53 protein-coding genes and 1 pseudogene (1 of these 54 only partly in view) are annotated in these 56,013 nt (G+C 71.5%); 18 read left to right on the top strand and 36 right to left on the bottom strand.

What is annotated here, in order from left to right; translation table 11 throughout:
* Positions 1–672, top strand: partial view of an NAD-binding protein gene (locus ACHBTE_RS26025; RefSeq protein ID WP_394726516.1) — the 3' portion only. 1,287 nt of this gene lie to the left of the window's left edge; the window shows 672 of its 1,959 coding nt (coding positions 1,288–1,959); its start codon lies off the left edge, out of view; the stop codon is at positions 670–672.
* A 47-nt stretch (positions 673–719) separates the two neighbouring features.
* Here ACHBTE_RS26025 and ACHBTE_RS26020 read toward each other — a convergent pair whose 3' ends face one another.
* Positions 720–2,600, bottom strand: coding sequence for a prolyl oligopeptidase family serine peptidase (locus tag ACHBTE_RS26020; RefSeq protein ID WP_394726515.1), 1,881 nt, complete (start codon positions 2,598–2,600; stop codon positions 720–722).
* A gap of 149 nt (positions 2,601–2,749) precedes the next feature.
* Between ACHBTE_RS26020 and ACHBTE_RS26015 the strand changes: the two genes are divergently transcribed.
* Both ACHBTE_RS26015 and ACHBTE_RS26010 read left to right on the top strand, forming a co-directional pair.
* Positions 2,750–3,124: a nuclear transport factor 2 family protein gene (locus tag ACHBTE_RS26015; protein ID WP_394726514.1), complete on the top strand. Its 375-nt coding sequence runs from the start codon at positions 2,750–2,752 to the stop codon at positions 3,122–3,124.
* A 44-nt stretch (positions 3,125–3,168) separates the two neighbouring features.
* The gene (locus tag ACHBTE_RS26010) at positions 3,169–4,038 is read left to right on the top strand and encodes an SURF1 family protein (protein WP_394726513.1); all 870 of its coding nucleotides are present in this window, start codon (positions 3,169–3,171) and stop codon (positions 4,036–4,038) included.
* Between the two features lie 58 nt (positions 4,039–4,096).
* Here ACHBTE_RS26010 and ACHBTE_RS26005 read toward each other — a convergent pair whose 3' ends face one another.
* The 4 genes from ACHBTE_RS26005 to ACHBTE_RS25990 form a co-directional block, all read right to left on the bottom strand.
* A complete protein-coding gene (locus tag ACHBTE_RS26005; RefSeq protein ID WP_394726512.1) occupies positions 4,097–5,317 on the bottom strand; it encodes a hypothetical protein in 1,221 nt (406 codons plus the stop codon).
* Positions 5,314–5,988, bottom strand: a complete 675-nt coding sequence (locus ACHBTE_RS26000; RefSeq protein WP_394726511.1) for a SigE family RNA polymerase sigma factor — start codon at positions 5,986–5,988, stop codon at positions 5,314–5,316. The genes ACHBTE_RS26005 and ACHBTE_RS26000 overlap by 4 nt, the downstream gene beginning before the upstream one ends.
* A gap of 412 nt (positions 5,989–6,400) precedes the next feature.
* Entirely contained in the window at positions 6,401–7,465 is a 1,065-nt protein-coding gene (locus ACHBTE_RS25995) for an aspartate-semialdehyde dehydrogenase (protein WP_394726509.1), read from the bottom strand.
* Complete coding sequence (locus ACHBTE_RS25990) at positions 7,465–8,742, bottom strand: aspartate kinase (protein WP_394726507.1); 1,278 nt, start codon at positions 8,740–8,742, stop codon at positions 7,465–7,467. The genes ACHBTE_RS25995 and ACHBTE_RS25990 overlap by 1 nt, the downstream gene beginning before the upstream one ends.
* Before the next feature lie 279 nt (positions 8,743–9,021).
* Here ACHBTE_RS25990 and ACHBTE_RS25985 point away from each other — a divergent pair, with 279 nt between their 5' ends.
* Positions 9,022–9,795, top strand: a complete 774-nt coding sequence (locus tag ACHBTE_RS25985; protein WP_394726506.1) for a tRNA-dependent cyclodipeptide synthase — start codon at positions 9,022–9,024, stop codon at positions 9,793–9,795.
* Positions 9,785–10,972, top strand: a complete 1,188-nt coding sequence (locus ACHBTE_RS25980) for a cytochrome P450 (RefSeq protein WP_394726505.1) — start codon at positions 9,785–9,787, stop codon at positions 10,970–10,972. Before ACHBTE_RS25985 ends, ACHBTE_RS25980 begins: the two co-directional genes overlap by 11 nt.
* A gap of 159 nt (positions 10,973–11,131) precedes the next feature.
* Here ACHBTE_RS25980 and ACHBTE_RS25975 read toward each other — a convergent pair whose 3' ends face one another.
* From ACHBTE_RS25975 to ACHBTE_RS25965, 3 genes are all read right to left on the bottom strand, one after another.
* Entirely contained in the window at positions 11,132–11,791 is a 660-nt protein-coding gene (locus ACHBTE_RS25975; RefSeq protein ID WP_394726504.1) for a DUF5063 domain-containing protein, read from the bottom strand.
* Positions 11,784–12,383 carry a recombination mediator RecR gene (gene recR / locus ACHBTE_RS25970; protein ID WP_030053254.1) on the bottom strand — a complete coding sequence of 200 codons (600 nt, stop codon included), beginning with the start codon at positions 12,381–12,383 and terminating at the stop codon, positions 11,784–11,786. Before recR ends, ACHBTE_RS25975 begins: the two co-directional genes overlap by 8 nt.
* A gap of 98 nt (positions 12,384–12,481) precedes the next feature.
* Complete coding sequence (locus tag ACHBTE_RS25965) at positions 12,482–12,826, bottom strand: YbaB/EbfC family nucleoid-associated protein (protein ID WP_394726501.1); 345 nt, start codon at positions 12,824–12,826, stop codon at positions 12,482–12,484.
* A 306-nt stretch (positions 12,827–13,132) separates the two neighbouring features.
* On the opposite strand from ACHBTE_RS25965, the gene ACHBTE_RS25960 reads away from it, so the two are divergent.
* Complete coding sequence (locus ACHBTE_RS25960; RefSeq protein WP_394726500.1) at positions 13,133–13,885, top strand: SLATT domain-containing protein; 753 nt, start codon at positions 13,133–13,135, stop codon at positions 13,883–13,885.
* Positions 13,886–13,958: 73 nt separating this feature from the next.
* Here the strand turns inward: ACHBTE_RS25960 and ACHBTE_RS25955 are convergent, their stop codons facing one another.
* From ACHBTE_RS25955 to ACHBTE_RS25945, 3 genes are all read right to left on the bottom strand, one after another.
* The gene (locus tag ACHBTE_RS25955; RefSeq protein ID WP_394726498.1) at positions 13,959–15,935 is read right to left on the bottom strand and encodes a protein kinase; all 1,977 of its coding nucleotides are present in this window, start codon (positions 15,933–15,935) and stop codon (positions 13,959–13,961) included.
* Positions 15,936–16,024: 89 nt separating this feature from the next.
* Positions 16,025–16,483, bottom strand: coding sequence for a MarR family winged helix-turn-helix transcriptional regulator (locus tag ACHBTE_RS25950; RefSeq protein WP_394726497.1), 459 nt, complete (start codon positions 16,481–16,483; stop codon positions 16,025–16,027).
* Positions 16,480–17,103, bottom strand: a complete 624-nt coding sequence (locus tag ACHBTE_RS25945; protein WP_394726495.1) for a type 1 glutamine amidotransferase family protein — start codon at positions 17,101–17,103, stop codon at positions 16,480–16,482. Before ACHBTE_RS25945 ends, ACHBTE_RS25950 begins: the two co-directional genes overlap by 4 nt.
* A gap of 170 nt (positions 17,104–17,273) precedes the next feature.
* Here ACHBTE_RS25945 and ACHBTE_RS25940 point away from each other — a divergent pair, with 170 nt between their 5' ends.
* From ACHBTE_RS25940 to ACHBTE_RS25930, 3 genes are all read left to right on the top strand, one after another.
* Positions 17,274–18,629, top strand: coding sequence for an aspartate aminotransferase family protein (locus ACHBTE_RS25940; protein ID WP_394726493.1), 1,356 nt, complete (start codon positions 17,274–17,276; stop codon positions 18,627–18,629).
* 128 nt (positions 18,630–18,757) lie between these two features.
* Entirely contained in the window at positions 18,758–19,459 is a 702-nt protein-coding gene (locus ACHBTE_RS25935; RefSeq protein WP_394726578.1) for a GntR family transcriptional regulator, read from the top strand.
* A gap of 195 nt (positions 19,460–19,654) precedes the next feature.
* Positions 19,655–20,305, top strand: a complete 651-nt coding sequence (locus ACHBTE_RS25930; RefSeq protein WP_394726492.1) for a hypothetical protein — start codon at positions 19,655–19,657, stop codon at positions 20,303–20,305.
* Between the two features lie 184 nt (positions 20,306–20,489).
* Here the strand turns inward: ACHBTE_RS25930 and ACHBTE_RS25925 are convergent, their stop codons facing one another.
* Positions 20,490–20,954 carry an RICIN domain-containing protein gene (locus ACHBTE_RS25925; protein ID WP_394726490.1) on the bottom strand — a complete coding sequence of 155 codons (465 nt, stop codon included), beginning with the start codon at positions 20,952–20,954 and terminating at the stop codon, positions 20,490–20,492.
* Between the two features lie 267 nt (positions 20,955–21,221).
* Between ACHBTE_RS25925 and ACHBTE_RS25920 the strand changes: the two genes are divergently transcribed.
* Positions 21,222–21,812, top strand: coding sequence for a CDP-alcohol phosphatidyltransferase family protein (locus tag ACHBTE_RS25920; protein ID WP_394726488.1), 591 nt, complete (start codon positions 21,222–21,224; stop codon positions 21,810–21,812).
* 86 nt (positions 21,813–21,898) lie between these two features.
* On the opposite strand, the gene ACHBTE_RS25915 is transcribed toward ACHBTE_RS25920, so the two are convergent.
* Entirely contained in the window at positions 21,899–23,182 is a 1,284-nt protein-coding gene (locus ACHBTE_RS25915) for an adenylosuccinate synthase (RefSeq protein WP_394726487.1), read from the bottom strand.
* 196 nt (positions 23,183–23,378) lie between these two features.
* Here ACHBTE_RS25915 and ACHBTE_RS25910 point away from each other — a divergent pair, with 196 nt between their 5' ends.
* Positions 23,379–24,236, top strand: coding sequence for a diacylglycerol kinase family protein (locus tag ACHBTE_RS25910; RefSeq protein ID WP_394726485.1), 858 nt, complete (start codon positions 23,379–23,381; stop codon positions 24,234–24,236).
* Positions 24,237–24,325: 89 nt separating this feature from the next.
* Here ACHBTE_RS25910 and ACHBTE_RS25905 read toward each other — a convergent pair whose 3' ends face one another.
* Positions 24,326–24,823: a GbsR/MarR family transcriptional regulator gene (locus tag ACHBTE_RS25905; RefSeq protein ID WP_394726483.1), complete on the bottom strand. Its 498-nt coding sequence runs from the start codon at positions 24,821–24,823 to the stop codon at positions 24,326–24,328.
* Positions 24,824–24,936: 113 nt separating this feature from the next.
* Between ACHBTE_RS25905 and ACHBTE_RS25900 the strand changes: the two genes are divergently transcribed.
* Both ACHBTE_RS25900 and ACHBTE_RS25895 read left to right on the top strand, forming a co-directional pair.
* A complete protein-coding gene (locus ACHBTE_RS25900) occupies positions 24,937–25,875 on the top strand; it encodes an ATP-binding cassette domain-containing protein (RefSeq protein ID WP_394726482.1) in 939 nt (312 codons plus the stop codon).
* Entirely contained in the window at positions 25,872–27,476 is a 1,605-nt protein-coding gene (locus ACHBTE_RS25895) for an ABC transporter permease (RefSeq protein WP_394726481.1), read from the top strand. Before ACHBTE_RS25900 ends, ACHBTE_RS25895 begins: the two co-directional genes overlap by 4 nt.
* Before the next feature lie 94 nt (positions 27,477–27,570).
* On the opposite strand, the gene ACHBTE_RS25890 is transcribed toward ACHBTE_RS25895, so the two are convergent.
* From ACHBTE_RS25890 to ACHBTE_RS25850, 9 genes are all read right to left on the bottom strand, one after another.
* Complete coding sequence (locus ACHBTE_RS25890; protein WP_394726480.1) at positions 27,571–28,791, bottom strand: cytochrome P450; 1,221 nt, start codon at positions 28,789–28,791, stop codon at positions 27,571–27,573.
* A 41-nt stretch (positions 28,792–28,832) separates the two neighbouring features.
* Positions 28,833–29,267 (bottom strand): VOC family protein, encoded by a 435-nt coding sequence (locus tag ACHBTE_RS25885; RefSeq protein ID WP_394726479.1) that lies wholly within the window; start codon positions 29,265–29,267, stop codon positions 28,833–28,835.
* Positions 29,268–29,290: 23 nt separating this feature from the next.
* Positions 29,291–29,956, bottom strand: coding sequence for a response regulator (locus ACHBTE_RS25880; RefSeq protein WP_394726478.1), 666 nt, complete (start codon positions 29,954–29,956; stop codon positions 29,291–29,293).
* Complete coding sequence (locus ACHBTE_RS25875) at positions 29,953–31,275, bottom strand: sensor histidine kinase (RefSeq protein WP_394726577.1); 1,323 nt, start codon at positions 31,273–31,275, stop codon at positions 29,953–29,955. Before ACHBTE_RS25875 ends, ACHBTE_RS25880 begins: the two co-directional genes overlap by 4 nt.
* 200 nt (positions 31,276–31,475) lie before the next feature.
* The gene (locus ACHBTE_RS25870; RefSeq protein ID WP_394726477.1) at positions 31,476–32,150 is read right to left on the bottom strand and encodes a response regulator; all 675 of its coding nucleotides are present in this window, start codon (positions 32,148–32,150) and stop codon (positions 31,476–31,478) included.
* Complete coding sequence (locus ACHBTE_RS25865) at positions 32,147–33,628, bottom strand: sensor histidine kinase (protein WP_394726475.1); 1,482 nt, start codon at positions 33,626–33,628, stop codon at positions 32,147–32,149. The genes ACHBTE_RS25870 and ACHBTE_RS25865 overlap by 4 nt, the downstream gene beginning before the upstream one ends.
* Positions 33,621–34,850 (bottom strand): acyltransferase, encoded by a 1,230-nt coding sequence (locus tag ACHBTE_RS25860; protein WP_394726474.1) that lies wholly within the window; start codon positions 34,848–34,850, stop codon positions 33,621–33,623. Before ACHBTE_RS25860 ends, ACHBTE_RS25865 begins: the two co-directional genes overlap by 8 nt.
* Positions 34,843–35,985, bottom strand: coding sequence for an alpha/beta hydrolase (locus tag ACHBTE_RS25855; RefSeq protein ID WP_394726472.1), 1,143 nt, complete (start codon positions 35,983–35,985; stop codon positions 34,843–34,845). The genes ACHBTE_RS25860 and ACHBTE_RS25855 overlap by 8 nt, the downstream gene beginning before the upstream one ends.
* Positions 35,986–36,129: 144 nt before the next feature.
* Positions 36,130–37,056: an alpha/beta hydrolase gene (locus ACHBTE_RS25850; RefSeq protein ID WP_394726471.1), complete on the bottom strand. Its 927-nt coding sequence runs from the start codon at positions 37,054–37,056 to the stop codon at positions 36,130–36,132.
* A gap of 311 nt (positions 37,057–37,367) precedes the next feature.
* Here ACHBTE_RS25850 and ACHBTE_RS25845 point away from each other — a divergent pair, with 311 nt between their 5' ends.
* Positions 37,368–37,970, top strand: a complete 603-nt coding sequence (locus tag ACHBTE_RS25845) for a TetR/AcrR family transcriptional regulator (protein WP_394726470.1) — start codon at positions 37,368–37,370, stop codon at positions 37,968–37,970.
* A 73-nt stretch (positions 37,971–38,043) separates the two neighbouring features.
* Here the strand turns inward: ACHBTE_RS25845 and kynU are convergent, their stop codons facing one another.
* From kynU to ACHBTE_RS25795, 10 genes are all read right to left on the bottom strand, one after another.
* Entirely contained in the window at positions 38,044–39,216 is a 1,173-nt protein-coding gene (kynU, locus tag ACHBTE_RS25840) for a kynureninase (RefSeq protein ID WP_394726576.1), read from the bottom strand.
* A gap of 70 nt (positions 39,217–39,286) precedes the next feature.
* Positions 39,287–40,147, bottom strand: coding sequence for a tryptophan 2,3-dioxygenase family protein (locus ACHBTE_RS25835; protein WP_394726469.1), 861 nt, complete (start codon positions 40,145–40,147; stop codon positions 39,287–39,289).
* Between the two features lie 155 nt (positions 40,148–40,302).
* On the bottom strand, positions 40,303–40,716 hold the full coding sequence (locus ACHBTE_RS25830; RefSeq protein WP_394726468.1) for a DUF3151 domain-containing protein: 414 nt from the start codon (positions 40,714–40,716) through the stop codon (positions 40,303–40,305).
* 308 nt (positions 40,717–41,024) lie between these two features.
* Positions 41,025–42,524 carry an MFS transporter gene (locus tag ACHBTE_RS25825; protein ID WP_394726467.1) on the bottom strand — a complete coding sequence of 500 codons (1,500 nt, stop codon included), beginning with the start codon at positions 42,522–42,524 and terminating at the stop codon, positions 41,025–41,027.
* A gap of 74 nt (positions 42,525–42,598) precedes the next feature.
* Entirely contained in the window at positions 42,599–43,621 is a 1,023-nt protein-coding gene (fbaA, locus tag ACHBTE_RS25820; RefSeq protein ID WP_394726466.1) for a class II fructose-bisphosphate aldolase, read from the bottom strand.
* A 179-nt stretch (positions 43,622–43,800) separates the two neighbouring features.
* Positions 43,801–44,349 (bottom strand): orotate phosphoribosyltransferase, encoded by a 549-nt coding sequence (pyrE, locus tag ACHBTE_RS25815; RefSeq protein ID WP_394726465.1) that lies wholly within the window; start codon positions 44,347–44,349, stop codon positions 43,801–43,803.
* Between the two features lie 19 nt (positions 44,350–44,368).
* On the bottom strand, positions 44,369–45,166 hold the full coding sequence (locus ACHBTE_RS25810; RefSeq protein WP_394726464.1) for an aldose 1-epimerase: 798 nt from the start codon (positions 45,164–45,166) through the stop codon (positions 44,369–44,371).
* 154 nt (positions 45,167–45,320) lie between these two features.
* Positions 45,321–46,250, bottom strand: coding sequence for an SRPBCC domain-containing protein (locus ACHBTE_RS25805; protein WP_394726463.1), 930 nt, complete (start codon positions 46,248–46,250; stop codon positions 45,321–45,323).
* A gap of 113 nt (positions 46,251–46,363) precedes the next feature.
* Positions 46,364–48,007, bottom strand: a complete 1,644-nt coding sequence (locus ACHBTE_RS25800) for a polyamine aminopropyltransferase (RefSeq protein ID WP_394726462.1) — start codon at positions 48,005–48,007, stop codon at positions 46,364–46,366.
* An 82-nt stretch (positions 48,008–48,089) separates the two neighbouring features.
* The gene (locus ACHBTE_RS25795; protein ID WP_394726461.1) at positions 48,090–48,665 is read right to left on the bottom strand and encodes a DUF2617 family protein; all 576 of its coding nucleotides are present in this window, start codon (positions 48,663–48,665) and stop codon (positions 48,090–48,092) included.
* A gap of 924 nt (positions 48,666–49,589) precedes the next feature.
* On the opposite strand from ACHBTE_RS25795, the gene ACHBTE_RS25790 reads away from it, so the two are divergent.
* Positions 49,590–50,822 (top strand): pyridoxal phosphate-dependent aminotransferase, encoded by a 1,233-nt coding sequence (locus ACHBTE_RS25790; protein ID WP_394726460.1) that lies wholly within the window; start codon positions 49,590–49,592, stop codon positions 50,820–50,822.
* A gap of 52 nt (positions 50,823–50,874) precedes the next feature.
* Here the strand turns inward: ACHBTE_RS25790 and ACHBTE_RS25785 are convergent, their stop codons facing one another.
* Positions 50,875–51,429 (bottom strand): Uma2 family endonuclease, encoded by a 555-nt coding sequence (locus tag ACHBTE_RS25785; RefSeq protein WP_394726459.1) that lies wholly within the window; start codon positions 51,427–51,429, stop codon positions 50,875–50,877.
* 97 nt (positions 51,430–51,526) lie between these two features.
* Between ACHBTE_RS25785 and ACHBTE_RS25780 the strand changes: the two are divergent.
* Positions 51,527–51,799: pseudogene (locus tag ACHBTE_RS25780) on the top strand (aminotransferase); the annotation flags it as partial.
* Between the two features lie 154 nt (positions 51,800–51,953).
* On the opposite strand, the gene ACHBTE_RS25775 reads toward ACHBTE_RS25780, so the two are convergent.
* The gene (locus ACHBTE_RS25775) at positions 51,954–52,481 is read right to left on the bottom strand and encodes a YbjN domain-containing protein (RefSeq protein ID WP_394726458.1); all 528 of its coding nucleotides are present in this window, start codon (positions 52,479–52,481) and stop codon (positions 51,954–51,956) included.
* Positions 52,482–52,627: 146 nt separating this feature from the next.
* On the opposite strand from ACHBTE_RS25775, the gene ACHBTE_RS25770 reads away from it, so the two are divergent.
* Positions 52,628–52,762, top strand: a complete 135-nt coding sequence (locus tag ACHBTE_RS25770; RefSeq protein ID WP_394726457.1) for a hypothetical protein — start codon at positions 52,628–52,630, stop codon at positions 52,760–52,762.
* A 63-nt stretch (positions 52,763–52,825) separates the two neighbouring features.
* Here ACHBTE_RS25770 and clpB read toward each other — a convergent pair whose 3' ends face one another.
* Complete coding sequence (clpB, locus tag ACHBTE_RS25765) at positions 52,826–55,423, bottom strand: ATP-dependent chaperone ClpB (protein WP_394726456.1); 2,598 nt, start codon at positions 55,421–55,423, stop codon at positions 52,826–52,828.
* Positions 55,424–55,574: 151 nt separating this feature from the next.
* Between clpB and ACHBTE_RS25760 the strand changes: the two genes are divergently transcribed.
* Entirely contained in the window at positions 55,575–55,988 is a 414-nt protein-coding gene (locus ACHBTE_RS25760; RefSeq protein WP_394726455.1) for a pyridoxamine 5'-phosphate oxidase family protein, read from the top strand.
* Positions 55,989–56,013 lie beyond the last annotated feature (25 nt).

Raw genomic sequence — 56,013 nt, 5'->3', positions numbered from 1 at the left:
GCACGCCGGCTGCGGGTGCCGGTGGTCCTCGGGGACGTCACCCAGGAAGGCGTCCTGGAGGCCGCCAAGATCCATCGGGCGCACGCGCTCCTGGCGGTGACCAGCGCGGACACCACGAACCTCGAAGCCGCCCTGTACGCCCGTTCCGTCCGCCCCGATCTGCGCGTGGTGCTGCGCCTGTACGACGACGACTTCGCCACCGCGGTCTACCGCACCCTGCGCGCCGCGCACCCCCACGCCCTGACCCGCAGCCGCAGCGTGACGCATCTGGCCGCGCCCGCGTTCGCCGGGGCGATGATGGGCCGGCAGATCCTGGGCGCGATCCCCGTGGAACGGCGCGTGCTGCTGTTCGCGGCGGTGGAGGTGGCCGGTCATCCACAACTCGAGGACAAGACCGTCGGCCAGGCCTTCAGGCCCGGCGCCTGGCGAGTCCTGGCCCTGGACCGGACCGCCCCGGACGAACGCCGCGACGACCGCCGCGAGGAACCCGCGGTGGAGGAGGCCCATGACGAGGCCCGCGCGGGCGGTGCCTCGGGGTGGGTGTGGGACCTGCCCGAGTCCTACGTCCTTCAGAAGGAGGACCGGGTGGTACTGGCCGCGACCCGCCGGGGGCTGGCGGAACTGCTGGGGAGGCGATCCCGGCAGCAGAGAGGGACGCCCCCGCGTCAATGAGGATTGACGCCACCCCACCCGTCAACCTATGTTGACATGGCGGCGAATCAGGTGCTGCTTGTCTCCGGGATGGCCCCTCGCCCGTCGCCCCTACTTGGCCCCCTGCCCGCCAAGTGCCGTTCGGCGAAGTCCAGTTCCAGGCGGACCTGCTTGATCCGCTCGTCCACCACCAGCGAGCCGTGGCCCGCGTCGTACCGGTACACCTCGTGCACCGCTCCGCGGGCCTCGAGCCGCTGCACATAGTTGTCGACCTGCCGGATCGGGCAGCGCGGGTCGTTGACGCCCGCCGAGATGTAGACCGGTGCCGTCACCCGGTCGACATAGGTGAGCGGGGACGAGGCCTCGAAGCGCTCGGGGACCTCCTCGGGCGTGCCGCCGAGCAGGGTGCGGTCCATGGCCTTCAGCGCCTCCATCTCGTCGTGGTAGGCCGTGACGTAGTCGGCGACCGGGACCGCCGCGATGCCCAGCGTCCATGCGTCCGGCTGGGTGCCGAGGCCGAGGAGGGTGAGGTATCCGCCCCACGAACCGCCGGTCAGGATCAGCCGGTCGGGGTCGGCCAGCCCGGACGTCACCGCCCACTCGCGCACTGCCGCGATGTCCTCCAGCTCGATCAGCCCGACCCGGTGCTTGAGCGCGTCCGTCCAGGCCCGCCCGTAGCCCGTGGAGCCGCGGTAGTTGACCCGCACCACCGCGTACCCGTGGTCCACCCAGGCCGCCGGGCCGGCCGCGAACGCGTCGCTGTCGTGCCAGGTCGGGCCGCCGTGGATGTCGAACACGGTCGGGAGCGGGCCCTCGACGCCCTCCGGGCGCTGCACCAGCGCGTGGATGCGGCCGCCAGGCCCCTCCACCCACACGTCCCGCACCGGGACGGAGCCGGGGGACTTCATGCCCGGCGGGTCCAGCACGACCCGCCCCGTCGTCGAGCGGACCACCGACGGCTCCGCCGCCGACGACCACAGATACTCCACGCTGCCGTCCGGGCGGGCCGTCGCCCCGGACACCGAGCCCGCCGGGGTGGCGATCCGCTCCAGCGCCTGCCCGGCCAGGTCGTACCGGAACAGCTCGCTGCGCGCCTCGTGGCTGTGCGCGATCAGCAGACCGGTGCCGTCGGGATACCACTCCGCGCTGACATCGCCGGGCAGCTCCAGCGCGAGGTCCGTCTCCTCGCCCGTGGCCACGTCCCACACCAGCGGCTCCCAGCGGCCACGCCTCTGGTGCCCGATGAGCAGCCGCGTGTCGCCGTCGACCGGTGCGAAGCCCAGGACCTCCAGGCCCAGCTCCTCGGTGCCGCCGTCGGTGTCGTCGAGTTCCGCGACCACCGTGCCGTCGGTGCGCAGGACGCGCAGGGCCGAGTGCATCGCGTCCCCGTGCTCGGTGTGCTCGACGGCGATCAGTCTGCCGTCGTGGCTGAGGTCGCCGACGCCCGCGGACTCACGGTGGCGGTAGAGCTCCACCGGCGGCTCGCCGGTGCGGGCCAGGTGGATCGTCGTGCCGTCCTCGTCCGTGGAGCGGCCCACGATCGCCGTACGGCCGTCCCGGCCCAGGGCGAGGCCCGCCGGGTACGACGGGTCCAGGCCGGGCGCCGCGAGCTCGTCCTCGCCGCCGCTGAACCGCTGGCGGCGCCAGACGCCGAACTCGTCGCCGTCCTTGTCGTCGAACCACCAGATCCAGGCGCCGTCCGGGGTGAGCACCCCGTCGGTCGTGCCGTTGGGCCGGTCGGTCACCTGGCGCTGCTCGCCCGTCGCACGGTCCCAGGCGTACAGCTCGTACGTCCCTGTGGCGTTGGACACGAACAAGGAGCGGTCCGGAGCGTCCTCCGCCCAGTCGGGCAGCGACACCCGAGGCGCCCGGAAGCGCTTCTCCCAGTCCGGCATGTCCTGGTCCTGCTCGAGGTGATCGGGCGAATCGGCCCCACGGCTCTCAGTCATGGCCCCATAGTGCCTGGTCCGGACGACAATGCGCTGGCGCGGCCCCCAGCCTGTGGATAACTTGCCGCGGCCGGCTGGGCCTGGACCGGCTGTACGCGCTCGAGTCGAGCGGCGGCCGATTGTCAGTGCCGGGTTGCAGACTTCTCGGCATGACGGATCTGCGCAAGACAGTCGAGCGTTTCTGGGCCACCGCCGAGGCCCGGGACTGGGACGCCTTCGCCGAGACCCTGGCCGAGGACGTCGTCTACACCCTGCCGCAGACGCGCGAGCGCATCTCCGGCCGGGAGCGCTATGTGCGGTTCAACCGGGAGTATCCGGGCGAGTGGCATCTGCGGACGGAGCGGGTGGTCGCCGAGCCGGGCCAGGCGGTGACCTGGATCCACGTCACGGTGGGTCTTGAGGAGATGTACGGCATCTCCTTCTTCACGGGGGACGCCGACGGCCGTATATCCACGGTCACGGACTTCTGGCCCGAGCCGTACGAGCCCCCGGCCGGCCGCGATCACCTCACCGAACGCTACTGACCCCGCGGCCCGGCCTCGCGCGCGAGCCCCGTACCTTTGAGGGCGTGTACCGGTTTCTGCTGACGCCCCGTTGGTGGGGGATCAACGTCTTCGTGCTGCTCGCCATCCCCTTCTGCGTGTTCATGGGGTCGTGGCAGCTGGGCCGGTTCGAGGCCCGGGTGGACGACCATCGCAACGCCGGTGAGCAGGCCGCGCAGAACGAGCAGGAGCCGGCCCGCCCGCTCGCCGAGCTGCTGCCCGTCGACAAGGCGACCGTGGGCCGGCAGACCACCGCGAGCGGCCGGTACGGCGAGCAGCTGCTCGTGCCGGACCGGGAGCTCGACGGCAAGCGGGGTTTCTACGTGCTGACGCTGCTGCGCACCGACGACGGCAAGGCGCTGCCGGTCGTGCGAGGCTGGCTGCCCGGCGACGCCGGCCGGACCGAGGTGCCTGCCGCGCCCGGCGGCGAGGTCACGGTGACCGGCGCGCTCCAGGCGTCCGAGGTCCCGGGGGAGAACGGCGTACCGGCGCGCGGCGGCCTGCCGGCCGGCCAGACGGCGGCGATCAGCGCGGCGTCGCTGGTGAACCTGGTGTCGTACGACGTCTACGACGCCTGGGTCACCCTCGGCGAGGGTGACTCCGGCATGAAGCCGGTGCCGGTGACCGCCGCCAATGACACCGGCCTCGACCTGAAGGCGTTCCAGAACCTCGGCTACACCGGGGAGTGGTTCGTCTTCGCGGGCTTCGTGGTCTTCATGTGGTTCCGGCTGCTCCGCCGCGACCTGGAGTTCGCCCGCGACGCGGAGCTGGGCCTGGTACCGGACGACCTGGTACCGGGCGACGGGCCCGAGGGCTCTGGCGCGGACACCTCCGAGAGCCCGCAGGCCCCCGAGGACCCGGCCGGGGGCCGGCCCGAGCAGCGGGCGAACGCCTAGCGCGACGCCCGGCGCCTCATGCCCGTACACCGGCGCCTCATGGCTGCGCCCGGGCCCCTCAGGCCTGGGCGCCCGCCAGCAGGCCCGTCCAGTAGATCGTGCCCGCGCAGGCGTTGGACACCGCCACCGAAGCCGTCGTGCCCGCCTGAGTGGTGTTGGACACCGTGACGCTTCCCTCCGCCGTGCCCTCGGCGGCGAGCATCTGGGTCGAGGTGCCGGTGTCACCGCCCGTGGAGGTGCCTTCGGTGGCGCCGGTGGGGTTCTCGGTCGGGGTCGGGTCGGGTGAGGGCTCGGGCCCGCCGGTGCCGCCGCCGTTGTTCTCGCCCGTCGAGGGGCAGGTCTCCGTGGGGATCCAGGCGAACTTCACCTGGTAGGAGTCGCCCGGCTTGAGGACGAGCGAGGGGAGCTCCAGGGACGGGTCGGGCAGTCCGGCCGCCGGGTCGCCGGCGACATGCCGGACCGGGCCGCCGATCTTCGTGGCGTCCGCCGCGCCGGCCGTGACGAACCCGACCGTGCCGGGGCCGCCGACCGTGCAGTCCGCGGTGGAGACGTTGCTGAAGCGGAAGGTGCCGTACACCGCGCCGGACGAGTCGGGGATGTCGGCCGTCGCGGGCGTCGCGCCGAGCTGCTCGGCGGTGCAGACGGGGATGCCGGCCGTGCTGGTGGCCAGGGGGTCGTCGGAGCTGCCGGGCCCGCTGCCCGTACCGGCACCGGCGGTGTCCTCGTCCTTCTCCTTCGGGTCGCCCTTGCCCTTGTGCTCGCTGCTGCCCGAGGAGCCGCCGGCGGTGCTCTGGCCGCCCTCGGTCTCCTTGCCCGAGCCGGCTCCGCCCTGCGCCTGCTCACCATGGCCGGCGTTGGAGGAGTTGACGCTGGCGCCGGTGGAGTTGGACACATGGACCAGGGCGGGGACGGCGGTGCCCACGAAGAGCGCCGCTGCCGCGGCGCCGACGAGTGCCTGCCGCTTGCGCGCCCGCCGCGCGGGCACCGCACGGCGCAGATGGTCCAGCGTGCCGTCGCGCGGTTCGATCTCGTCGACCGCCTGCTGCAACATGCGGCGCAGTGCCAGCTCGTCCGAGTCGAGCCCGTCGGGGCCCTGGTCGTCGGGGCCGTGGTTCACAGTTCCGTTCCCAGCGTGCGATTGCTTCGGCTCTTGCTTGTCCGGCCGGCCGGTCGGCTCGCGTATCCCGCGCGGCCCGGACGGCTCGGGGGGATCCCCGGCAAGCTCATGGGGGACGTGCTCGGCACGCCGCCCCTCATGGTCGTGGCTGTCCCCGCTCATGCCGGTGCCTCCATGGCGACCCGCAGCGCCGCGATGCCGCGCGAGCCGTACGCCTTGACCGAGCCCAGCGAGATGCCGAGCGTCTCGGCGACCTGAGCCTCGGTCATGTCCGCGAAGTACCTGAGGACCAGCACCTCGCGCTGCCGGCGCTGAAGGCCCTTCATCGCCCGGATCAGCGAGTCACGCTCGAGCTGGTCGTACGCGCCTTCCTCCGCGCTCGCCATGTCGGGCATCGGCTTGGAGAGCAGCTTCAGGCCCAGTATCCGGCGGCGCAGGGCGGAGCGGGACAGGTTGACGACGGTCTGGCGCAGGTAGGCCAGCGTCTTCTGCGGGTCCCGCACCCGCTTGCGCGCGGAGTGGACCCGGATGAACGCCTCCTGGACGACGTCCTCGCAGGAGGCGGTGTCGTCGAGGAGAAGGGCGGCGAGTCCCAGCAGGGAGCGGTAGTGCGCCCGATAGGTCTCGGTGAGGTGGTCGACGGTCGTACCGGCCGCCGCGAGGTCCTCGGCGTGGTCGGCGCCGTCGCGCTGACTGGGGATGCGGGCGGGCCGCGCTGCGGGCATGGGCGCGATCACCGGCATGCCGCCGGGCGCCCCGGGCATACGGGGCCGGCGGGGCGGCCGTAGAGCCGTACCGCGGGTCGCCGCGCTGAAGTCGAGTACCTCTGCCACGCCAGTTGGACACGCGTCCCCCCGTGAGGGTTGTACGTGCCTGACGTCACTTTTGCGTCAGTGCCCGCGGCCACGGTTCTCGCAGCCGACCCTCTCGTGCCAGGCAGCACAGCTGACAGTGCGTCAAACGCCCACATGCCTACCCGCTCTTCCCTTATGTCCTGTATGAAGCGGGCGTCCCCACGCCCTGCTCATGGCGTCCCCACGCCAAAAAACGCGCCTCGCGCCCCATAAGGGCGACCGCAAAGACGCTCCCCGCCCTGCAAGCGGTTGCAAGGCGGGGAGGAAAATCTTCTGCTGCCACCGAGGTCTGGATCAAGTGGTCCGGACCATCGTTCGGCTCACATTCTTCACACAGATCCTACAAACAATTCCGACGAACCCCCGGAGATTTCCGGCAGGGCGGGCTTTCTCACGAAAACTCGGCCGCCACGAGCTCGGCGATCTGCGCGGTGTTGAGAGCGGCGCCCTTGCGCAGGTTGTCGCCGCAGACGAAGAGTTCGAGCGCCGTCGGATCGTCCAGTGCGCGCCGCACCCGCCCGACCCAGGTCGGGTCCGTGCCCACCACGTCGGCGGGCGTGGGGAACTCCCCGGCCCCCGGGTCGTCGTACAGCACGACCCCCGGGGTGGTGGCGAGGATCTCGCGCGCTTTGGCCACCGTGACCTCGCCCTCGAAGCGGGCGTGCACGGTCAGCGAGTGCCCGGTCAGCACGGGCACCCGCACACAGGTCACGGCGACCGGCAGCTTCGGCAGCCCGAGGATCTTGCGGGACTCGTCCCGCACCTTCATCTCCTCCGACGACCAGCCGTCCTCGCGCAGCGACCCGGCCCACGGCACGACGTTCAGCGCGACCGGCTCCGGGAACGGCCCGGTGTTGTCGCCGACGGCCCGCCGCACGTCACCGGGGTGGGTGCCCAGTTCGGTGCCGGCGACCAGGGACAGCTGCTGCCTGAGCGTGTCCACTCCGGCCCGCCCGGCCCCGCTCACCGCCTGGTACGAGGACACCACCAGGGAGCGCAGCCCGAACTCGGCGTGCAGCGCGCCCAGCGCCACGATCATGGAGAGGGTGGTGCAGTTGGGGTTGGCGACGATCCCGCGGGGCCGCATCCGCACGGTGTGCGGGTTCACCTCGGGGACGACGAGGGGCACATCCGGATCCATCCGGAAGGCGCCCGAATTGTCCACCACCACCGCGCCCTTGGCGGCGGCGACCGGCGCCCAGCGGGCCGACACCTCGTCCGGTACGTCGAACATGGCGATGTCGACGCCGGCGAAGGCCTCCTCACAGAGCGCCACCACCTCGACCTCCTCGCCGCGCACGGCCAGCTTGCGGCCGGCCGAACGCGGCGAGGCGATCAGGCGGATCTCACCCCAGATGTCCGCGCGCTGGGACAGGATCTGGAGCATGACCGTGCCGACGGCTCCGGTCGCTCCGACGACCGCGAGCGTCGGTCGTCGGGATCCCAGCCCGGCCATCAGCGTCCGGTGCCTCCGTACACGACAGCCTCGTCGCTGTCGGAGTCGAGCCCGAAGGCGCTGTGCACGGCGCGCACGGCCTCGTTGACGTCGTCGGCGCGGGTGACGACCGAGATACGGATCTCGGAGGTCGAGATCAGCTCGATGTTCACGCCTGCGTCGGACAGGGCCGTGAAGAAGTCGGCCGTGACGCCCGGGTTGGTCTTCATGCCGGCGCCGACGAGGGAGATCTTGCCGATCTGGTCGTCGTAGCGCAGCGAGTCGAAGCCGATGCCGTGCTTGTTCTTCTCCAGGGCGTCGATGGCCTTGCGGCCCTCGGCCTTGGGCAGCGTGAACGAGATGTCCGTCAGGCCCGTGGAGGCGGCGGACACGTTCTGCACGATCATGTCGATGTTGATCTCGGAATCGGAGATCGTACGGAAGATCGCGGCGGCCTCGCCCGGCTTGTCCGGCACGCCGACGACCGTGATCTTGGCCTCGGAGGTGTCGTGCGCGACACCGGAGATGATGGCCTGCTCCACCTTCTGGTCCCCTTGGTTGATCGGCTCGCTGCTGACCCATGTGCCCTGAAGTCCGCTGAAGGACGACCGGACGTGGATCGGGATGTTGTAACGGCGGGCGTACTCCACACAGCGGTGGAGCAGCACCTTCGAGCCGGACGCAGCCAGCTCCAGCATGTCCTCGAAGGAGATCCAGTCGATCTTCTTCGCCTTCTTCACCACACGCGGGTCGGCGGTGAACACACCGTCGACGTCGGTGTAGATCTCGCACACCTCGGCGTCCAGCGCCGCCGCGAGCGCCACCGCGGTCGTGTCGGAACCACCGCGTCCCAGCGTGGTGATGTCCTTCTTGTCCTGGCTGACGCCCTGGAAGCCGGCGACGATGGCGATGTTGCCCTGGTCGATCGACTCCCGGATCCGGCCCGGCGTGACATCGATGATCCGGGCTTTGTTGTGGACCGAGTCGGTGATCACGCCTGCCTGGCTGCCGGTGAAGGACTGGGCCTCGTGGCCCAGGTTCTTGATCGCCATGGCCAGCAGTGCCATGGAGATCCGCTCCCCGGCGGTCAGCAGCATGTCGAATTCCCGCCCGGCAGGCATCGGCGATACCTGCTCGGCAAGATCGATCAGCTCGTCCGTCGTGTCGCCCATCGCGGAAACGACGACGACCACCTGATGGCCGTTCTTCTTCGCTTCCACGATCCTCTTGGCGACGCGCTTGATGCCCTCGGCATCGGCTACGGAGGAGCCTCCGTACTTCTGCACGACAAGGCCCACGTGCGCTCCTCGCTCAGTCCGTGTGTGTCGGCTCAGTCTATCGAGCGTCCGAAAATGACCTTGGGGTTCCCAGATGGTGAGATTCGGCCGCTCCGGGATGGTCTCTGCCCGGTGAGGAGCGGAGCACTCCGGAAAGTGGGGCAGGTCACTACGGACACCGGGTGCACGCCGGACGGCCATTGACGCTCTGAGTAGTCGACCGCTAACTTCGCGTCGTCGTCGCCACACCAGGGGCACAAGGCTCCATCGGGACTTGCGACGCGAAGGGGACCTTCTCCTTTGACGACTGCGACCGCTTCCGAGATCCAGCACGTCACCCGGGCCGATACGGACGATTTCCCGGCCCACCTTTTCGACATCCAGCCCTTCACCCCGCACTGCGAGGTCATCCGCGTCGCGGGCGACCATGCCGTGATCGGGGTCTCCCCGGGCAACAGCTATTTCTCCGCCCGCCGGGTCCACGACCTCGCCCGCTGGGGCCTCGCCCACTTCGAGCGCGTGGACTTCGTCCACACGGATCTGTACGTGGCCGAGATGTACGCGGCGTCCGGCTATCCGCCCGACGACGCCCGGCGCAAGGCGGTGAAGAACCTGCGCGGCGTACGGGCCAAGGTCGTCGGCGCCGTCCAGGCCGTCGACCCCGACGGCACCCGGCTGCGCGCGCACGCCATGTCCGACTTCCGCGGCAACCCGGCGTACCGGGAGATCCACGACCATCTCCAGACCCGGCTGGCCACCGACGACGAGTTCCGCACGACCTGCGAGAAACTCGTGGACTCCTTCCTGTCCGGGAAGACGGCGGCCGAACCGGACGGCGGGACGGGCGGCACGTCGAATGCGCAGCGTGAGGTCTGCCTGGCCTACGTCTGCGCCGAGGCCCCCCTCTTCCTGGACACCCCCGCCATCCTCGGGGTCCCCTCCTCCCTGAACTGCTACCACCAGCTGCTGCCGATGGCCGAGCTGCTCTACTCCCGGGGCGCCGGCCTGCGCGCCTCCCGCAACCAGGGCCACGCCATCGTGACGCCCGCCAAGGGGGACACCGATGTCCACTGACACCCTCATCGACTTCCCGTTCTCCTGGCGCGGCGACCAACTCCCGGACGAGGTAGAGGAGTTGCGCACCGCGACTCCGGTGCGCCGGGTGCGCACCATCGCCGGCGACGAAGCCTGGCTGGTGTCGTCGTACGCCCTGTGCAAGCAGGTCCTCGAAGACCCGCGTTTCAGCCTGAAGGAGACCTCCGCGCCCGGTGTGCCCCGCCAGTACGCGCTGACGATCCCGCCCGAGGTCGTCAACAACATGGGGAACATCACCGGCGCCGGGCTGCGCAAGGCGGTCCTGAAGGCGCTGAACCCGAAGAGCCCCGGCCTGGTGGAGTGGATGCGGGCGCACGCCGCCGAACTCGTCGACGGGCTGCTGCGTGAGGGCGCCCCGGCGGAGCTGCGCGGCGGCTTCGCCGACCCGTACTCGGCCGGCATGCACTGCAGGGTCCTCGGCATCCCCCTCGAGGACGCGCCCCGGCTGATGCGGAGCCTGGACATCGCGTTCATGAACTCGGCCTGCCCGATCGCCGGCGCCCGGCTGAACTGGGACCGGGACATCGCCTATATGGCCAAGCGGCTCGACGACCCGTCGACCACGGGCCTGATGGCCGAGCTCGCCGCCCTGCGCGCCGACCCCGACTACGGCCACCTCACCGACGAGATGCTCGCGACGGTCGGGGTGACGATGTTCGGCGCCGGGGTCATCTCCACCGCGGGTTTCCTCACCATGGCGCTGGTGTCGCTGATCCAGCACCCGGAGCTGCACGCACGGCTCCTCGCCGACCGCACCCTGGTTCCCGCGGCCGTGGAGGAGCTCCTGCGCATCAACCTGTCCATCGGCGACGGCCTGCCGCGGCTGGCGACCGAGGACGTACGGCTGGGAGAGGTGGACGTCAAGGCGGGCGAGCTCGTCCTGGTCCTGGTCGAGGGCGCGAACTTCGACCCGGACGCCTTCCCCGACCCCCACACGGTGGACCTCGGCCGGGAGAACGCCACGGCCCATCTCTCCTTCGGCGGCGGACGTCACTACTGCCCCGCCACCGCGCTCGGCCGCAAGCACGCCGAGATCGCGCTGGAGGTCCTGCTGGAGCGGATGCCGGGGCTGCGTCTCGCGGTGCCGATCGAGCAACTGGTGTGGCGGACCGGGTTCATGAAACGGATCCCGGAGCGGCTGCCGGTGATGTGGTAGGCGGCGGGAGAGCTCCCGTGTCCGCCGATCGCTGACCCGGCGTCGGGCGCGGTGACCGGTCGTGCAGGACCCACGAACCGGTCGCCGTGTCCGCGCGCTGCGAGCAGGGCGTACGACATCACCTCCGGCCCCGGGCGGAACCGGAGGGCTCGGCCGCCGCTACGTCGCCGGGCGCAGCCCCAACTGGTCCCCGATCTCCTGCTGCATCACCTTGCCGGCCTCGAACTCGAGGGTGTCGTCGCCGACTCCCTGGTCGGTGTCGAGGCCGTCCAGCTCCTCCAGCGGCTGGTTGAGGCGGACATGGGCGAGGACGGAGTGCAGGGCGCGCAGGGTCGCGGACGCCGTGCTCCCCCAGTTGGAGAAGTACGAGAACTGCCACCACCACAGCGCCTCCGCGGTGCGGCCGGCGCGGTAGTGGGCCATGCCGTGGCGCAGGTCGGTGATGACGTCGGCCAGGTCGTCGGAGATGCGGGCCGGGACCGGGGCCTTGCGGGGCTCGTAGGGGTCGAAGACCTCCGAGTAGACGTCCACCGGTTCCAGCAGCCGGGCGAGGTGCTCGCGCAGTTCGTCGACGTCCGGCTCCGGGCCCAGGTCGGGCTCGTAGCGCTCCTCGGGGACGATGTCCTCGTGCGCGCCCAGCCGGCCGCCGGCCAGGAGGAGTTGGGAGACCTCCAGGAGGAGGAAGGGCACGGTCGAACCCGGCTCGTCGCCCTTCGCGACCTCGGTGACGGCGACCAGGAAGCTCTCGATCTGGTCCGCGATCTGGACCGCGAAGTCGTCCGGGTTCTGCTCGGTCGCGTGCAGCGTGGCGTCAGACATCTAGAAGTCGTCTCCCCTCGAAGGCGCGGCCGAGGGTGACCTCGTCCGCGTATTCCAGGTCGCCACCCACCGGGAGGCCGCTGGCCAGGCGGGTGACCTTCAGGCCCATGGGCTTGATCATGCGGGCGAGGTACGTGGCCGTGGCCTCGCCTTCCAGATTCGGGTCGGTGGCCAGGATCAGCTCCGTGACCGTCCCGTCGGCCAACCTGGCGAGAAGTTCTCGTATCCGCAGGTCGTCCGGTCCGACGCCCTCGATCGGGCTGATCGCGCCGCCGAGGACGTGATAACGGCCGCGGAACTCCCGGGTCCGCTCGATCGCGACGACGTCCTTCGGCTCCTCGACGACACAGATGACGGCCGGGTCGCGCCGCGTGTCACGGCAGATGTTGCACAACTCCTCCTGCGCGACGTTCCCGCACGTCGCGCAGAAGCGGACCTTCGCCTTGACCTCCATCAGGGCCTGCGCGAGACGCCGTACGTCCGTGGGTTCCGCCTGGAGGATGTGGAAGGCGATCCGCTGCGCGCTCTTGGGACCGACGCCGGGCAGCCGGCCCAGCTCGTCGATGAGGTCCTGAACCACGCCTTCGTACAACGGACTGCCGTCCTTCCTGGGTCCTGCGGTTCCTTACGGTACGTACGGTAGTTGGCGTCGGCCGGTCTTAGAAGGCAAGCCGTGCAACGCCCTGAGGGTCAGAAGGGCAGGCCGGGGATGCCGCTGCCGCCGCCCAGGCCCTGGGCCAGCGGACCCAGCTTCTGCTGCTGGAGGTTCTGCGCGTTCTCGTTGGCCGCGTGGACGGCCGCGATCACCAGGTCGGCGAGGGTCTCGGTGTCCTCCGGGTCCACCGCCTTCGGGTCGATCTTCAGCGCCCTGAGCTCGCCGGCACCCGTCACCGTCGCCTTCACCAGGCCGCCGCCCGCCTGGCCCTCGACCTCCGTCTGCGCCAGTTCCTCCTGCGCCCGCGCCAGGTCCTGCTGCATCTTCTGGGCCTGCTGGAGCAGCTGCTGCATATTGGGCTGGCCACCACCGGGGATCACGATCAGCTCCTTGCGTATTACGGGGTCTGTACGGGGTTTCCGCTCGGTTTCCCGTTCAGCACGAGCCTACGTGGTCCGGGCAGCCGTCGCCCCAGCACTCTTTCGAGTGAGAAGAAGGGCAGTCCTATACCTGATCAAGACCCACTTCCGGGCGGAAAAGAGGCGAAAGGCATCTCTTCGCCACCCATTGGGCGGTAGGAAGGGTCGGCGCGTCAGCCTCAGGTGTTGCGTGACGTCGCGTGCGCGGCGGGGCTCGTACCCGCGTCGCACGTGGGGTCACGCACCGTGATCAGTAGGGAGTGCCGGGTGGGTCAGCCGGAGATGCAGCCCGAGAGGTCGCCTCAGGACGGGCGGGGCGGCGAAGGGGCGGCCGGACTGCGGCCGGGCGATCTGAGGGGGCGGGCGTTCCCGCTCGGGGACTGGGGAGAGCCGGCGGTACGCCTGCACGAGCTGTACCGGTGGGTGGAGCGAGGAGCGCTGGACACGGCGACGTGGTATCTCGCGGACCGGGTGTGGAAGCGGCGGGGGGCGCGGGCCCTGCGGACCGGGGCGGCGGCCGGGGCGGTCGTGGGGGCGGCGCTGCCGCTGCTGGACGTGACGCGGATGGTGAGCGGGGCGGCGCCGTGGGGGTATCTGGCGTTGCTGCTGGCGGTGGCGTGTGTGGCGGTCGACCGGTTCTTCGGGGTGACGTCGGGGTGGATGAGGGACGTCGCCACGGCGCAGGCGGTGCTGCGGCGGCTTCAGGTGCTGCAGTTCGACTGGGCGACGGAGAGCGTGCGGGAGGTTCTCGGGCCGGCCGAGGGCACGGCCGGTGAGGCGGCCGAGCGGTGCCTCGGGGTGCTGCGGCGGTTCTCGGAGGACGTGGCGGAGCTGGTGCGGGCGGAGACGGCCGACTGGATGGTGGAGTTCCGGACGGGGTCCGCGCCGATGGGGATCCAGTCGGCGCTGGCCGGCGGGCACCGGCCGGACGCGGGGGGCGGGACGGGACGGCTGTCGGTGCCGCAGGCGAACGGAACGCGCCCGAACATGCCCCGCCAGCGCCCACCGGAACCGCGGTGACCGGGACTTTCGCCGCCCCGCCCCGATGGGGCCGCGGCCCCCGAACCCCCAGGCCCCGCAAGCGCGCCTGCCGTCACTGACGGGTGTAGGTGAGCTTCTCCCCGGTGGTCGTGGTCACGCGTTCCAGGCGGCCGTCCGGCAGCAGCGTGATCACCGTGGCGGCACCCGGCGAGCAGGAGGTCGCCGGCTCGCCGGACGTCACGGTGGACGGGCCGATCTCCAACGGGCTCTGCTCCCCCGGCCGTTCGGCCAGTCGCGCCTCGAACACGCAGTGGTAGCTGCCGTTCCCGGCCGGGCCGTCGGCGACGAGGGTGAGGACCGGGTCGCCGACCTCGCCCTGCCGGATCGTCAGCCGCCGCCGGTTCGCGCCGGAGGCGTTGTCGATGGAGGCCGTCCAGGTGCCCAGGTACCCGGACGGGATCACGCCGCCGTCCGTCGGTGCGGGCGTCGTCGGAGAGGGTCCCGGGTCGGAGGTCTTCGGGTCGGTGCCGGTGTCCGTGGCCGTGACGGTCGGGGTGCGGGTCGGGTCGTCGCCGGCCCTGTCGTCACCGCCGCCGCTCATGAGGGCGTACACCGAGCCGCCCGCCGCGAGCGCGACGACCAGCGCGACGAGGACGAGCACCGCCGTGGAACGGCCGTCGCGGGCGGGCGGTTCGGGCGGGCCGGCGGGCAGGAGGTACGCCGGCGGCGGGTCATGCGGCGGGGTGGAACCGGGGCCGTACGGCGGGTTCGGACCGAAGGGCCCGTTCGGACCGTACGGCGGCGTCGATCCGTAGGGCGGCGTCGACCCGTAGGGCGCGTTCGAGTCCCCCTGCGGATGGCCGTACGCCGGCTGCTGCGGGTGCTGCTGCGCGGAGCCGTACGCCGGGTGCGGCGCGGGGCCCGGGGGCGGTGATGCGGGCGGGCCGCTCCGCGGGGCGGCCAGCGTGGGGAGTTGGTCCGCGGGTGTCCCGCCGACGGCGGGCGCGTGCTCCGGAGAGGCCGCCGGGGTCGGCTCCGCGGACCCCTGCCCCTGCTGACCGCCCCCGGCCGAAGCCGCGGACCCCACCGGTCCCGCATGTCCTGCCGGTCCCGCCTGTCCTGCCGGTCCCCCCGGCGCCACCGGGTCCTCGGTGTCCAGCAACCGCATCGCGTGCCGCCCCAGTTGGGCGACCAGCGCGCTGGGCAGCCACGGGTCCCGGGAGCGGCCGTCGCTGACGGTGTCGTCGGCGCCCGTACGCTCCAGGATGCGCTCCAGCGTCGGCCGGGCGCCGGGGTCTTTGCGCAGGCAGTCCCGCACCAGGTCGGCGATGCCCTCGGGCACCCCCTCCAAATCGGGTTCCTCCTGGGCTATCCGGAACATCAGGGCGTGCGCGCCGCTGTCCACGGAGCCGAAGGGCACCTTGCCGGTCGCGGCGTACGCGAGCACCGAGCCCAGGCAGAACACATCGCACGCGGGCGTGATCCGGTCCCCGCGCACCTGCTCGGGCGCCATGAACCCGGGCGACCCGACGAGCGCTCCGGTGCGGGTCAGCCCGCTCTCGCCGACCGTCTCCAGCGCCCGCGCGATGCCGAAGTCGATGACCCGGGGGCCGTCGATGGTGACCAGGATGTTCGACGGCTTCAGATCCCGGTGCACGATCCCCGCGGCATGGATGTCCTTGAGCGCATGCGCCAGCCCGGCCGCGAGGATCCGTACCGAACGCTCGGGCAGCGCCCCGTGGTCGCGCCCGACGACCTGCTGGAGGCTGGGCCCGGCGACATACCCGGTGGCGACCCAGGGCACCTCGGCCTCGGTGTCCGCGTCCAGTACCGGGGCGGTCCAGAACCCGCCGACCTGCCGCGCGGCCTGCACCTCCTGCCGGAAGCGGGCGCGGAACTCCTCCTGCGCCGCCAGCTCCCGCCGTACCAGTTTCACGGCGACGGTACGGCCGCGGTCCGACCGGGCGAGATACACGTCCCCCATGCCGCCCGCGCCCAGCCGCGCCAGCAACCGGTACGCCCCGATCCGCCCCCAGTGCTCTACGCCCGGGGGAACCCCCAGCGGATCCCCCGCCCCCGGATTCTCCATCGCACGCCCCCAACCCCGCCCACGCAAACCCCCGCCTACGCAACGGACCCACGATAGTGGGGCGATCGCGGAGGTGAGCGGGGCGGCGTCTACGGTTCGGTAACAGGAACGGCGATCTGGTCGAGCACCTTCGACAACCGTTCCAGTGCACGGACCGCTTCGGCGAGGTCCGCCTCCCCGAAGGCGTCCGCCAGCCGGTCCGCGAAGGCCGCGTGGCCGGGGTCGATGCGGGAGACCGCCGCGCGCCCCTCGTCGGTCGGCGCGAGGAGCTTCGCGCGGCGGTGGGCCGGGTTGGGCCGGTACTCGGCGAGGCCCTTCGTCACCAGCAGGTCGGCGATGCGCTGGACGCTCTGCCGGGTGATGCCCATGGCCCGGGCGATGCCGGAGACGGGCAGTGGTTCGCCGAGCACCGCGCCCAGGACCTGCCACCACGCCGCCGTCAGCCCGGAGGGCCGGGCCAGTTCCTCGGCGGCGCCGAGGAACTGGCCGTTGAGCCGGAAGACACCGAGCGCGCTGCGGCTGAGCAGGTCCTGGCGCTGCACGCTCACAGGACGCCGGCCTTCTCGAGCACGGCGTAGGCCGCCGGGTCGGAGTCGTGGAAGAGGCGGTACCAGGCGTCCACGGCCTCGTCGTCGTACACGGCGAGCAGCCGCAGGATCTCCCGGGCGAACGCGACGGGCTCGGTCGGGCCGGCGGTGACGAGTCCGCCGTCGGTGACGGCGTCGGCCTCGACGTAGCGTTCCCCGCCGGCGTACCCGGTCGCGGCCAGGTAGAAGGAGATCGCGCTGGTGTGGTCCCGGTCGTCGAGCAGCCCTTCACGCGCGATCCCGGCCGTCGCCCCGCAGATCGCGGCCACCGGCACTCCGGCGTCCAGGAAGGCACGGGCGGTGCGGGCGAAGGGGGCGAGGTCGTCGCCGGCGTCCCACAGGTCGGCGCCCGGCAGGATCAGCAGGGCCGCGTCCGACGGCCGTACGTCGGCCAGGGCCAGGTCGGGCTGGACGCGCAGGCCGCCGACCGTGGTGACCGGCTCCCGGGTCGGGCCGACGGTGCGGATCTCGTACCCGGCACGGGCGAGCTGGGCGGTGGCGTGGCCCGGCTCCCAGTCGGCCAGGGTGTCGTACACGGCGAGGTACACGGTCTTGCGGGTGGTGCCGGTGCTGGTGCTCATGGCTCCTCCTGGAGGCTTCCTCGTCCCGAAGATGACAGAATACTGTCACTACGACAGCTTGCTGTCAACACCTGTCCCGCGCCCCCGTCGACAACCTGTCGCGGAAACCCCGCGACCGCAGACAGGACGCCGATATCGCGCCCGCCTCCCCGATATCTACGCTCGCCCGCATGACCCCTCATCCGAATCCCGAGGTCGGCGCCGCCGTGAAGGCCGCGGACCGTGCGCATGTGTTCCACTCCTGGTCCGCGCAGGAGCTCATCGACCCGCTCGCCGTCGCCGGCGCCGAGGGGTCGTACTTCTGGGACTACGACGGCAAGCGCTACCTGGACTTCACCAGCGGACTCGTCTACACCAACGTCGGCTACCAGCACCCGAAGGTCGTCGCCGCGATACAGGAGCAGGCCGCACACCTGTCCACCTTCGCGCCCGCCTTCGCCGTCGAGGCCCGGTCCGAGGCGGCCAGGCTGATCGCCGAGCGCACGCCCGGCGACCTGGACAAGATCTTCTTCACCAATGGCGGCGCCGACGCCGTGGAGCACGCCGTGCGGATGGCACGGCTGCACACCGGGCGGCCGAAGGTGCTGTCGGCGTACCGCTCGTACCACGGCGGTACGCAGCAGGCCGTGAACATCACGGGCGACCCCCGCCGGTGGGCCTCCGACAGCGCCACGGCCGGGGTCGTGCACTTCTGGGCGCCCTTCCTCTACCGCTCGCGCTTCTACGCCGAGAACGAGGAGCAGGAGTGCGCGCGGGCACTGGAGCACCTGGAGACGACGATCGCCTTCGAGGGCCCGTCGACCGTCGCCGCGATCGTCCTGGAGACGATTCCGGGGACGGCGGGGATCATGCTGCCGCCGCCCGGCTATCTGGCGGGCGTGCGCGAGATCTGCGACAAGTACGGGATCGTCTTCGTCCTGGACGAGGTCATGGCCGGGTTCGGACGCACCGGTGAATGGTTCGCGGCGGACCTGTACGACGTCACGCCGGACCTGCTGACCTTCGCCAAGGGCGTGAACTCCGGGTATGTGCCGCTGGGCGGCGTCGCCATCAGCGGGGCGATCGCCGAGACCTTCGGCAAGCGCCCCTACCCCGGCGGTCTGACCTACTCGGGGCATCCGCTGGCCTGCGCCGCCGCCGTCGCGACGATCAACGTCATGGCCGAGGAGGGCATCGTCGACAACGCCGCCCGGCTCGGCGCCGACGTGGTCGGCCCGGCGCTGCGCGAGCTCGCCGACCGGCACCCGAGCGTCGGCGAGGTGCGCGGGGCCGGCATGTTCTGGGCCGTCGAGCTGGTGCGCGACCGGGAGACCCGCGAGCCGCTCGTGCCCTACAACGCGGCCGGCGAGGCCAACGCCCCCATGGCCGCGTTCGGTTCCGCCATGAAGGCGGGCGGTGTGTGGCCGTTCGTGAACATGAACCGCACGCATGTCGTCCCGCCGTGCAACGTGAGCGAGGCCGAACTGAAGGAGGGTCTGGCCGTGCTGGACGCCGCGCTCTCGGTCGCCGACGAGTACACGCGCTAGCCGCGCCGGGGGCGGCGAAGGAGCCGTTCGCCGGGAAGCCTCCCGGCCGGGCCGAACGCGTAAGGTGGCGTGCTCGTAGACATGTGTGCGCACGCCACCTCATCGCCTCGACGGGAGACGCCCTGACCATGCCCGGCACCGGCGGCAACGGCTCCGTGACCCGGAGCACCCTGCGGCAGCAGATCGCGGACGCGCTGCGGGACGAGGTGCTGGCCGGGCGGCTCCAGGCGGGCCGGGAGTTCACCGTCAAGGAGATCGCCGAGCAGTACGGCGTCTCCGCGACACCGGTCCGTGAGGCGCTCGTCGACCTCTCCGCACAGGGCCTGCTGGAGGCCGACCAGCATCGCGGCTTCCGGGTGCACGAGTACTCCGTCGAGGACTACCGGGGCATCCTCGAGGCCCGCGGCCTGGTCATCGACGGCATGTTCCAGGTCCTCGCCACCGACCCGGTGGGCCAACGGGACCCCGACGACCCGCGTGTCCGCGCCGCCGTCGCGGGGGTGCGCCGCCGCGCCGAGGAGTCCCAACGGGCCGCCAACGCCGGTGACCTGACCGTGCTCATCGGCTACGACCTGCGGTTCTGGCGAGAGCTCGGCGCCCTCTTCGGCAACCCCTACCTCGCCGACTTCCTGCACCGGCTGCGGGTGCAGTCCTGGGTCTGCGCGGTCCAGCATCTGCGCGGCATCGACGACCTGCGCGGCCATCTGTGGTCCCGGCACACCGACCTGGTCGACGCCCTGATGCTCCGTGACCTGGCCGGCGCCCGCGCGATCATCGCCGCCTACGACGCCGACTCCCTCGCCCTGATCGAACGGCTGGCGGCCGGATGATGCGAAACCGCCCGCCCGGGACGCCTGCTGCGGCACTGTGAAACCCCGTCGGCCGCTTCGGTAGGTGCGTGGACCGAGGATGGGTATGGGTCCCTGCACGAGGGGATCCGCCCCCGACCCGCACCGATTACCCTGCCCTGACCACTGTGCTACGCCTTAGCCACGCCGTGCGACCGCTGTGTGAGGAGCCCTCTTTTGGCCTGTGACCTGTGGCTGGTACCGCTCGTCGACGTGTTGTGCCACACGCCCGACAACCCGTTCGCCGAGGAACTCGCGCAATACAACAACGTGCTCGCCGAGGCCGGGCTGCCGCCGGTGCCGGTGTACCAGTACATGCCGGGCTTGTCCGGTGACGTCGCCCCCGTCGCCGGGTTCGACTACGACGCGCTGCACTTCCTGCGCCGCGCCTACCTGCTCCAGGTCTGCGGCCTGCCGGTCACGCCGGTGGACGAACTGGGCGGTGACTACGAGCAGCTGCTGGAGATGTTCGAGTCGACGGCCCAGCAGTCGCACCTGGTCTGGCACTACGACCACGCGGGCGCCTACGTCCCCGTCGACTTCCCCCACCCGCTCTCCAGCGAAGAGCTCCTGGCGGGCGGCGGGCCGCTCGGCTCCGCCCAGTCACTGCTGCGCGAGCTGGAGTTCGTGGCCCCGGTGATCGGCATCGACCCGGCCAACCCGCCGGCGGCCCCGCAACCCCCGCAAGGACCCACGGCCCTGGAGGAACCGGCCGTACCCGCGCCCTACGACGCGAGCCCCTTCGCCCGTGAACGGCATGTGTGGCTGGGACTGCACGCGGCGGCGACGCGGAGTCTGGCGCAGGGGTCGATGATCGTCTTCAGCTGATCCTGATCTGCTTCAACCGGGACAAGCCCTTCCGTCCGCCGTCGAGGTCCATCACCGGCGTGTGCACCGCCATTCGACTTCCGCGACGCGATGACCCCGACGGCCCGGACCCCACCGCATCCGGCAGGGCCTGGGCCGCCTTCGTCGCGCTACCCGTCGGCCGGCGCGACCAGGCCCTTGGAGATCAGAGCCAACGCTGGTACTTACCGCCGTTGTCGGGCTTGGTGTAGACGGAGCCGGACGCGTTGCTGTCCAGGATGCGTCCGGTCGCCTTGTTCTTCAGGCGCCACCCGGTAGCGGTCTTCGTTTCGAACCACTTCTGATTGTTTCCGCCATTGCAGGAAATGCCGTAGACGGACCCACTGGCGTTACTGTCCAGGCACTTGGTGCCCGTGCTGTAACCGTCGTACTTGATGGTGAACGAGCCGTCGGAGTTCTTGGACTCGACCCATCCACCGGCATTCCGCTTACTCGTGAGCACCTTCGTCCCGGTGCCGGTGATGCCGGTGTCCATGCCGAGGTAGCGGCCTGTTGCGGCGTTCTTCCACGTGACCCGGTCCGCCGCGACAGCGCTACCCGAAGCCGCCAGCAAAACGGCGGATGTAAGCGCGGTGGTCGACAGGACGACGGTCAAGCGCTTCTTATTCATGAGATACCCCCTACTGAAAAGCCATGACCGGTTGCGGCAGGCAAACCGGTCCGCCGCTGGTCAGGCGGCACTTGGACAACCTAACAGGGGTTGATCAGATACCACAAAGGTAATGAATTATGACCACTAAAGTTCCGATATGACTCAAATGCACCAAGTCGGCCCATGACCCCTCAAAACGACCTGAGAACTCTGGTAACATCAGGTTCTATCTATACTTAGAATCAAAATTCTGGGCTTTGGGCGCCCCCAGACGGAGGCAGGGAAGTGGAAAAGGATCACCTTGACAAGGTGCTGACGATCCCAAACGCTTTGAGCGCCCTGCGGGTTGCCGGAGTCCCAGTTTTCTTGTGGCTCGTCCTCCAGCCCTACTTCGGAAATCCGAGTCGTGACGGATGGGCGATCGCCATTCTGGTGGTCAGCGGTGTCACCGATTACCTCGACGGGAAACTGGCTCGCCGATGGAACCAGATAACCCGCCTCGGTCAAGTACTGGATCCGGCAGCTGACCGGCTCTACACGATTTCCACGTTGCTCGCGCTGGTCTTGCGGGACATCATCCCTTGGTGGTTCCTGGTCCTGCTTCTCGCGCGTGACGTATTCATGGCCGTCAATATTGCCGTCCTGCGGCGGATCGGATACGGGCCGCTCAAGGTCAATTTCATTGGCAAGGCGGCCACCTTCAACCTCATGTACGCATTCCCACTCCTCCTGTTGGCCGACGGAGGGGATTCGTTGGCTCAGTTCGCACGCATTTTTGGATGGGCGCTGGCGATCTGGGGAGCCGCACTGTACTGGTGGTCTGCGGCTCTTTACACGACGCAGGTGCGCAGACTGAGGCTGGCCGCCGTCCAGTAGCCGAGAAATCCCCTGTACACACAGAGCTGCGCCGCGTCCGGGAGCCGGACGCGGCGCAGCTTCAGTGACTGCAGCGGCTTTCTCGCCTACAGGAACGAGTTGATCTCGATCGTCTCGTCCCGGCCCGGGCCCACGCCGATCGCGGAGATCGGCGCGCCGGACATCTCCTCCAGCGCCTTGACGTACGCCTGGGCGTTCTTCGGCAGGTCGGAGAACGACTTGGCCTTCGAGATGTCCTCCGACCAGCCGGGCAGCATCTCGTAGACCGGCTTGGCGTGGTGGAAGTCGGTCTGGGAGTACGGGAGTTCCTCGACGCGCTTGCCGTCGATCTCGTACGCCACGCAGACCGGGATCTGCTCCCAGCCGGTGAGGACGTCCAGCTTGGTGAGGAAGAAGTCGGTGAGGCCGTTGACGCGGGTCGCGTACCGGGCGATGACCGCGTCGAACCAGCCGCAGCGGCGGTCCCGGCCGGTCGTCACGCCCCGCTCGCCACCGATGCGGCGCAGCGCCTCGCCGTCCTCGTCGAAGAGTTCGGTCGGGAACGGACCGGCGCCGACACGCGTGGTGTACGCCTTGAGGATGCCGATCACACGGCTGATCTTCGTCGGGCCCACGCCCGCGCCCGTGCAGGCGCCGCCCGCGGTCGGGTTGCTGGACGTCACGAAGGGGTACGTGCCGTGGTCGATGTCGAGCAGGGTGCCCTGGCCGCCCTCGAAGAGGACCACCTTGTCGTCCTCCAGGGCCTGGTTGAGGACCAGGACCGTGTCGGCGACGAACGGCTTGATCTTCTCGGCGTAGCCCAGCAGCTCCTCGACGACCTGCTCGACGGCGATCGCGCGCCGGTTGTAGAGCTTGGTGAGGACCTGGTTCTTGACGTCGAGGGCCGCCTCGACCTTCTGCGTCAGGATCGACTCGTCGTAGAGGTCCTGGACTCGGATGCCGACACGGTTGATCTTGTCGGCGTAGGTCGGGCCGATGCCGCGACCGGTGGTGCCGATCTTCCGCTTGCCGAGGAAACGCTCCGTCACCTTGTCGACCGTCACGTTGTACGGCGTGATGATGTGCGCGTTTCCGCTGATCAGGAGCTTGGACGTGTCGACGCCGCGCTCGTTCAGACCGCTCAGCTCGGAGAGCAGGACCGACGGGTCGACGACGACGCCGTTGCCGATGACCGGGGTGCACCCCGGGGACAGGATTCCGGAAGGGAGAAGGTGCAGGGCGTACTTCTGATCGCCCACGACCACCGTGTGGCCGGCGTTGTTACCGCCCTGGTAACGCACCACGTAGTCGACGGAGCCGCCTAGCAGGTCCGTCGCCTTTCCCTTACCTTCGTCACCCCACTGAGCACCGAGCAGCACAAGTGCGGGCACGCGCGTACACCCCTTCCGGGCGGGGCATGTCCAAGGTCAGGGGTGTACACGGAGGGTCTTGACCGTGTACACCACGACAGGTCGCGACCGTCGTTGGCCGTGAACCGTCGGACCGGATGGCCCCGGAATAGACGAAGCCCCTGGCGCAATAGCGCAAGGGGCTCTTGCACAAAGATGCTACCCGAGGAAGCGAGGCATGGCCGAGGTGGCGACTTTCGCGATGTCCGATCAGCTGCTGGTGGTCGTCGATCCGGTTGCTCGCAGGACGGACGGGGAGTCCGTCAGGATCGCGAAAGACGTGCTCAGCGCGGGTGCGGCGACGAAGGTGTGCCTGCCGGACGGGCCGGACGAGTTCGCCCGGGCACTGGCTCGGCGCGGGTCGCGCCGGCCGGTGGTGGTGGGCGACGACCGGGCGCTGACGCGGGCGGTGTCCCTGCTGCACCGGCAGCGGGAGCTGGCCGAATGCGTGCTGGCCATGGTGCCGGTCGGAGGCGCCCTGTCGCTGGCCCGTTCCCTCGGCGTGCCGACGGGGGCGGTGGCGGCGGCTCGGGCGGTGCTGGAGGGGGCGGAGCGGCGCCTGGACCTGCTCGTGGACGACAGCGACGGGGTGGTGCTGGGCACGCTGCGGATCCCGCCGGTCCGGGCCTTCGACGCCGAGCCGGCCGGGGCGACCGCGGTGGGCCCGGGTGCCGGGCGGCCCTGGCTGCGCACCTGCCAGTCGCTGGTCCGCACCCTGGTGCCGGCGCGGGGCGTCACCCCGGTCGGGCCGGCACGGCTGCGGATCGAGGTCGACGGCTCGACGCTGGTGGACCTCGACCAGCCGCTGGAGTCGGTGTCGGTGACGCCGGGCGCCGCCGGGACGGCCGAGGTGGAGGTACGGCCCGCCTCGGTCGGGGCGGAGGCGACGCCGCTGCGGGCCGAGGGGCACTCGGTGACGGTGTCGGGCGCGCACTTCCGCTACGGGGCGGACACGGAGGTGTGGGGACCGGTACGGACGCGCACCTGGGTGGTCCGGTCGGGGGCTTGGGGGCTCACGGTGCCGACGGCGGGGTGAGGTCAGATCTGGGCCTGCGCGGGTGGTTCGAAGCCGTCGGTGTCCAGGGGGCGTCCGAACGGATCCGGGTTCCGGGCGCCGAGGCCGCGTCAGCCCTGTCCGAAGGTCTTCTCCCGGTGTACCCGCCACCGCTCCATCATGGCCGTGACCTCGCCCTCGACGAACTCGAAGAAGGCGAGCGTCTCGGCCAGGCGGCGGCCTGCCGGGGTGTCTTCGCCGAGGCTGTCGACGCCCTCGCGCAGCGCCGCCTCCCAGCGTTTGAGGACCGCCTCGCGGTTGGTCAGGGCCTCGTACCACTGGTCGCCGCGCACCCGGTATCGCTCACGGCGTGAACCGGGCTCCCGCTCCCGCGACACCATGTGCGTCTGGGCCAGGTAGCGCACCGCGCCGGACACCGCGGCCGGGCTGACCTGGAGCTGTTCGCCGAGTTCGGCGGAGGTCAGGGCGCCGGAGTCGGAGGCGAGCAGCGCGGCGAAGACGCGGGCGGCCATGCGCTGCATTCCCGCCTCGACGAGCTGGGCCGCGAATCCCTCGACGAAGTTCGACACCGACTCGGGGTCGCGCCCCGCCGCACCCGGTTCCACCATCCGTAGATCATCTCCCTGCGTCCGCCGCGCTCGCACGCCGGGTTCGAGTCTATCTGGGATTCATACGATTCCTTAACTTCACAAATTTCTGAAAGAAGCGTACGTTCTGAAGCATGACGAAGGCAATCACGGTCTCCGGACTGCACAAGTCGTTCGGCAGCACGCATGCCCTCGACGGCCTCGACCTGGACGTCGAGACCGGCGAGGTGCACGGCTTCCTCGGGCCCAACGGCGCCGGAAAGTCCACCACCATCCGCGTCCTGCTCGGTCTGCTGCGCGCCGACTCCGGCGGCGCGCAGGTGCTCGGCCGCGACCTCTGGACGGACGCGGTGGAGGTGCACCGCCGGATCGCCTACGTCCCCGGCGACGTCACCCTGTGGCGCAACCTCTCCGGCGGCGAGGTCATCGACCTGTACGGCCGGCTGCGCGGAGGGCTCGACAAGCGGCGCCGGGCCGGACTGATCGAGCGCTTCGAGCTGGACCCCACGAAAAAGGGCCGCACCTACTCCAAGGGCAACCGGCAGAAGGTCGCCCTCGTCGCCGCGTTCGCCTCTGACGTGGACCTGCTGATCCTCGACGAGCCGACCTCGGGTCTGGACCCGCTGATGGAGGAGGTCTTCCAGCGCTGTGTGGCGGAGGAACGCGAACGCGGCCGGACGATCCTGCTGTCCTCGCACATCCTCAGCGAGGTCGAGGAGCTGTGCGACCGGGTCAGCATCATCCGCAACGGCCGTACGGTCGAGAGCGGTTCGCTCGCCGACCTGCGCCATCTGACGCGGACCAGCGTCGCGGCCGAACTGGCGGGCCCGCCCAACGGGTTGTCGCACCTGCCCGGCGTCCACGACCTCGACGTCCAGGGCCGACGTGTCCGCCTCCAGGTCGACACCGACAAGCTCGACGCCGTGCTGCGCTCGCTGAGCGAGTCCGGTGTGCGCTCGCTGACATCGACGCCGCCGACGCTGGAGGAACTGTTCCGGCGGCACTACCAGGCCGACCACCTCGCCGGCACCGGCACCGGCACCGGCACCGGCTCCGGCGAGGTGACCCGATGACCGCCACGGCCTTCGCGGTACGGCCTGCGGGCTCGCGCCAACTGGCCGGTACCGCAACGCTGTTGCGCTTCGCGCTGCGCCGTGACCGGGTGATGATCCCGGTCTGGGTGGCGGTGAACGCGCTGATGGTCCTCTCCATGCCGAACACCCTGGAGAACCTGTACGCCACCCCCGCCGAGCGCGCGAACCTGGTGCGGGACACGGCCGCCAACGCCTCCTTCCGCGCGCTGATCGGCCCGGTCTTCGACGACTCGATCGGCGCCCTGACGGCCTGGCGGGTCGGCGTGTACGCGGGCGCGCTCGCGGCCGTGGTGAGCCTCCTCCTCGTCGTCCGGCACACCCGCGACGAGGAGGAGAGCGGCCGTCAGGAGCTGGTGGCGTCCGGGATGGTGGGCCGCAGGGCCTCCCTGACGGCCGCGCTGCTCACGGCGGCGATCGCCAACGCCGTACTGGCGCTGCTGGTGGCCGCCGGACTCGCCGGCCGGGGCGCCGCGGGGGCGCTGGCCTTCGGGCTCGGGCTGGCCGGGGTCGGCATGGTCTTCGCCACGCTGGCGGCGATCGTCGCCCAGTTCACCGAGAGCGCACGGCTGGCCCGGGGGCTCACGGCGGGGCTGCTGGGCGCCGCGTTCGTGCTGCGCGCGGCGGGCGACTCGGCGTCGGACGACGGTTCCTCGGCGCTGACCTGGGTGTCACCGCTGGGCTGGCTGGAGAACCTGCGGCCGTTCGCGGGCGAACGCTGGTGGGTGCTGCTGCTGTTCACGGCGGCAGCCTCGGTGCAGGGCACGGTGGCGTATGCGCTCGCCGGGCGCCGGGACGTCGGCATGAGCTTCCTGCCCGCCCGGCCGGGCCCCGCCGAGGGCCGCCTGAGCTCGACGGGCGCGCTGGCTTGGCGGTTGCAGCGCGGCGGCGTGCTCGGCTGGAGCATCGGCTTCTTCCTCGCCGGGGTCGTCTACGGCGGGCTCACCGACGGGGTCGCCGACCTGGTCGGCGACAACGACAACGCACGGCGGGTCTTCGAGCGCATGGGCGGCCAGTCGGGCCTGACGGACGCGTTCCTCGCCTCGATGGTCGGCATGCTCGGACTGATCGCGGCCCTGTACGTCGTCGCGTCGGTGCTGCGCCTGCACGGCGAGGAGACCTCGATGCGGGCGGAACCCCTGCTGGCGGGCGCCGTGAGCCGTCTGCGCTGGGCCGCGGGCCACCTCACGATCGCCTTCGCCGGCGCCGCCCTGATCATGCTGCTCGCGGGCCTGGGTTTCGCCGTCGGCTACGGCAAGCAGGTCGGCCCGATCCTCGCCGCCTGCCTGGTCCAGCTCCCGGCGATCTGGGTCGTCGGCGGCCTGGCGGTCCTGCTGTACGGGGTGCTGCCCCGCGCCGCGACGGCGGCGTGGGCAGTGGCCGGTGCGGTCCTGCTGCTCGGCTGGGTGGGCCCCGCGCTGGACGCGCCCCAGGCGGTACTGGACCTGTCCCCGTTCGGCCACCTGCCGAAGCTGCCGGGCGGGGGCATGGAGTGGGGGCCGCTGCTGGTCCTGCTGGGACTGGCGGGGACGCTGACCGCCGGGGGGCTGGTGGGGATGCGGCGGCGGGACATGACCGTCTGACGGGGCGACTGCTCAGTCAGCACGCATGCACCAGCTTGACGAGCCGGCTGGGACCGTCGATCGGGATTCGCGGAGCGATCATCCGAACAAGTGATCAAAGCACCTCGACGCGGAGGCCCTCCAGCCCCCGGATCACGAAGTTCGGCTTCCGCTCCGGCTCCGCCGCCGGGCGCAGCGTCGGCGCCTGCTCCAGCAACGCCGTCATCGACGCCGCCAGTTCGATACGGGCCAGCGGCGCCCCGATGCAGTAGTGGATGCCCGCGCTGAAGGAGATGTGCGGGTTCTCCTTGCGCGTGAGGTCCAGCCGGTCCGGTGCGTCGAAGACCTCCGGATCATGGTTGGCGGAGCCGAAGAGCATCGCGATCTCCGCGCCGCGCGGGATCGTCGTGCCGGCGATCTCGATCTCGTCCAGGACCCAGCGTTCGAACAGCTGGAGCGGGGTGTCGTAACGCATCAGCTCCTCGATCGCCGACGGGATCAGGGAGTGGTCGGCCCGCAGCGCCGCCAGCTGGCCGGGGTTGCGGAACAGCGCCCACCAACCGTTGACCGTGGCGTTCACCGTGGCCTCGTGGCCGGCGTTGAGGAGGAGGACGGCCGTCGAGATCATCTCCTGCTCGGTGAGCCGGTCGCCCTCGTCGTGCGCCGCGATCAGGCCCGAGATCAGGTCCTCACCCGGCTTCTCGCGGCGGGCCGCGATCAGCTCCCGCAGGTAGTCCGAGAACTCCACGGACGCGCGCACGGCCCTCGTCGCCGTCTCCCGCGACGGGTTCAGCTCGTACATCCCGCAGATGTCCGCCGACCAGGGCCGCAACTGCGCCCGGTCCGTCTCCGGGATGCCCAGCATCTCGGCGATCACCGCGACCGGCAGCGGCTCCGCCACATCCGTCAGCAGGTCGCCGCCGCCCTTCTCGACCAGCGCCGCCACCAGGTCCCCGGCCAGCCCCCGCACATACGGCTTCAGCCGCTCCACGGTGCGCGGCGTGAACGCCTTCGACACCAGCCGCCGGATCCTCGTGTGGTCCGGCGGCTCCAGGTCGAGCATCCCGTGATCATTCAGCACATGGAACGGCTCGTGCTCCGCCGGCGGCGCCGTCCGCCCGAACTCCTCGTGCGTGAACCGGTGCTGGTACGTCCGGCCCAGCCTGCGCTCGCGCAGCAGCGCCGAGACATCCGCGTGATGCGGCACCAGCCACTGGTCGGTGGGCTCGAAGTAGTGCACCCTCCCCCGCTCACGCAGTTCGGCGTAGACGGGGTACGGGTCGGCCAGGAACGCCGGGTCCCACGGGTCGAAAGCGAGGTCGGAGCGAGCTGCCATGCACGGACGTTAGTCCGCCGCCCCTCTCCCTGACCAGGGGTCTAGGGGGCGCCGAAGTCGGGGAGCGTGACCGTGCCGTCCTCGGCGAGGGGGAAGCCCGGATTGTGGGCGACCTCCCAGGCATGTCCGTCGGGGTCGACGAAGGCGCTGGAGTAGAAGCCGATCTCGTTGACGGCCGCCGGCTTGGTGACCGTCCCGCCGGCCCGCTCCACCGCCGCGAGCAGCGCGTCGACCTCCGCCCGCGACCGGACGTTGTGCGCGAGGACGACCCCGCCGAACCCCTCCGCGGGCCCCGGCTCCAGCCCGCAGTCCCGCGCCAGCTTCTCCCGGCTCCACAGGACCAGCCCCAGGCCGCCCGCCTGGAAGAACACGGTCTCCTGCACCTCCTGCCCCCGCCAGCCCAGCGCCTCGTAGAAGGCCTTGGAGCGGGCCAGATCGGAGACTCCCAGCGTGATCAGGGTGATGCGCTGTTCCATCCCCTCACCGTAGCCCCGGGGCTTCAGCCCGGCGTGACCAGCCGCGCCTCGTAGGCGAACACCGCCGCCTGCGTACGGTCCCGCAGCCCCAGCTTCACCAGGATCCTGCTGACGTGTGTCTTGATCGTCGACTCGGCCACCACCAGCCGCTCCGCCATCTCCGAGTTCGACAGGCCCTGCGCGATCAGCACCAGCACCTCCGTCTCCCGCTCGGTCAGCTCCCCGTACGCCGCGTGCGCGGAGGACATCATGCGCGGGGCGTCGGACAGCTTCGAGAACTCCGTGATCAGCCGCTTGGTGATCGAGGGGGCCAGCAGCGCCTCGCCGGCCGCCACCACCCGCACCCCGTCGGCGAGCTGGCGTGCCGAGGCGTCCTTCAGCAGGAAACCGGAGGCTCCCGCGCGCAGCGCCTGGTACACGTACTCGTCGAGGTCGAAGGTGGTCAGCACCAGCACCTTCGCCGCACCGTCGGCCGCGACGATCTCCCGGGTCGCCTCGATGCCGTTCAGCTCCGGCATGCGGATGTCCATCAACACCACGTCCGGCGCGAGCTCACGCACCCGCTCCACCGCCTCACGGCCGTTGACGGCCTCGCCGACGACCTCGATGTCCGGCATCGCGTTCAGCAGGACCGAGAAGCCCTCACGCACCATCATCTGGTCGTCCGCGATGAGCACCCGGATGGTCATGAGCCTTCCTCGGTCCTCGTGGTGACCGGCAGGAACACCGCCACCTCGTAGCCGCCGTCCTGTGTCGGGGACGCCGTCATCTCGCCGTTCAGCATGGTCACGCGCTCCCGCATGCCCGTGATGCCGTGCCCGGCGCCCGGTGAGGGTTTGACCAGGGCCGGCGCGGGCGGCGGGCCGTTGACTATGCGCAGGCCCAGGCCACCGAGCACATAGGCGACCTCCACGCGGGCGCCCGCGCCGGGCGCGTGCCGCAGGCTGTTGCTCAGCGCCTCCTGCACGATCCGGTACGCCGACAGCTCCACCCCGGGCGGCAGCTCGCGCACCGCGCCGATCAGCGCCTTGTCGACGCTCAGTCCCGCGTGGCGCACATTCGCCAGCAGCGCGTCCAGGTCGGCCAGGGTGGGCTGCGGGGCGTCCGGGGCCTCGTAGTCCTCGGCACGGACCACCCCGAGGATCCGGCGCAGTTCGGTGAGGGCCGCCACGGCGTTCTCCCGGATGGTGGCGAAGGCCCGCTCCAGCTCCGGCGGTGGGTTCTCCACGCGGTAGGGGGCGGCCTCCGCCTGGATGGCGACGACCGACATGTGGTGTGCGACCACATCGTGCAGCTCACGGGCGATCGTGGTGCGCTCCTCCAGCAGGGTGCGCTTGGAGCGCTCCTGCGCGGTCTCCGTCTGCTGGGCGGTGACCTCCTGCCTGGCTTCGCGGCGTATGTGCCACACGGCCACGCACAGCAGGACCATCGCGGAGATGACCAGCATGGGGCCGGTGTTGGAGCCGTAGTAGGCGCCGGGTCCGAATCCGGCCTCCGCCACCAGGCCGTACGCCGCGGTCAGCGCCCACATGTACCCCGCCGTACGCGGCCTGGTGCGCACGGCCACGACCGTCAGCACCGTCAGATGGCAGGCGAACGCGCCGGGCACCCACGGCCACTCGCCCCAGCCTGCGTCGAACACCCCGACCACCGGGGTGGCGGCCATGGACAGCCAGAACGCTCCGGCCGGCCGCACCATGGTCAGCAGGACGGGGATCGCGCACAACGGACCGACCAGCAGAGACGGCCCGCCGGTGTCCACGCCGGCGATGGCCATGGTGATCAGCGCGGCCATGGCGACCAGGGCGTGCGCCCGCCAGGCCGCGTACTCCTTCAGGCGGCCGGGCAGCCGCCGGGTCAGCCGGCCGTCCACGTGCATCCGGAGCATCGGACGGTAGGCGAAGGCATCGTGGAACAGGTCCTGCCGCAGCCCCTGGAGGGCGTCCGCAGCCAGCCGGAACTCGGGGCTGCGCGGCTTGGCCCCGCCGTCCGGCGGCGGGGTCGGCATCTGGGTCGTCTCGGTCACGTACAGAACGGTAGGCGCAGGGTGCGGTCCCGGTCGTCCCCAGTGAGAGGGGTTCTCGCGGATCCGTCTCAGGTACTACGGGTATCACCGCAGGTCGTCGCGCCGAACGCGGGCGGGCCGTGCCCCGTCGGGTCCGTCCGCGGGCATCCGTCGCGAACGCACCCGCGGGCCGCCCGGTCCGCTCAGTACCCGGCGGGCCGCACCAGCCCCGATTCATATGCGAACACCGCCGCCTGGGTGCGGTCCCGCAGACCCAGTTTCACCAGGATGCGGCCCACATGGGTCTTCACGGTCTGCTCGGCCACGACGAGCCGCTCGGCGATCTCCGCGTTCGACAGGCCCTGGGCGATCAGGGCGAGGACCTCCGTCTCGCGTTCGGTCAGATCGCCGACGCGTTCCTTGAGGGGGGCGCGGGGCCGGTTGTCCATCCGGGAGAACTCGGAGATCAGCCGCCGGGTGATGCCGGGCGCGAGCAGGGCGTCACCGGCCGCCACGACCCGCACCGCTTCGGCGAGCTGGTCGGCCGAGGCGTCCTTCAGCAGAAAACCCGAGGCGCCCGCGCGCAGCGCCTCGTACACGTACTCGTCGAGATCGAAGGTGGTCAGCACCAGCACCTTGATGTGCGGTGTCCCGGCGGTGATGCGGCGGGTGGCCTCGATGCCGTCGAGCTCCGGCATGCGGATGTCCATCAGGACGACGTCGGGGGCGAGTGCGGCGACCTGCGCGACCGCGTCGAGGCCGTCGACCGCCTGGCCGATCACGTCGATGTCGGGCTTGGTGTTGAGCAGCACGGTGAATCCCTGCCGGACCATCTGCTGGTCGTCGGCGATGAGTACGCGGATGGGGCTGCTCGTCATGCGGTGCCGTCCTCGGTCGGGTGGTTGGCGTGGCCGGGGTTGTCGGGAACGTAGCCGAGGCCGTCGATGCGCTGGTGCGCGGGCAGGAACGCGCTCACCACGTAACCGCCGTCCTTGGTGGGGTGCGCCGACACGGCACCGCCGAGCATGGTGGCCCGCTCCCGCATGCCGAGCAGCCCGTGACCGGCGCCCTGGGAGGGCGGCGCGGCCCGCTCGGGCCGTGAGTTGGTGATCCGCATGGTCAGTCCGTCGTAGTCGTAGGCGACGGCGACGCGGGCCACGGCGCCGGGGGCGTGGCGCAGGATGTTGCTCAGCGCCTCCTGCACGATTCGGTACGCCGACAGTTCGACGCCGGGCTGGAGCGGGCGGCGGCGGCCGGTGATCTCGACGGTGACGGTCAGACCGGCGGCCCGGGTGTTCTCCACGAGTGCCTCCAGCCGGTCGAGGGTGGGCTGGGGGGCGTGGGGGGCGGAGGCGGTCCCGAAGCCGGTGCCTGGGCCGGTGCCGGACGGGTCGTGCGGATGCGGGGCGTCCGGATGCTCGGAGCGCAGGACGCCCAGGACGCGCCGGAGTTCGGTCAGTGCTTCGAGGGCGTTCTGGCGGATGCCCTCCAGGTTCTCCTTCAGCTCGTGGGACGGGTGCTCGACGAGGTGGGGAGCGACCTGGGCCTGGATGGAGATGACCGACATGTGGTGGGCGACCACGTCGTGCAGTTCGCGGGCGATACGGCTGCGCTCCTCCAGCAGGGTGCGGTGGGCTCGTTCCTCCGCGGTGAGCGTTTCCTGCTGGACGAGTTGGGTGCGGGCCTCCTTGCGACCGCGCAGGGCGGTGCCGACGATGACGGCCATGGCGAAGATGGCGACCGCCGCGGCGCCGGTGCCGGCGTACTTCGTGCCGCCGAACTGGCCCTGGAGGGCGAAGGTTGCCAAGCCCGACACCGCGAGAGCCGCGACGGCCCTGCGGGCGGGCACGCGGAGGGCCAGGAGCAGGAGGACGCCAGTGTGGGCGATGACTTCGGGGGTGGCCCACGGCCAGTTGAGGGCGAGGGGTGCGCTTTCCGCGAGGTTGGGGCGGACGACGAAAGCGGTGATGACGGTGGCCGTCAGGCTCAGGGCCCACGCCCGCCCCGGGCGCCTCAGGGCCAGGCACAGGGCGATGCCTTGGGCGAAGCCGGCGATCAGGCCGTGGGTCGGGCTCAGGTCATAGCTGGCGCTGAGATGGTCGCCGCCGGCGAGGGAGACCCCTAAGGCGATCCAGGTGGTGAGGAAGATGGTCAGCCACCGGAGCCACGTTCTCCCGAAGGGTTTGCGGAGGTTGACGAGGGGGCGCTTCTTGCGTGCGGGGGCGGTCCTGGATGCGGGGGCGGTTCTGGGTGCGGGCCAAGTCTCCTCACTCACAGCCCCCGCGACCGCGCCCCGCTCCCCCTCGACGGCCCCCGGCCTCTCCTCCTCGCCATTCACGGGGTCAACCCTAGGCATGGTGCTCGGCCTTCGTTTTCCCGCCCTGTGGGCTGGCGTTGGAGCGGATCACTCTGGATGAGCGGCGCCTGGTGCGGCGCGGGCCTTGTTCGTGGAGGCGGAACGTCGTCCAGCAGACAGCCAGGGCCAGGGTGAACACCGGAAGCCATGCCAGGCGGGCCGCCACCCACGTGAGGTCGTCGGGGAGGGTGTGCAGACCTGGGAGGCGGCCTGCCAGGAGACCCGTGGCCGTGGTGGCCATCAGGGCCGTCTGGTGCCAGAGGAAGATCGTCATCGCGGAGAGGTTGAGCAGGACAACCGCCGCCCAGGCCAGGGGGCGGCGCATCGTGCGGCGCAGTGGCTCGCGCAGGAGCAGGGCCAGGCCGCACTGGGCCAGGCCGAAGGCGACGGCGGCAAGGGTCGGCGGGTTGAGGTTGGAGATGCCGGCGCCGGGGACGCCGACCATGGACGCCGGGTAGCCCGCCCAGGCGACCAACGCCGCCGTCGCCGCCGCGCCGCCCGTCAGCAGGATCCAGCCCGCGCGGCGACGCTGCACCTCACCGCGGGTCCACGCCGCGCCCAGGCTGAACGGCACCAGCCAGCCCGCCGCCACGTTCACCCAGCCGAGCCACGCAGGGCCGCCCAGGCCGAAGCGGAGGAGGTCCACATGGAGGACTACGGCCAGGGGCCACAGGGGGTTGAGGCGCAGGAGGAGGGGCGTCACAGCCGTCAGCGCCGTGAAGACCAGCAGGAACCACAGCGGGGACAGGGCCAGTTTGAGCAGGGTGTGAATCGTGTCGAGGTCCGTGCCCGACAGAAGCAGCAGGACCGATGTCACCGTCCACAGCGTGAGGACGGCCGCCACCGGTTTGAACAGGCGGGACAGCCGGGATCTCAGCCACTGTCCGTACGTCGTGCCCCGTGCTCGGGCCGCGGCATAGCCGCGGGTCGCCACATGGCCGCCCACCAGGAAGAACACCGCGAGGGTCTGGAAGATCCAGGAGATCGGGGCCAGCCATGGCATGTGGTGCAGCGGGCTCGCGGTGCGCAGGTCGGTCCCACCGTCCGCCACCAGGGCCGTGACCAGCCAGTGCCCCAGGACCACACCGAGGATGGCGAAGGCCCGCAGCGCGTCGACCGCGCGGTCCCGTCCGGCGGGGGTGGCGGCGTCCACGCGGGCGGCGCCCGCGCGAAGTCGCCGCCACGCGCCGCGCGGGCCCGAGTTCGGACGGTGCTCAGTCACGGGACACCTCCGAGGTCTCGCCCAGGACGATGTGGGTCAGGTTCGCCAGGGACAGGGAGCCCGGCCTGAAGTAGTCGCTGTGGCCACCGTCGCCCGCCGCGAAGACCCGGGCGCCGAACGACGGGGACAGCGGGTCGGTGCCGAAGCCGACCGTCGTGCCGAGGACGTCGATCCGGAGGTGCGGGACATTCGCCACCCAGTCGGCGTCGCCGCGGGCCGCCCAGACGCGCGCCGGGGTGCGCAGGGCGGCGGCGCTGTCCGCGCCGGTCCCGGGGCTGCCGATCAGCGCGATGTCGTCCACGTCAAGGCGGGAGGCCGCGCGACCGCAGACCACCGAGCCGTAGGAGTGGCAGAGCAGGGCTATGCGCGGTGTGCGCTGCGCTGTGCCGCCCTGTCCGTCCGGCCCGCTGTGCTCCCCGAGGGCGTGCAGCTGCCGTATGAACCGCCGCAGTCGCGGGGCCGCTTCGTCGGCTCGGCCGGTCGTCGTGACCGTGGTGCTGACCGTGCCCGGGGTTTCGTAGCCGAGCCAGGCGACCACCGCGGTGCGGGTGCCCTGCGGCGCTTGACGGGTGAGCCGCGCGTGCAGCGCCCGGGCGGCGTTTCGGAAGCGGTCGTAGGTGTCGATGGACGTGTCCGAGCCCGGGACCAGCACGGCGATGCGGTCGGCGGCGGCCAGGTCGCCGAAGACCTCTGTCGCCAGGCCGGAGCCGCGGCCGTCGAAGGCGAGGAAGCGGCGGGACGGGTCGGCCATCGCCCGGTCGGCGGCGGCCCGCCGACGGTCACCGTGGGCCGCGGCCATACGGGACGCCTCGGCGGCATTGGCACGGTTGGCCGCGTACGACTCGTCCAGGGTCTCCGGCGTCGGCGGTGCGAGGGTGGCAGGGGCCGGGGCGGGGATCTCGGGACGGGTGGCACCGGAGAGCGGGACGACCACGGCGGCGGTGATCAGGGAGGCGAGGAGGGCACGGCGCCATCTGTGGAGGTGGTGTCCGCGAGGGTGGTGGCTGCGAGGGTGGTGTCCGCGGCGGTGGTGCCTGCCTGGGCGGTGCGCACTGTCGGGCTCGCTGGAGCCCTGCCTGTGTATCCGCCCGTCGGACGGCACGTCCGTTTCCTCGGCCCCCGTGCTGCGCCCCATGGTCCTGTCCCCTCCCGCTCCGCCCGGCCATCCGGCTGTCTGGAGGGGAAATTACGGATCCGGACTTGTCGTCCGCGTCACGCCAGGGAGCTCACCTGCGACGTAGCTCTCAGGTACTACGGGTATGAAGGGGCGGGAGGGCGCTCACCACGCCAACTGCGCGATCTCCTCCGCGACCACAGCGCAGGCGTCCGCCGCCGGGTCGATCAGCGGAAAGTGCCCGACGTCCTCAAGCAGCGTCAGCCCGACGACCTCCCCCGCCTTCGCCGCCGCGTCCGCGTACGACTCGGCGACAGCCTGCGGCACGACCGTGTCCGTGCGGCCCTGGACGAGCGTCGTCGCGATGCCGGTCGGGAGCAGGAAAGCGGGGTCGGCGTACGGCTGCCGCTCGGCGAACTCCACGCCACCGCCCAGCAGTTGGCGGGATGCACCCCCGCAGACGTCCAGCTTGTCGGCGACCGTGAAGTCGGCGATCGGAGCGAGGGCCACCACGCCCCGCAGCGGCGTGGGGCGGGCGGTGCGCCAGGGGGCGTCCGCGGGGAGCACATGACGGGCCGCCGCCCACAGGGCCAGGTGACCGCCGGCCGAGTGGCCGACGAGCACGGTCCGGCGCCAATCGGCCTGCGGGAGCGACTCCCGTACCAGCGCCGGCAGCGCGTCCAGCGCTGCGGCGATGTCGTCGAAGGTCTCGGGCCAACGCCCGGCAACCACGCCCGCGCCCGCCACGCCCGCGCCCGCCACTGCGTCGGCCGCCGAACTCTCCGCCCCCCGCCGATACTCCACATTGGCCACACCGAACCCCCGCCGCGCCAGGAACTCCGCGAACGGCGTCACATGCCGACGGTCGTACGGCGCTCGCCACGCCCCGCCGTGCAGCAGGACCACCAGCGGGACCTGACTCCCCGGGGCCACCTCCCCGCGCGGCGCGTAGAAGTCGATCACCTGGTCGGGGTGGTCGCCGTACGCGGCGATGGCGTCGGGGTCGACCGGCGGGTGCGAGAAGGCCGACTTCTCCTCGGCGGCCTCGGCGGCCTCGGCGGCGGCCCGGGCTGCTGCGACGTCGTCCGGCATGCTCCAACCTCTCAGCGATGAAACGATTTTGGACGGAAGCGGGGAGTGGCGGACCAGGTGGCGGGTCGGCCGTTGGCGGGGACGGTATCAGGCCGATGACAAGGGCGGACACGGGGATGTCACGCTCGGTGAGGGCCAAACGGTCCTGCCGTTCCGTTACCCTGACAGCACGGCCCGCTGCGCCCCACGCATCCCCACCCACGCTCCACCCACACGCCCCCACCCACGCGAACCCCACACGCCCCACAACCCGCAACCCGCACCCCAGCCGCGCACCCGCACCCGCACCCCACATGCACCAGGAGGCCGACATGTCCGCCGAACCCGGCACCGTACGTCCCGGAGGGCGCACCGCGCGTGTCCGTGCCGCCGTGCTGCGTGCGGCCGGAGACGTGCTGGCCGAGCAGGGGTTCGACGGCCTCGACCTCGCGGACGTGGCCCGCCGCGCGGAGGTCGGCAAGACGACCGTGTACCGGCGGTGGGGCTCGGTGACCGGCCTGGTGGCCGACCTGCTCGCCGACATGGCCGAGCAGTCGCTGCCACGCAAGGAGACCGGAACGGTGCTCGGGGATCTGCGCGCCAACGCCGCGCTGGTGCAGCGGACGTTGGCGGATCCCCGGCAGGGCGCCCTGTTCCGCGCCGTCATCGCCGCGGCGACGTGCGACGAACGTACGGCGACCGCGCTCCGCCGTTTCTACGAAGTGCGGGTGGCGGAGTGGGCGCCGTGCGTGGAACAGGGCGTCACCGACGGCGAGTTGCCCGCCGGGACGGACGCCGAGGCCGTCGTACGGGCGGTCTCGGCGCCCCTCTACTACCAACTGCTGACCACCGGGGTTATCCCCGACGCCCCCGCCGCGGACCGCGCGGCGCGGGCCGCGCACGCGGCTGCCGTGGCAGGGGTGTACGTCACCTGACGGGACCCGGCACCGGACGCACACCGGTCAGACGCTCGCCGGTCAGGCGCACACCGACCGGACGCACACCGGTTCAGCCGCGCAGCACAGCCCCCAGCACCCGAGCCGCCCGCTCCACCTCCGCGAACCCCACGTACAGCGGCGTGAAACCGAACCGCAGCACATCGGGATGCCGGAAGTCGCCCACGACCCCGCGCTCGATGAGCCGCTTCATGACGTCACCGGCGTTCTCGCACCGCAGGGCCACCTGGCTGCCGCGTTCGTCATGGGCCACCGGGGTCAGCGACTCGACGCGTCCCTCTCCCACGTAGGCCCCGACGCACTCCAGGAAGAAGTCCGTCAGCGCCAGCGACTTGGCCCGCACCGCCTCGATCGACACGCCGTCCCATACGTCCAGCGCGGCCTCCAGGGCGAGCATGGACAGGATGTCCGGCGTGCCGACGCGTCCGCGCAGCGCGCCCGCCGCCGGTTCGAAGTCGCCGCGCATGCCAAAGGGGTCGGCGTGCGAGTTCCAGCCGGGCAGCGGTGAGTCGAAGCGGTCCTGGAGATCGCCGCGCACATACAGGTACGCCGGGGAACCCGGCCCGCCGTTCAAGTACTTGTACGTGCAGCCCACGGCCAGGTCGACCCCATGCTCGTCGAGTCCGACGGGCAGGGCGCCTGCGCTGTGGCACAGGTCCCACACCGCGATCGCACCCGCCGCGTGCACGGCGGCGGTGAGGGACGGCAGGTCGTGCAGCCGGCCGGTGCGGTAGTCGACGTGGTTGAGCAGCACGGCCGCCGTACGCCCGCTCAGCGCGCCCGCCACCTCCCCCGGCGCCACCGGCCGCAGCGTACGGCCGGTCATCCGGGCCGCCGACTCGGCGATGTACCCGTCCGTGGGGAAGGTCGTCGCGTCGACGAGGATCTCGTCCCGGTCCGGGCCGGCCATGCGCACGGCGGCCACAAGTGCCTTGAATACGTTGACACTTGTCGAGTCGCCGACCACGATCTGGCCCGCCGCCGCACCGACCAACGGGGCGATCCGGTCGCCGATCCGCTCCGGCGCGGTCCACCAGCCGCTCTCGTCCCAGGAGCGGATGCGCATCCGCCCCCACTGCCGGCGTACGACGTCCTCGACGCGCCCCGGCACGTTCGCGGGCAGCGCGCCCAGGGAGTTGCCGTCGAGGTAGACGACCTCGTCGAGCACGAACTCGGCGCGCTTGGCGGCGAGTTCGTCGGCCGTGTCCAGCTTCTCGGCCGTCATGGCCAGTTCGGCCTTGGTGACGAGGTCCAGCTCGGCGGCGTGCTCGGCCCCGGCGGCGAATTCGGTCCGCTCAGACATGGGACCGCGCCGTCCACAGCTCCGGGAACACGTTCTTCTGGGCCCGCTTCTCCAGCCAGGCCACGCCGGCCGAACCGCCCGTGCCGGCCTTGGCGCCCATCGCGCGCCGGGTGGCGACCAGGTGGTCGTTGCGCCAGCGCCACACCAGTTCCGCGACGTCCGTCAACGCCTCGCCGAGCCGGGTCAGCTCGGCGTTCTGGTCGCCGGAGTAGATCGCGGTCCAGGCGGCCTCGACCGGCTCCGACGGCTCGTACCGGCGCGAGACGTCCCGCTTCAGCACCGACTCGGGGATCGCGCAGCCGCGCCGGGCGAGGAAGCGCAGCACCTCGTCGTACAGGCTCGGCTCGTGCAGTGCCTTCTCCAGTTCCGCGTGGACACGAGGTGCGCCGCGGTGGGGGACCAGCATGGAGGCGGACTTGTCGCCGAGCAGGAACTCCATCCGGCGGTACATGGCCGACTGGAACCCGGAGCCCTCGCCGAGGGCGCTGCGGTACGAGTTGAACTGGGCCGGCGTGAGCTGGCCGAGCGGCGTCCAGGAGGCGTTCAGGGCCTCCAGCTCCCGTACGGAACGCTTCAGGGCGTCGATCGCCACGTCCGGGCGGTCCTCGCGCAGGGCGTGCGCGGCGGTCTCCCACTCGTGGACGATGACGGTGAACCACAGCTCCATGACCTGGGTCGTGACCAGGAAGACCATCTCTCCGGGGTCGTCGGAGAGGGTGTGCTGGAGATGGGTGAGCACGTCCGCCTTGACGTAGTCCTCGTACGGCGTCGTGCCTGCGAAGTCGAGATTGGGGGTCTCGGGCTCCTGAGTCTCCGCGGAAGCCTCCGTGGGCTGGTGAGCCGGCTGGGACATCGCTGTCTCCTGTGTAACTCCGGGTAGCGGTCCGCCCTGCCGTTATCGGCAAAGGGGCCCCGGTCCCCACCCGGCATCCTCAGGGATCGCCCCAAACATCGCAAGGCCCGCCCTGGTCACACCGCCCGGGCGGGCCACCGTGCGTGACGGTTCGGCTAGCCCAGGGTCTGGGCCGCCGTCGGCGAGGAGTCCTTCAGGAACTGCGAGCAGCGCTCGTACTCCTCCTGCTCACCGATCGACCCCGCGGCGCGGGCGAGGGCGTGCAGGGCGCGCAGGAAGCCACGGTTCGGCTCGTGCTCCCAGGGCACGGGGCCGTGGCCCTTCCAGCCGTTGCGGCGCAGGGCGTCCAGGCCCCGGTGGTAGCCCGTACGGGCGTAGGCGTACGACTCCACGACGCTGCCCCGCTCGAACGCCTCGTCGGCCAGCTGGGCCCAGGCCAGGGAGGAGGTCGGGTACTTCGCGGCGACATCCGCGGGGGCGGTGCCGCCGGCGAGCAGCTCGCGCGGGCCGGGGTCGTCGGGGAGGTGGGTCGGGGGCGGGCCCCCGAGAAGGTTTTCGTGAATGGCCATGGGTTCAAGTGTGAGCCATCGCCGGGGGCTGTGGGTGCCGTGGCCCCGCCCCAGCCCCCCCGCTCTCGGCCCTGAACGAGCCTCGCCCTCAAGCTCCCCCGAGGGGGCACCCCCAGACAGGCTGAAAACGCCTGGACCGGCGCCTAGGGCCCTTCTGATGGATCTCCGCGGGAGAAGGAGCGGCGTTCGGTGCGTGCTCTCGGCGTGCCGGGCGGAAGCCCTCATAGCGGAGCTACTAGGGCTTTTGTCCGGTGCGGCGAGAGGGCGTGCCGGGCGTCGCGACGCCGCGGAGATCCATCAGAAGGGCCCTAGCCCTCCCCCGCCCCCGTCCGCTCCCCCTCCCCCGCCAACCGGGGCTTGCTCCGCACCCCCTCCAGCGGGGGCGAATTGATCGAGCCGTGGTGGAGGCATTCCGGTTTGCGGCAGTCCGGGGGCAGGGGGCGCACCGTCGCGAAGGCGATCGCGGCGCCGACGACCAGGGCGCCGGCGCACCACAGCATGGCTCGCCCGAACGCCGTGTCGAAGGCGTCCGGGGAGCGGTAGGCCTCCTCCCCCATGCCGGCGAGCAGCGGCAGCGCGGCCACCGCGATCAGGCCCGCCGCTCGGGCCGCCGCGTTGTTGATGCCGCTGGCCAGGCCCGCGCGGGCGACGTCGACGGAGGCGAGGACGGTGGCGGTGAGGGGGGCGACGAGGGTGACCAGGCCGATGCCGAGGACGAGCACGGCGGGCAGTACGTCGGCGACGTAGGAGGCGTCCTCGCCGACGCGCAGCATCAGCAGCATGCCGACCGCGCACAGCAGCGGTCCGACGGTGAGCGGGATGCGTGGGCCGATCCGGTCGGCGAGCGCGCCGGAGCGGGCGGAGAGCAGCAGCATCAGGACGGTCGTCGGGAGCAGGGCCGTACCGGCGCCCAGGGCCGAGTAGCCGGAGACCACCTGGAGCTGGAGCGCGGCGAGGAAGAAGAAGCCGCCGAGGGCCGCGTACACGCACAGGGTGACGAGGTTGACCGCCGTGAACTGGCGGGACGCGAAGATGCCGAGCGGCATCATCGGATCGGGGCGGCGCCTCTCGACGTAGACGAAGGCGACCCCCGCGAGGACGCCGACGGCCGCGGAGACGGCGACGACCACCGAGCCCTCCTGGGCCTCGATGAGCGCGTACGTCACCAGGGCGAGGGACAGGGCGCCGAGGGCCGCGCCCAGCATGTCGAAGCGGCCGTGCGTGCCGCCGCCGCCCGACTCCGGGACATGCCGTAGGGCGATGGGCGCGCACGCCAGTGCCAGTGGGACGTTGAGCAGGAACACCCACCGCCAGCCCGGCCCGTCCACCAGCCAGCCGCCCAGGAAGGGGCCCACCGCCGCGCCCACGCCCCCGAAACCCGACCACAGGCCGACCGCCCGCGCCCGGTCGTCGGGGTGGAAGGACGCCTGGATCAGGGCGAGGGAGCCGGGTGTGAGCAGCGCTCCGCCGATCCCTTGCAGCGCTCGCGCCGCGATGAGCACCCCGGCGTTCGGGGCGATCCCGCACAGCAGCGAGGCCACGGCGAACCACACCACGCCGACCACGAAGATCCGGCGTCGCCCGTACCGGTCGCCCAGCGAGCCGCCGAGCAGGATCAGCCCGGCCAGCGTGAGCATGTACGCGTTGACGGTCCACTGGAGCGCGGCCAGGTCGGCGTCGAGGTCCTCGCCGATGCGCGGGAGGGCGACGTTGACGACGGTCGAGTCCAGCATCGCCATGCTGGAGCCGAGGACGGTGGTGAGCAGGATCCACTTGCCCTGCGGTGAGGCCAGCCGGACGTCGGGCATGCCCCCAGGTATACAGCGAGCCCGGCGCCGTGGGCAGGCGCCGGGCTCGCAAGTCCCCGGAAGGAACCCGGGAACTACTTGATCTTCGTGCCGGCGGAGCGCAGGTGCGAGCAGGCCTCGACCACGCGCGCGGCCATGGACGCCTCGGCGAGCTTGCCCCAGGTCCGCGGGTCGTAGGTCTTCTTGTTGCCGACCTCGCCGTCGACCTTCAGGACGCCGTCGTAGTTCTGGAACATGTGGGCCGCGACCGGACGCGTGAAGGCGTACTGGGTGTCGGTGTCGATGTTCATCTTGACGACGCCGTTGTCCAGCGCGGTCGCGATCTCCTCGGCGGAGGAGCCGGAGCCGCCGTGGAAGACGAAGTCGAACGGGGACGCCTTGCCGTACTTGGCGGCGACACCCTCGTTGAGCTCCTTCAGCAGCTCGGGACGGAGCACGACGTTGCCCGGCTTGTACACGCCGTGCACGTTGCCGAAGGAGGCGGCGAGCAGGTAGCGGCCCTTCTCGCCGAGGCCCAGGGCCTCGGCCGTACGAATGGCGTCGTCGACCGTCGTGTACAGGGAGTCGTTGATCTCGTGCGAGACGCCGTCCTCCTCGCCGCCGGTCGGGGTGATCTCGACCTCGAGGATGATCTTCGCGAGGCGGGCGCGCTCCAGCAGCTCCTGCGCGATGGAGAGGTTGTCGGCGAGGGTCTCGGCCGAGCCGTCCCACATGTGCGACTGGAAGAGCGGGTTCTCACCGCGCGCGACCCGCTCCTCGGAGACGGCGAGCAGCGGGCGTACGTACCCGTCGAGCTTGTCCTTCGGGCAGTGGTCGGTGTGCAGGGCGACGGTGACGTCGTACTTCTTGGCGACGATGTGCGCGAACTCGGCCAGGGCGACGGCGCCGGTGACCATGTCCTTGCTGTGCTGACCGCCCAGGAACTCGGCGCCACCCGTGGAGATCTGGATGATGCCGTCGCTCTCCGCCTCCGCGAAGCCGCGCAGGGCCGCGTGCAGGGTCTGGGAGGAGGTCACGTTGATGGCCGGGTAGGCGAACTTGCCTGCCTTCGCCCGGTCGAGCATCTCGTTGTAGACCTCGGGGGTTGCGATGGGCATCTGTCCGCTCCTTGAGTGTGCGGTTGACGTACTACGTAACTGCGTACGGCGTTCTTCTTACGGCCCTGACCTAGACCTTGGGGGGTGTGACGTCGTCGTCGGGCCCCATCTTCCCAGACGAACCGGGATGCTCCGAGAGCCTGTCACCAGCCGAGACGGACGGACGGCCCAGGGCGGTGTCAGTCGAGGCCGAGCTCGTCCTTGGAGTACGCGAACAGGTACGGCACTCCCGCGCCCGCTTCGATCTTCTCGGCGGCGCCGGTGGCGCGGTCGACGATGGTCGCGACGGCGACGACCTCGGCGCCCGCCTCGCGCACGGCCTCGACGGCGGTGAGCGGGGAGCCACCGGTGGTGGAGGTGTCCTCGACGACGAGCACGCGCCGTCCGGCGATGCCCGGACCCTCGACCCGGCGCTGGAGCCCGTGCGCCTTGGCGGCCTTGCGGACGACGAAGGCGTCCAGGCGCTTCCCGCGCGCGGCGGCGGCGTGCAGCATGGCGGCGGCGACGGGGTCGGCGCCCATGGTGAGCCCGCCCACCGCGTCGAACTCCAGCTCGGCGGTCAGGTCGAGCAGCACCTGTCCGACCAGCGGGGCGGCCTCGCCGTCGAGGGTGATGCGCCGCAGGTCGACGTAGTAGTCGGCTTCCAGACCCGACGACAGGGTCACCTTGCCGTGCACCACGGCCTTGTCCTTGATCTGCTGCAGCAGCTCGCCACGTACGTCACTCATGCCTGTCAGCTTAGACAGCTCACAGGACGCGCCAGCTCCAGGTGGTCGTGGCCTCCAGCGGCTCCAGCGGCGTGACCAGCCGGGGCAGGGTGTTCAGCCCGTTGGGCGGCCCGGTCTGCGGTTCGACGCAGACGGCGGCCTCCTGCTCGTCGTACACGACGACCCACTCCTCCCGGCCGGCCACCTTCAGCTCCAGCTGCCCCGGCCAGGTGAGCGTGACATCGACGCCCCCGGGCATCCCGAAGCAGTCGTCCCAGGGGCCGGGCAGGGGGGCGATCCGGTTGCCGGTGGGAAGGTGGTCGTCGCCGCGCTCCTCCTGCCAGGCCGGGTCGAAGTCGAGCCGGACGTCCTCGGCGCCGTCGCCGCCGAGGTTGCGGTTGAACCAGGGGTGCCAGCCGATCTGGGCCGGGAAGGACGTCTCGTACGTCTCGACCGACATGGTGAGGCTGAGGCTGTCCGGGGTGAGCGCGATGACATGGGTGACCCGGCCGGGGTAGGGCCACGGCTCGACCAGGTCGTACGTGATGACGGCCTCGTCCCCGGCGACGCGGGCGACCTTCCAGTCGCCGTCGCGGGCGGTGCCGTGGATCGCGTGCGGCGGGGCGTTGAGCGGCATCTGGCGGACGACGGCACCGTCGAGGAAACGGCCGTCCCGGATCCGCCCGCACCAGGGAACCATCGGGAAGCACCCGAACCGCTCCCCCTGACGGAGCAACTCGGTCCCCCCGACGCGCAGTCCCCCGACCCGTCCGCCGTTCCCCGGCTGGACGTCCACTTCCGCGTCGCCCGCGGTCAGAGTGATGTGTTCGTTGCTCACGGTACGACCCTACTGGGACGATCAAGCTCCCAGCAGCGCATGCCCCTTGCCTGGCTCGAACGGTTCGATGGGGTCGACGGGATCGATGCGGTCGAACGTCTCGACGGGGTCGACGGGGTCGACGGGGTCGACGGCTGCGAACGGCTCGACGGGCTCAACGCCGTCGCCGCAGCATCCGTCCCACCACGATCGCCGACGCCAGCACCACCGCGGCGGCCGGCGCCGCCCACCGCAGCGTGGATCCCGGCGTGACCGTCTGCGGCGCGGGCACCGGCGCGTACCTGCCCCGCGGCGGCGCATGGTCCACTTCCTCCGCGCTGCGCCCGATCATCGTCCGCCGGGCGTGCGCCGCCTCCGCGACGGCGGGTTCCTCCCCCGCGTCGGCTTCGGCACCGCTGTCGCCGCGTTCCTCGTCGGCTTCCGGGTCCAGCGACGGCGGCGGAACCTCGGCGTCGAAGACGGAGGCCCGCTCCTCGCCCTCCGCCGCCCCCGGATCGGCGGCATCCGGCCCCGGCACCGCGGCATCCTCGGCGTCCGGCGTCGTCTCGAAGTCGCTGGTGACCCGGGTCTCGAACTCCCCGGGAGCCAACTCCTCCACCCCGTCCCCGGCGTCTTCGGAGCCTTCGGCGTCCCCGGCGTGTTCGGTGTCCGCCCCGGTCTCCGTCGCCACCGTCCCCAACTGCTCACCGAAACGGTTCAGCAGCCGTACGGCGGCCGACTCGACCGTCTGAGCCGGAAACTCCGCGATCCGCCCGTCCGCCGAAGCGGTCCCCGCGAACCGCACCGTGGCGCCGCCCTCGGCCTCCGCCACTCGTACGGTCAGCGCGAGCTTCACGGCACCGGTGCCCCGTGCCTCCGTGGCGTCGCCCTCGGCGGCGTAGGAACCGTCGTCGAGCGCGGCGATCCGCACAGCGCCCCGATACGTGATGGTGTGACCGCCGACCCGCACCTTCAGGCGCCCGGCGACGGGCTCGGCCCCCGCGTCCTGCTGGAGACCGGGAACCGCCCGGGCCACCCGGACGGGATCGGCCAGCACCGCCCTGAGCCGCTCGGCCTCGACCGGAACGAACACCTCATGCTCCATGCTGAGCGAGCCTACCCAGCATGGCGTGAACCGCACCCGCACATCCGCGGATTCTCACCGCCGACCGGACCGGACCGAGCGACCCCACCGGCCCAAGCAGCCCTACCCGGCCCTCAATACCGCGGATCCACCAACGTCGACGCCCCCAGCCCCCCGACCCGCATCCCCTCCACACCCCGCGCCCCGGCCGCAAGCCCTTCCCGCGTCAACGTCTCCATCCGCGGCGCCCCCACTCCCGCGGGCAGTCGCAGCGCGGGCCGTCGGCCGTGGCCGGCCAGGACGAACCCCCAGTCGTGCGGGGCTCGTGCCGGGCCCGCCGAGCGGTCGGGGCCGGGGGTGAAGGCGGAGGCACGGCCGGTGACGCCGTAGGCGGTGGTGCGCAGGCCCGCCGCGCGCAGTGTGGTCTCGACGGTCCAGAAGACCCGGGGGCGGGAGGAGACCGGCCCGGCGTGGACCGCGAGGCGGCCGTGCGGGGTCAGGGCACGGCGGACGAGGCCGTAGAACTCCTGCGAGTACAGCATGGTGCTGTCGGTGATGCCGGGGTCGGGCAGATTGGAGATCACGACGTCGTACGTCGCGGGCGGCGCCGCCCGCAGCAGGCGGAAGGCGTCGCCCGTCATGACATGGACGCGGGCGTCGTCATACGCATGGTCGTTGAGGTCGGACAGCGCGGGGTCCTGGCGGGCCAGGCGCACGACCTCGGGGTCGGCTTCGGCGACGTCGACCCGGCGCACCCCCGGGTGGCGCAGCACCTCGCGCGCGGCCAGCCCGTCCCCGCCGCCGAGGATCAGTACCCGGCGGTGCTCGCCGGTCATCGCGGGGTGGACCAGGGCCTCGTGGTAGCGGCGCTCGTCGCTGCCGCTGACCCGCAGGCGGCCGTCGAGGAAGAGGTTCAGGGGGCGGCCCTGGGTGCCGCCGGTGATGACGACCTCCTGGATCTCGGTCTGGAGCGCCACCCGCACGTCCCGCCCGTACACCGCGTGCCGAGCCGCTCGTTCGAAGTCGTCGACGAGTACGGCGGCCGAGGCGAGGAGGCCGAGCACCGTGAGGTTGGCGACGACCAGCAGCCAGCGGGCGCGGCGGGTGAGGTCCCGCCGGAACAGGCCGAGGACGAGCGCGCCGCCCACGACGGCGTTGACGGCGCCGGTGATCAGGGCGGCGGTCAACTGGCCCAGCAGGGGCAGGAGGAGAAAGGGAAAGGCGAGGCCGCCGACGAGCGCGCCGACGTAGTCCGCGGCGAACAGGTCCGCGACCGCGCCGCCCGCGTCCTGGCGTCGGATGCGCTGGATCAGCTCCATCAGCAGGGGTACTTCGGCGCCGATCAGCAGGCCGATGGTGAGGGAGAAGGCGACGAGGAGGCAGCTGGGCCCGTGGGCCCACAGGCCGCCCCAGTCGCCGGTCCAGGCGAAGACGGCGTACAGGGCGAGCGCGCTGGAGCCGCCCACGAGGGCGAGTACGGCCTCGATGGCGCCGAAGCCGGCCGCGGCGAGCGGACGCAGCCGCTTGGCGACGAGTGAGCCGATGCCCATCGCGAAGACCATGACGGACAGGACGACGGATGCCTGGGTGACCGAGTCGCCGATCAAGTAGGAGGCGAGGGCGACGAGTTCGAGTTCGTACACGAGTCCGCAGGCGGCGCAGACGAAGACGCCCGCGAGGACCAGGAACCGCCCGGTCGCCGGGCGGACCGGAAGCCGCGCGCAGCCGCCCCGGTGCGCCGCTGGGCCGGGTGGGGCGGGGGCCTGCGGTTCGATCACGCTGCCGACGGTACGTTACGCCTGCGGCACGCTTCGTCACCCACACGTGTGGAGTTGGGGCGGCGGACGTTTGGATCCGGCCTCAGACTCCCCTGGTGCGGGGGCCCGCGGACGGGCCGGACGCGGCCGGCCGGCGCCGGGAACCACCCGCGCCCGCGCGCACCCCCACTCTGGATCTGGTCGCCACCAACTGCCCGTCCTGCGGGTAGGCGTGCCAGGTCCGCCAGTGGACCTGCCCCTCGTGGTGCTGGGCCAGCATGGCGGTGAAGGCGTGCGGGCTGCCGGGGAACACCCCGGCGAGGCCGTGCGGATGGTCGGCGACCAGGGCCAGCAACTCCTGTGCCCGGCCCGCGAACTGACCGGGCGACAGAATCTCCACCCGGGCCGCGAACTCGTACTCCCAGTCGCCGGCCCGCTTGGCGACGCCGAGCGGGAGGGGTGTGCTGCTGCCGCGGATACAGGCCACCGTCTCCGAGCAGTCGCCGCGCTCCTGCTCCACGAGCACCTGGTGGGACGCGCCGAGCAGGCGCAACTGGAGCTTCGCACCGGTCAGTTCGAGGTCCAGCGTGGCGAGCGCGGGCAGCGGCTCGCGCCCGAGTGCCCAGGCGAGATCGGCCGCGCGCGTGTCGGTGTAGGCGGTGTTCAGGGTCGTGAGCATGGATCGGCTCCGCAAGCACACAAAGAAAAGGGGAGGTGTCGGGCTCCGGCGTTTCCCGGCCGACACCGTCAGCTCGGCCCGGTCAGCCCAGTCGGCCGGTCAGAAGGAGTGTCCGCGGGACGTCCGAGGGGCTGCGTCGGTGATTTTCAGGGAATCATGAACTGTGGCGCCACCACAGCGTTTTTACCCAAGTTCGTGGGGTTTCCATCCCTCAGAGGGCTTATCAGCTCAACTGTTCAACTCCGGCGTACGCCGACCCGGGTGAGGCGTGCGCCGGGGCACCACCGGGGGCACCGGGAGCCGTACCGTACCGGAACGGCAAAGCGGGGCCGGTCCAGGCACCGGCCCCACTCGTACGGATGCGGTTCCCCCTGCTGGGGGAGCTCAGCTGCCCCGTGTCAGCTGCCTCCGCCACCGCATCCGCCTCCTCCTCCGCAGGACGAGCTGCTTCCGCCGCAGGAGGAGCTGCTTCCGCAAGAGGAGCTGCTACCGCAGGAAGAGCTGCTGGCTCCGCCGCCCGCCCACCAGCTGTTGCCGCTGCTCCCGCTGTCGTGCGACCGCCCCCTGCGGTTGTGCGAGCGGTGAGCGGGCCGTCCGCTGTTGCGCGCGATGGACACGAAGATCACGACGAACACCACTGCGACCAGCGCCACCACAATGCCTGTACCCATGGCGTCAGCCTCCTTCCGTTCCCCCGAGACGGACCGAGGCGTCCCCCCGTGGGCGCCTCCGCTCGGTGCGTGGCAGGGAGATGCCCGGCCGCGTCACGGCCCAAAGCGGAGTTGAGGAACTTCAGAGGGTTCTGCCGGCACAGGTGCCCGACCACTCCTCGGGTTCGGCCCGGCGGGCGTTCGACGTGCGTTCGGCATGAGTTTCGGCATGCACTTCGGTATCGGTTGAGGAACGTCGGAGCTTGGGCGGAGGATGACCGGCATGACCTCCAGCACCCGCCCCCTGCTCAACCGCCGGCTCGCCGGCTTCGGGACGACGATCTTCGCGGAGATGTCCGCGCTGGCCCTGCGGACCGGGTCCATCAACCTCGGACAGGGCTTCCCCGACACCGACGGCCCCGAAGAGGTCCGCGAGGCGGCCGTACGCGCGCTGCGGGAGGGCCGCGGCAACCAGTATCCGCCGGGCCCGGGCGTCCCCGAGCTGCGCGCCGCGATCACCGCGCACCAGGAGCGGCGCTACGGCCTGTCGTACGACCCCGACTCCGAGGTCCTGGTCACCGCGGGCGCCACCGAGGCCATCGCGGCGGCGCTGCTCGCACTGCTGGAGCCCGGCGACGAGGTCGTCGCGCTCGAGCCGTACTACGACTCCTACGCGGCCTGCATCGCCATGGCGGGCGGCCGGCGGGTGCCGGTCACCCTGCGGCCGGACGCGGGAGCGGGTGAGGCGGGCGAGGCGGGCGGCACGGGCGCGGAGCGGCGCTTCCGGCTCGACCTGGACGAGCTGCGCGACGCCGTGACGGACCGCACCCGCCTGCTGCTGATCAACACCCCGCACAACCCCACCGGCACGGTCCTCACCCGGGCGGAGCTGGCCGCGATCGCCGAGCTGGCGGTGGAGCGGGATCTGCTGGTGGTGACGGACGAGGTGTACGAGCACCTGGTCTTCGACGACGCCGAGCACCTGCCGCTCGCCACGTTCCCGGGGATGCGGGAGCGGACGGTGACCATCGGGTCGGCCGGCAAGACGTTCTCCTTCACCGGCTGGAAGGTCGGCTGGATCACGGCCGCGCCCGGCCTGGTGGCGGCGGTGCGCGCGGCGAAGCAGTTCCTGACGTACGTCTCGTCGGGGCCGTTCCAGTACGCGGTCGCCGAGGCGCTCGCGCTGCCCGACGGCTACTTCACGGCCTTCCGCGACGACATGCGGGCCAAGCGGGATCTGCTGGCGGCGGGGCTCGCGGACGCGGGCTTCGAGGTGTTCCGGACCGCCGGCACGTACTTCATCACCACCGACATCCGGCCCCTCGGCGAGACGGACGGTTTCGCCTTCTGCCGCGCGCTGCCGGAGCGGGCCGGGGTGGTCGCCATCCCGAACGCGGTCTTCTACGACCACCGGGACGCGGGGGCGCCCTTCGTACGGTTCGCCTTCTGCAAGCGCAAAGGTGTGCTGGAGGAGGCGGCCTCCCGACTCAAGACGCTGGCCACCTGACGGTTACAGGCGTACCAGCGTCTGTGCCGGCTACCCGGCCGGGAGTCCCTCGTCAGCGGGCGTCCACCTCGGGTTCCGGACGCGGGAGTTCGTCGAGATCGAGGGTGAAGGTGCGGCCGTCGGCCAGGGGGATGGGCAGCTTGCCCGTGCCGTACTTGTGGGTGTGTGCGGCGATGTAGCCGGTGGCGGTCGGCTGGGTGTGAAGGACGACTTCCTGGGCGTAGGGGTCCACCACCAGGTAGATCGGGATTCCATAGCGGCCGTACTTGGCGGTGCAGTCGTCGTAGTCCTTGCGTGCGGAAGAGGCCGAGACGACCTCGGAGATCAGCAGGACGTCCTCGAAGCTGTAGCGCTTGCCTTCCTTGCGTGCATCCTCGCGCAGGATCGCGAGGTCGGGGGCGGAGTTCTCGACGGCGGGGAAGTCGATGTAGACACCGGAGGTGACCTTCGCGTGACGACCGAGGGCGAGAGCGGAGTCGATCTGCATCGACCTGATGGTGCTGGAGTGCTCTTCGCTCTGCGGGGTCATGATCACCTTTCCGTCGGCCCCGAACAGGACCGTGTACCCCTTGGGGAACTCGGTGTGCACGATCGCGTCGACGCTCATGGACGGCTCCTTCCCGTGTGTGGTCAGGATAGGACGGACAGTGCCGCGTCACCGAGCCCGTCGGTACGGTCGGCAGACCGGTCGGGACAGGCTGTGCGATCTGCTGGCGGCGGGGCTCGCGGACGCGGGCTTCGAGGTGTTCCGGACCGCCGGCACGTACTTCATCACCACCGACATCCGGCCCCTCGGCGAGACGGACGGTTTCGCCTTCTGCCGCGCGCTGCCGGAGCGGGCCGGGGTGGTCGCCATCCCGAACGCGGTCTTCTACGACCACCGGGACGCGGGGGCGCCCTTCGTACGGTTCGCCTTCTGCAAGCGGACCGAGGTCCTCCAGGACGCGGCGCAGCGACTGAAGGCCCTGGCGGGCTGAGGCGGGCGCCAGGGCCTCACGAGGCGGGGCGGGCCCCGGGAAAAGCGCGGGTCGGGCGCTGGGAAAAGCGCGGGCCGGGCGCTGGGAAAAGCGCGAGCCCGGCCCGGCACCCGGCCCGGTGCGGGCCGGTGCCCTGGCCGGGCTCCGCCGGGGGCTACTCCTCGTCGCCCTCGGGCTTCTCCGCGTCGTTGATCTCCTGCTCGAGGCCGAGCTGCTCGACGAGCCACTTGTCGAACTCGATGGCGGCCCGCACCCAGCTGACCGTCGACGAGACGAAGTGCTCCAGGCTGACGCCGGTGCCGATCAGCATCTGCGCCTCGCCGATCAGGCGGACGGTGCCGTCGTCGTGCGTGTGGCTGTAGACCTTGGGCCACAGCGTCCGGCGGTTCCAGTCGTCGATCGACTCGAGGAGCTGCGGCTTCTCGTCGATCTTGTGGGGCCGGTCGTAGAACGTCCGCACCGAGAAGACCTGCTGGTCACCCTCGCCGCGGAACATGAAGTACGTACGGAACTGCTCCCACGGCGCCGCGAGGTCACCCTCGTCGTCGACGACGTACTTCAGCTCCATCTGGTCGAGGAGCTGCTTCACGAGGTCCTGATCCGGGATTACGGGGCCGGGCGGAGGCCCGGGCTGCGGCTGCTGGCCCCCGAAGTTCGGAATCGAGGACGGGTCGATGCTCACCGTGATTTTCCCTTCGTACGGATCCCGCCATCCTCCCTCATCCGGGGAGGGGGGTGGCAAGCCCGACGGGGCCTGTCAGCCGTCAGCTGACTGATCCCGGGCCACGCGGGTGACGGGCCCCGGCCGGCGGACGGCATGATCGCGGCATGCGGATGAGGAGAGAGCTGCGGTGGCTGCTGTGGGGGCTGTGGCTGGCGTGTCTGGTGGTCGCCCTCTGGTTCATGGCGGTGGTGATCACGCTGCTGGCCGACAGCATGCCGTTCGACCGGCTCCAGAACTGACAGGCCCGCCACCGATGGGTGGCGGGCCTCCCGCGACAGCGGTTGCCGGCCGGGCAGCGGCGGCTACAGCGTCTTGCCGGTCGCCGGTCCGACGATCAGACCGTCCTCGAACGCGTCGACCCGGACCGTGTCGCCGTCCTTGACCTCGCCGGAGAGGATCTCCTTGGCGAGGCGGTCGCCGATGGCGGTCTGGACGAGGCGGCGCAGCGGGCGGGCGCCGTAGGCCGGGTCCATGCCCTCGTCGGCGAGCCAGGCCAGCGCCTCGTCGGTGATCTCCAGGGTGAGCCGGCGTTCCGCGAGCCGCCGGGCGAGCCGGTCGATCTGGAGGCGGGCGATACGGCTCAGCTCGTCCTTCGTCAGGGCCGAGAAGACCACCAGGTCGTCGAGCCGGTTGAGGAACTCGGGCTTGAAGGAGGTGCGGACCACCTCCAGCACCTGCTCCCTCTTCTCCTCCTCGCTGGTGACCGGGTCGACCAGGTACTGACTGCCGAGGTTCGACGTGAGCACCAGGATCGCGTTGCGGAAGTCGACCGTCCGCCCCTGACCGTCCGTCAGCCGCCCGTCGTCCAGCACCTGCAGCAGGATGTCGAAGACCTCCGGGTGCGCCTTCTCCACCTCGTCGAGCAGCACCACGCTGTACGGCCGCCTGCGCACCGCCTCGGTCAGCTGGCCGCCCTCCTCGTAGCCGACGTACCCGGGAGGCGCGCCGACCAGCCGGGCCACGCTGTGCTTCTCGCCGTACTCGGACATGTCGATGCGGACCATCGCCCGCTCGTCGTCGAAGAGGAAGTCGGCGAGGGCCTTGGCGAGTTCGGTCTTGCCGACGCCGGTGGGGCCGAGGAAGAGGAACGAGCCGGTCGGGCGGTCCGGGTCGGCGATGCCGGCGCGGGTGCGGCGTACGGCGTCGGACACGGCCTGCACCGCCTCCGTCTGGCCGATCAGCCGCTTGCCCAGCTCGTCCTCCATGCGCAGCAGCTTCTGCGTCTCGCCTTCGAGGAGACGGCCGGCCGGGATGCCGGTCCAGGCGGCCACGGTGTCGGCGATGTCGTCCGAGCCGACCTCCTCCTTGACCATCGTGGACTTGGCGGCCTCCTCCTCGGCCTGCGAGGCGGCCTCCAGGTCCCGCTCCAGGGCCGGGATCTCGCCGTAGAGGAGCTTGCTGGCGGAGTCGAAGTCGCCGTCGCGCTGGGCGCGTTCGGCCTGTCCGCGCGCCTCGTCGAGCCGTTCCTTCAGCTCGCCGACGCGGTTGAGGGACTGCTTCTCCTTCTCCCAGCGGGCGGTCAGGCCCCGCAGCTCCTCCTCCTTGTCGGCGAGGTCGCGGCGCAGCCGCTCCAGGCGTTCGAGGGAGGCCGCGTCGGTCTCCTTGCTGAGGGCCAGCTCCTCCATCTTCAGCCGGTCCACGGACCGCTGGAGCTCGTCGATCTCGACGGGGGAGGAGTCGATCTCCATCCGGAGCCGGGAGGCGGCCTCGTCGACGAGGTCGATGGCCTTGTCGGGCAGGAAGCGGGAGGTGATGTAGCGGTCGGAGAGGGTGGCCGCGGCGACCAGCGCGCTGTCGGCGATCTGGACCTTGTGGTGGGCCTCGTAGCGCCCCTTGAGCCCGCGCAGGATGGCGATGGTGTCCTCGACGGTAGGCTCGGCGACCAGCACCTGCTGGAAGCGCCGCTCCAGGGCGGGGTCCTTCTCGATCCGCTCGCGGTACTCGTCCAGGGTGGTCGCGCCCACCATGCGCAGCTCACCGCGGGCGAGCATGGGCTTGAGCATGTTGCCGGCGTCCATGGCGGAGTCCCCGCCGGCGCCGGCCCCGACGACGGTGTGCAGCTCGTCGATGAAGGTGATGATCTGCCCGTCGGAGTCCTTGATCTCCGCGAGCACCGTCTTCAGCCGCTCCTCGAACTCACCGCGGTACTTGGCCCCGGCGACCATCGCACCGAGGTCGAGCGCGACGAGCCGCTTGTCCTTCAGCGACTCCGGCACGTCCCCCTTGACGATCCGCTGGGCGAGCCCTTCGACGACGGCGGTCTTGCCGACGCCGGGTTCACCGATGAGCACGGGGTTGTTCTTGGTCCGGCGCGACAGCACCTGCACCACGCGCCGGATCTCCTGGTCCCGCCCGATGACGGGATCGAGCTTGCCCTCCCGGGCCGCGGCCGTGAAGTCGGTACCGAACTTCTCCAGCGCCTTGTACTGCCCCTCGGGGTCGGCGGTGGTGACCCGGCGCCCGCCGCGCGCCTTCTGGAAGGCGTCCAGCAGCTTCTTCGCACCGGCGCCCTGCCGGGTGAGCACGTCACCCGCCTGGCCGCCCTTGGCGGCGATGCCGATGAGCAGGTGCTCGGTGGAGAGATAGTCGTCGCCGAGGTCCTTGGCCCGCGCCTGGGCGTCCGCGATGACGGCGAGCAGCTCACGGTTGGGCTGCGGGGGCGCGACGGTGGACCCGGTCACGCTGGGCAGCGCGGCGAGCGCCTTCTCCGCGCCCGCCCGTACGGCCGCCTGGTCGGCGTCGACGGCGGCCAGCAGGTCGATGATGTTCTCGTTGTCCTGCCCCTGGAGCAGAGCCAGAAGCAGGTGGGCGGGGGTGAGGTCCGGGTGCCCCTCGGTCACGGCCCGGTTGCCGGCCGCGTTGATGGCGTCCCGGCTCCTGTTGGTCAGCTCGGCGTCCACGTGTCCCCTTCTCCTCCTGGCGTCAGCGTCTCCCAGTACTGACTGAGTCAGCGTACACAAAGTTGAGTCTATTCCGCTCAAGGTGTCTCGAGGTCCGATCGGGATACCGGCGGGAGATGTGCCGGGGCCCGGCAGGGCTTAGGGTCCGCCCATGGCCGCACACCCCCAGGACCCCGGCGCGCCCGACGCGCCGTACCTAGCCTTCTGGCTTGAGAAGCACCTGTGCACCCTGACGACCCTTCGTCCGGACGGCACCCCGCATGTAGTACCCGTCGGAGTCACATACGACCCGGAGGCGCGTCTGGCTCGGGTGATCGCGAGCAAGACCAGCCGGAAGGTGAGCCATGTGCTGTCCGCCGGCCCGGACGGGGCGCGGGTGGCCGTCTGCCAGGTGGACGGACGGCGCTGGGCCACGCTGGAGGGCGTGGCGCGGGTCCGCAACGAGCCGGAGCGGATCGCGGAGGCGGAGCGGCGGTACGCGGTCCGCTACGGGCGCGACCCGCGGCCGAATCCCGACCGGGTGGTGATCGAGATCGAGTTGCGCCGGGCGATGGGCAAAGGGTGAACCCGGTGCGGCGGGGGGGGGGGGG

Origin of the sequence: Streptomyces sp. M41, from assembly GCF_043673425.1 — a bacterium.
Lineage (GTDB): Bacteria > Actinomycetota > Actinomycetes > Streptomycetales > Streptomycetaceae > Streptomyces.
The sequence above is the reverse complement of the archived record's forward strand: the minus strand, read 5'-3'. Positions and strand labels throughout refer to the sequence as shown.

Bases quoted from the DNA above. Each gene is read 5' to 3' on its own strand.
- ACHBTE_RS26020 (WP_394726515.1), bottom strand. From the start codon at position 2,600: ATGACTGAGAGCCGTGGGGCCGATTCGCCCGATCACCTCGAGCAGGAC.
- ACHBTE_RS26015 (WP_394726514.1), top strand. From the start codon at position 2,750: ATGACGGATCTGCGCAAGACAGTCGAGCGTTTCTGGGCCACCGCCGAG.
- ACHBTE_RS26005 (WP_394726512.1), bottom strand. From the start codon at position 5,317: ATGAGCGGGGACAGCCACGACCATGAGGGGCGGCGTGCCGAGCACGTC.
- ACHBTE_RS25995 (WP_394726509.1), bottom strand. From the start codon at position 7,465: ATGGCCGGGCTGGGATCCCGACGACCGACGCTCGCGGTCGTCGGAGCG.
- ACHBTE_RS25980 (WP_394726505.1), top strand. From the start codon at position 9,785: ATGTCCACTGACACCCTCATCGACTTCCCGTTCTCCTGGCGCGGCGAC.
- ACHBTE_RS25975 (WP_394726504.1), bottom strand. From the start codon at position 11,791: ATGTCTGACGCCACGCTGCACGCGACCGAGCAGAACCCGGACGACTTC.
- ACHBTE_RS25955 (WP_394726498.1), bottom strand. From the start codon at position 15,935: ATGGAGAATCCGGGGGCGGGGGATCCGCTGGGGGTTCCCCCGGGCGTA.
- ACHBTE_RS25945 (WP_394726495.1), bottom strand. From the start codon at position 17,103: ATGAGCACCAGCACCGGCACCACCCGCAAGACCGTGTACCTCGCCGTG.
- ACHBTE_RS25940 (WP_394726493.1), top strand. From the start codon at position 17,274: ATGACCCCTCATCCGAATCCCGAGGTCGGCGCCGCCGTGAAGGCCGCG.
- ACHBTE_RS25935 (WP_394726578.1), top strand. From the start codon at position 18,758: ATGCCCGGCACCGGCGGCAACGGCTCCGTGACCCGGAGCACCCTGCGG.
- ACHBTE_RS25925 (WP_394726490.1), bottom strand. From the start codon at position 20,954: ATGAATAAGAAGCGCTTGACCGTCGTCCTGTCGACCACCGCGCTTACA.
- ACHBTE_RS25910 (WP_394726485.1), top strand. From the start codon at position 23,379: ATGGCCGAGGTGGCGACTTTCGCGATGTCCGATCAGCTGCTGGTGGTC.
- ACHBTE_RS25905 (WP_394726483.1), bottom strand. From the start codon at position 24,823: ATGGTGGAACCGGGTGCGGCGGGGCGCGACCCCGAGTCGGTGTCGAAC.
- ACHBTE_RS25900 (WP_394726482.1), top strand. From the start codon at position 24,937: ATGACGAAGGCAATCACGGTCTCCGGACTGCACAAGTCGTTCGGCAGC.
- ACHBTE_RS25895 (WP_394726481.1), top strand. From the start codon at position 25,872: ATGACCGCCACGGCCTTCGCGGTACGGCCTGCGGGCTCGCGCCAACTG.
- ACHBTE_RS25890 (WP_394726480.1), bottom strand. From the start codon at position 28,791: ATGGCAGCTCGCTCCGACCTCGCTTTCGACCCGTGGGACCCGGCGTTC.
- ACHBTE_RS25885 (WP_394726479.1), bottom strand. From the start codon at position 29,267: ATGGAACAGCGCATCACCCTGATCACGCTGGGAGTCTCCGATCTGGCC.
- ACHBTE_RS25880 (WP_394726478.1), bottom strand. From the start codon at position 29,956: ATGACCATCCGGGTGCTCATCGCGGACGACCAGATGATGGTGCGTGAG.
- ACHBTE_RS25875 (WP_394726577.1), bottom strand. From the start codon at position 31,275: ATGCCGACCCCGCCGCCGGACGGCGGGGCCAAGCCGCGCAGCCCCGAG.
- ACHBTE_RS25870 (WP_394726477.1), bottom strand. From the start codon at position 32,150: ATGACGAGCAGCCCCATCCGCGTACTCATCGCCGACGACCAGCAGATG.
- ACHBTE_RS25865 (WP_394726475.1), bottom strand. From the start codon at position 33,628: ATGCCTAGGGTTGACCCCGTGAATGGCGAGGAGGAGAGGCCGGGGGCC.
- ACHBTE_RS25855 (WP_394726472.1), bottom strand. From the start codon at position 35,985: ATGGGGCGCAGCACGGGGGCCGAGGAAACGGACGTGCCGTCCGACGGG.
- ACHBTE_RS25850 (WP_394726471.1), bottom strand. From the start codon at position 37,056: ATGCCGGACGACGTCGCAGCAGCCCGGGCCGCCGCCGAGGCCGCCGAG.
- ACHBTE_RS25845 (WP_394726470.1), top strand. From the start codon at position 37,368: ATGTCCGCCGAACCCGGCACCGTACGTCCCGGAGGGCGCACCGCGCGT.
- kynU (WP_394726576.1), bottom strand. From the start codon at position 39,216: ATGACGGCCGAGAAGCTGGACACGGCCGACGAACTCGCCGCCAAGCGC.
- ACHBTE_RS25835 (WP_394726469.1), bottom strand. From the start codon at position 40,147: ATGTCCCAGCCGGCTCACCAGCCCACGGAGGCTTCCGCGGAGACTCAG.
- ACHBTE_RS25830 (WP_394726468.1), bottom strand. From the start codon at position 40,716: ATGGCCATTCACGAAAACCTTCTCGGGGGCCCGCCCCCGACCCACCTC.
- ACHBTE_RS25825 (WP_394726467.1), bottom strand. From the start codon at position 42,524: ATGCCCGACGTCCGGCTGGCCTCACCGCAGGGCAAGTGGATCCTGCTC.
- fbaA (WP_394726466.1), bottom strand. From the start codon at position 43,621: ATGCCCATCGCAACCCCCGAGGTCTACAACGAGATGCTCGACCGGGCG.
- pyrE (WP_394726465.1), bottom strand. From the start codon at position 44,349: ATGAGTGACGTACGTGGCGAGCTGCTGCAGCAGATCAAGGACAAGGCC.
- ACHBTE_RS25805 (WP_394726463.1), bottom strand. From the start codon at position 46,250: ATGGAGCATGAGGTGTTCGTTCCGGTCGAGGCCGAGCGGCTCAGGGCG.
- ACHBTE_RS25795 (WP_394726461.1), bottom strand. From the start codon at position 48,665: ATGCTCACGACCCTGAACACCGCCTACACCGACACGCGCGCGGCCGAT.
- ACHBTE_RS25790 (WP_394726460.1), top strand. From the start codon at position 49,590: ATGACCGGCATGACCTCCAGCACCCGCCCCCTGCTCAACCGCCGGCTC.
- ACHBTE_RS25785 (WP_394726459.1), bottom strand. From the start codon at position 51,429: ATGAGCGTCGACGCGATCGTGCACACCGAGTTCCCCAAGGGGTACACG.
- ACHBTE_RS25770 (WP_394726457.1), top strand. From the start codon at position 52,628: ATGCGGATGAGGAGAGAGCTGCGGTGGCTGCTGTGGGGGCTGTGGCTG.
- ACHBTE_RS25760 (WP_394726455.1), top strand. From the start codon at position 55,575: ATGGCCGCACACCCCCAGGACCCCGGCGCGCCCGACGCGCCGTACCTA.